Here is a 57671-nt window from a genome sequence, read left to right as displayed (position 1 = left end):
ATTCGCGTTGGCACGGCGTTCGCATAACGGTCCAGCGTTGCTGGACAAGCGTTCGACGATGCGAATCAAATCTGGACAAACACATTTCGATCTCCGATCGCGGTTTTCAGAAATAGTTGTGTCACGGGTTCAATGTGTAGGGGAGCGATGGACACCGCCAACGCTCGCCAAATTCGCTTCGGAATGTTCCCCCAGCAGCATCCGCATCGCATGTTCGAGCGCATCGAGCCGGATTCCTATCGGTTCCGTTTTCTGCCAGAGCACGCTGGCCATATGTAGAGCGTCGGAGCGGTCCCGACGTAAGCGTCAGCGCATCCCGTCTTGAATCGCGGCATTCCGAATGTGAAGGTGTTGCTTTCGTGAGAACGAGGGCAATGCGATGGAAGACGAGAACATTAAGGCCGCAACGGCAATGGGCACACGTCGCCCACGGCAAGGGGAAGCGTTCTGGTGCGAAATGGTTACGGCGTGGAAAGCGAGTGGGATTGGCGCTCGGCGGTTTTGCCGAGAACAGGGCCTTGCGGTAAGTACATTCAGCCTGTGGCGCAAGAAGCTCTCAAGTCCGGTCAAAGAGATCAAGCAGCCGCTCGCGGTTACTGCAGACGCGGCATTCATCGTTGCCAATTCGGATGTTGAACTCGGGCCCCGGGGCCCGTCCGTAGCAACGCCAGCGGCTGACGCATCGCCCTCGCGTGACCGGGTGACGCTCTCGCTCGCCGGCGTTCGCATCGAACTGAGCGGCATTCACGCCGAGCGCATTGTGCGCTTCGTGCTTGGACAACTCGGAGGTGGCCGGTGCTGATTGCCTCGGACGTTCGCGCCTACATCTGTCGCGACCCGATCGACATGCGCAAGGCGATCGATGGCCTGTCTTATCTCGTCGAGCCGTTGCTTGCCCAGAAGCCTGCATCGGGTAACCTGTTCGTCTTCGTTGCGCGCGACCGCTCCAAAGTGAAGATTCTTTATTGGGACCGAACCGGCTTCGCGCTTTGGTATAAGCGGCTTGAACGAGGCCGCTTCCCGTCACCCTCGTTACTCGCCCAGCGCGGCTTCACGCTCGCCGAACTCAACGCATGGCTCGAAGGCATCGAGATTCCGGCGCGAGAGCCGCACCACACCGTGGCAGTGACGCGCGTGGCATGACGTGCTCCCTCCAGCCCGAGCTTGTAAACGTGGCTCGAGTTGGGCATCATGATGCACATGCCACCCATCGCCGTCACTGTCGCGGATCTTCCCGTCGAGCCCGATGCGCTGCAAGCATTCGCGCTTGAACAGAACCGGCTTGCACGGGTGTTGTGGGAACAGTTGGAAATCCTCCAGCATCAGATTGCGCAGTTGAACCGGGCGCGCTTCGGCGTGAGTTCTGAGCGCCTGGCCGGCCAGGCCGAACTGTTTGATGCCGCCGCGGAAATCCCGGTGCCGCCCGTGGCCAACGCAGTAACTGTGGACGGCCACACTCGCAAAGGGCGTCCTGCTTTGCCGAAGGACCTGCCACGCACACGCATCGAATACGATCTCAGCGATGAGCAGAAGATGGCTTTCGATACGCTCGAACGGATCGGCGAAGAACACAGCGAGACACTGCATTACGAGCCGTCCAGGCTCACCGTCATTGAACACATCCGCTTCAAATACGTGGCGAAGAAGGATGGCGAGTCGACCATCGTGACTGCAAGCGCGCAGCCGTCGCCGCTACCGAAGAGCAATGCCAGCGCGAGCCTGCTCGCCAATGTGCTGGTCAACACCTATGTCGATCATCTGCCGTTGAATCGCCAGGAAATGCGCTACGCGCGCCGTGGCGTGTACTTGCCTCGAGCCACCCTGTGCGAATGGAAGCTGGCATCGGCCGAGCTACTATCGGTATTGCTGCCCGGGTTGCGCGCCCACCAGTTGAAGGCGCCGCGAATGCACGTGGACGACACAACACTGCCTTTGCTCGAGCGAGGCCATCCGTCAACGCGTACAGCGCGATTATGGGGCTACCTTGGCGCGGGCCAGCGTGAGGAGAATGGTGTCAGGGTCGACCACCCGCCGGCGGTCGTGTTCGAGTTCGCTGAGTCGCGAGCGGGCGCACATCCGCTGCTGTACCTGAATAAATACCAAGGCTATCTGCAAGCCGACGCGTATAGCGGCCATGCTGCGCTTTATGAGCGAGGCGATATCGTCGAGGTCGGATGTTGGGCTCATTGCCGCCGACGGTTCTTCGAGATTGCCAAGGTTCAGAAGGACCCAGGGCTCGCGGCTCACGCGCTGCAGTGGATCGCCCGACTGTATGCGATCGAATCGCGAGTCAAAGACCAAACGCCAGACATCAAGCTTGCGCTCCGGCAGGCAGAGACATTGCCCGTGCTTGCGCAGTTTCGTCGGTGGTTAGATGCAAACGTCATCGGTTTGCTCCCACAAGCGCCGCTGGCCAAGGCCTTCGGTTATACGCTGCGACACTGGGAGGCGCTCATTCGATATACGGAGAACGGTGTCCTGTTGCCAGACAACAATGCGCTTGAGCGGCAGATCAGGCCGATTGCCCTCGGAAGGTCGAACTGGATGTTTGCGGCATCTCCTCGCGGCGCCCGTGCAGCGGCAACGATGTACTCACTCATCGGTACGGCTCGTCTGAACGGTATCGAACCCTACGCGTGGCTTGAGCGAACGCTCGAACAACTGCCGTCGTATCCCGTCAATCGCGTGCACGAATTGTTGCCGCTCGCCCGCTAAAACACCTCTGCACATGGACATTCTCGATTCCCTTCGGCAGGCGCCTAGCGCCGAGTTGTATCGCCTCTATCTTGCTATCGGCAAGATGCTTGATGACCCGAGACGTATTCTCGAAATACGTCAACGCCTGCATCTGGGGATGGCCGTCAACTACATTGGCGAAAACCCGCTCGGGCCGCCGGCACAAGGCACAATCGTTGAACTTCGGCAGACACAGGCGGTGATTCAGGACAGCGCAACTCGACGCCGTTGGGGCGTGCTCTATGCGGCGATCATCCCGGAAACTTCGAATGCTCAGCCGCACGTCGAACCAACACCGCCGCCGAGAACACAGCGCGAGGAGTTCTTCATCGGCGACACAGTCGGCTTCACCGACAAGCACCTGAGCGAGCGCGTCGGCATCATCGTTCGGCTGAATGCGAAGACCGCCTCGATTGCCGTCAATGACACCGATGGTCACTGGCGTGTTTCCTACGCCTTACTGCGAAAAATCGTCGACATCTAGCCACGGGGAACTACGCCGACGGGTTCCGCTGACGGATACGTTGCAGCTCGGTGCGTCGTTCCCCGAGATTGGCCAAGTGCTTCGTCATCGTAGCCCGCAATCCACGAGCGTTTATGCGAAGGTGGATGTCAGCGCGCTCCGGAAGTTGGCTATGGCCTGGCCAGGAGGTGCGCGATGAACTCGATTCGAGAGGCGCTCCAAGAATATCTCGACCTGCGACGCAGCCTAGGCTTCAAGATGCACGATGCCGGCTTGCTGTTGCCCCGGTTCGTCAGATTCATGGAGACGCAGCATGCTGAGCATATTAGTATTGGCCTAGCCTTGGGGTGGGCACAGGATGCCTCGGTTCAACCCGCGGAATGGGCGAGGCGCCTTTGCTTCGTGCGCGGCTTTGCTCGCCATCGCAGTGCCACCGACATCCGTACGGAAATTCCACCGATCGGCATGTTGCCTCATCGGTCTACGCGAGCTAGACCCCATTTATACACGGAAGCGGAAGTACGGCGCTTGCTCGATGCGGCATTGGAACTGCCAATGGCGTGGCCGTCGACGCCGCTGCGGCCCTGGGTATTCCATTGCCTCATCGGCTTGCTCAGCGTGACCGGGCTGCGTATCAGCGAGGCGCTGAACCTTGAGCTTGGCGACGTGGACCTCGAGAACGCCGTCCTGACGATTCGCGGTGCCAAGCTCGGCCGATCGCGCTTAGTCCCAATTCATCCGACCACCTGCACGGTCCTCGCTGACTACCTTAGCCGTCGCAAACAGTTTCTCGGTCGCCGGATCTCGCCCTATGTGTTCGTCACGAGTCGCGGCACCCGGCTCGACATGGGTCGTGTTCATCGGACTTTCTACGCGCTGTCACGGCAAACAGGACTGCGGGCTGAAGGCGCAAGCAAGGGGCCACGGTTACATGACTTCCGGCATCGCTTCGCTGTTGAAGTACTGATACGTTGGTATCAGTCTGGAGAGGACGCCTGGCGCTTGTTGCCGGTGCTGTCGACCTATCTTGGACACATCTATGTGGCCGGCACCTACTGGTATTTGAGCGGTTCGCCCGAGTTGATGGCAGAAGCGATGGACCGCTTGGAGCGCCGTTGGGGAGAATCATCATGACTAGAGAGCCTAGCTTCGCCACCTTGCTGGAGAAGTTCTTCATTCAGCGCTTGATGCACCAGCGCCAGGTCAGTGTGCACACGATCGCGTCGTACCGCGACACATTCCGGTTACTGCTGGAATTTGTACAGCGACGCCTGCACAAAGCGCCGTCCACTCTGGCACTGGAAGACATTGATGCGCCGCTCATCGCGGACTTCCTCGATGAACAGGAGCAGGTTCGTGGCGTCACGTCTCGAACGCGTAACTTGCGCTTAACGGCAGTGCACTCGTTGTTCCGATATGCGGCCTTCGAGATGCCGTCACACTCAGCTCACATCCAGCGCGTGCTGGCCATCCCGGCCAAGCGCTTTAGCCGTGCGTTGGTCCCATTCCTGAGCCGAGAGGAGGTCAATGCGTTGCTGGCCGCGCCGGACCAACAGACTTGGTCAGGGCGCCGTGATCATGCGCTGATGTTCTTGGCGGTGCAGACGGGGTTACGCCTGTCTGAGCTGACCGGCCTTCGGCACGAGGACCTGCACATTGGCGCCGGCGCGCACGTACGCGTGTTTGGCAAGGGGCGCAATGAGCGTTGCACCCCATTGAGCAAGAGTACCCGCGCCGTATTGGTCGCGTGGGTTCGAGAGCCTCCGCGGGCCGAGGATCAGCCACTATTCCCCAATGCGCGCGGCGGCCGGTTGAGCGCACACGGCGTCCATTACCTGCTTCACAAGTATGTCCTGGCGGCCACGAACGAATGCTCTTCACTAAAGAACAAGCGCGTGAGCCCGCATGTGTTGCGACATACGACAGCGATGGATTTGTTGCAACAAGGTGTAGACCCTTCAGTAATCGCCCTCTGGCTCGGTCATGAATCGATTGAAACCACGCAGGTCTACCTGGACGCCAACCTCACGTTGAAGCAGGCCGTTCTGGACAGGACCACGCCCCCTCAGGGGATGCCGGGACGGTATCGACCAGATGACCGATTGTTGGCATTCTTAAAGGGCCTGTAGGCCATGACTATGTCCCGCGTCGCGCGCTATCGGCTGATGTCATCCTGGCAGCCTCGTCCGCCACGGGACATAGTTCTGAGCAGGACATAGTCCAGCCTATTGACTGCAGTCAATAGGCTGGAGAACACCGCACTTTATGTGCAGGTGGCCACCGACCTGCTGCATGAAGTCACCAGTCCACTGGACCGCCTGCCTCCTGGATAAGCCTATACCCTGCAGCATCTCATGCTGGAGGTTGCGGACATCTTCCGCAGCCACGGGCCGGCGTGGCGAGCCACGACACGCCTGAGCCTGGGGCAGCTGAAGGTCATGTCAGCCATCGAACGGTGCCGCACGGCGGCACTGGGCGGACATGTGTTGCGCTGTTCAGGCTGCGCAAGGACAGAGGTGTCCTTCAACTCGTGCCGGGACCGGCATTGCCCGAAGTGCCAGGCCAGCGCCGCACACCGCTGGCTGAACGCACGCCAGGCCGATCTGCTACCCATCGAGTACGTCCACGTCGTCTTCACGCTTCCCGCACCCATCAGTGCGATCGCCTGGTACAACAAACGGATCATCTACGGCCTGCTGCTCGACATCGCCGCTGACACGCTGCGCACGATCGCCGGGGATCCCAGGCATCTCGGCGCCCAGATTGGCGCCACGCTCGTACTGCATACCTGGGGCTCGGCGCTCACGCATCACCCGCATGTGCACGGCATCGTACCCGGTGGCGGGCTGTCGCCTGACGGTGAGCGCTGGATCACCTGCCGGCCCGGCTTCTTCCTGCCCGTGCGCGTACTCTCGCGCCTGTTCCGGCGCCGCTTCCTCGAGGCACTCCAGTCGGCTCACCACCGTGGCGACCTGCAGTTCTTCGGCGAGTACACCGGGCTCGCTGATCCCGCCACCTTTGCCCGGTGGCTTGCGCCGCTACGTACCTGCGAATGGGTGGTCTACGCCAAGCGCCCGTTCGCCGGACCGGAAGCGGTGCTCGAGTACCTCTCACGCTACACGCACCGCGTCGCCATCTCCAACCAGCGCCTCGTCGCCTTCGATGAGCGCGGCGTGACGTTCCGCTGGAAGGACTATCGTGCAAAGGGACGCACCCGCTACAAGACCATGACCCTCGAAACCGGCGAATTCATGCGCCGCTTCCTGCTCCATGTGCTGCCCGGTGGCTTCCATCGCATCCGTCACTACGGACTGCTCGCCAACCCGATGCGCCGCGCCAGTCTCGCGAAGGTGCGGGACCTGCTGCACGTCGCACCCGAGGTCAGCCCGCCACCGGATGACACCGTCCTCCAAACGCGGCCCGTCTTCATCTGCCGGCACTGCGGAGCACCGATGATCGTCATCGACATCCTCGCGCGCAGCGCCCCCATCCGCGCACCGCCGATGTGCCGGAGTCAGACATGAGCACAACAGTTGCTCGATCTGCCTGTCGAACGTCGGCTCTGCGGCAACGCGGCCCACGAGCGGACGTTTGCGCGTGTCGCTTCGCGCACTCCCTCGCACGTCCGCTTCGCCAACACAATCGCGCCGATGCACCGCTTCATCACTGCGTCAGCGCGTATCAAGCATCCCGCGTGGCCGCGCCGCATCCGGCACCGCTGAGCATCCTGACCAATCAATCGCCATAGCCGCCAAGCTCCAACCGCATCGGGGCACTCCGCGGTTTCCTCCATCGAGGCTTATTCGACGCCTGCCAACACGCGCAGAGACACCGTCACATTCCTGTGGCCGATGGCAGGCATCGAATAACCCTTAACGACAGTGGCCGTACGCCCACGCTTGTTGCCTTGCGTGCGACCGGCGCTGGCCTCGTGACAGCCTCCAGTCACTGTTCTGGCTAGTCGTGCAACCTGCGCGATGCGACCGAACAGACGGACGCACTGCACCGGATTTCTCTAGAGTTGAATGGTCGTCAGTCAATCCTGACTGACGACGCTGCGCTGACTTTCCAGCGTGAGTTCAATCTAAGGGAATCCAAATGAGAACGTCTCCTCAACAGGAAATCTCGATCAATTTCGATGAGCAGGCCAACTCCAGTCTGCCCCCCAATAGGGCGCCCTTGACGCTCAAACACACCATTCAACCCGAAGAGATACGGGACAACCTGTCGGCGGGCCAAGGCGGCATTGGGTTTCTGTTTCACGCTACGGACTGGGATACGCTTTCATTTTCATTTCATAATGTGAAACGCAGAAATGCATCATTTGAAGAAGAGCTTTGGAAAGCAAAGCCTTTTATCGCATCGCCCATCTATTCGGAATCTCAGGTCATAGGGGCCAATATTGCGTGTCCAGTTCCCCTTGAGTTGTGGCTGGGGAGCCCACGGGGTATCAAGCGATTTCGGGAGACGCAATTCTTTCCGGCGCTGGAACTGGCAAGGCGGGCTGGATTGAGCATGGTGGCGATGGGCGCCTCCACGCCATATGCCTGCAACTATGGCGCACTCCCGCGTCCTACAAAGCCGCCTCATATCACCACGGGTCATGCCGCTACCGCGGCGATGCTGAAAGACTGGGCCATCCACTGCTGCAATGAAGTTGACCTCGAATTCAGCAGGACGACGCTCGCTCTATTCGGTGCGGCTGGGCGGCTCGGCGCCACGGTGGCTAAATACCTGCTTCACAAAGATGCGCCGAAGGAGCTTGTTCTGATCGATTTACCGGACAAGGTGAACCTGCTCACGGAGCAAGCCAAGGAACTGCTGGCAACCGATCCGCTGAGACGAACCCGGGTTTCGGTGCACACATTCAGTCCGGACACTCCGCTGCCGCAGTTCGATGGTGCAATCCTCGCCAGCAGTACCAGCGTTCCCTACCTCACGTCTTCTGACCTCAAACGGGCGCAGTTCTGGATCGACGATTCTCATCCCCGGGCAGCGAGCATCGAGGCTGAACTCGCGTCGCGGGCCCACACGCTATATATTGAGTGCTTCGCTCGTGGCCCTGCCGGACTCAACACCGTGTTTCCGTTCAGACTGCCGACCACCCGCGATTGCTATACCTGTTTCGCCGAAGGCTACGCAGCCTGGCAGGAAGGCATCGCTTCCGATTTCATCATCGGCAGCCCTCCTGTGTGGTCCGTTTCATATACCCACGGACTTCTGAAGAAGTACGGGTTTTCGGTGGGACCCTTTCACGGCAAAGACGGTTCGACGATCGCGCTGAATGCCCAGCGTCGTGGCAAACATGAACTGATAGGGTCGTGAACGTCATTGGAGGCCAGATGGTGATGTCGCGCGAGAACATGCGGGATTTGCTGGAACGAAGCCGGTTTGCAATTCGATGGGGAGGCATACTGGGCCTCCTGTGCCACCCCATTTACTACATCGTCTGGACCTATGTCCTGCCGCAGCCGTACGACAACCTCTTCCTCCGGTTGAGTGCGGCGGTCATCTGCATTCCCTTGATCTTTCAGGCGCGTTGGCCCAGGCGATTTAACAACTACCTGCTGATCTATTGGCATTGCTGCCTGATCTACGTATTGCCATTTGTTTGTACTTTCCTCGCGATCAGAAATTCATTCTCCACCATGTGGATGATGACCGAAGTCATGATGCTTTTCATCATGGCGCTGTGCATCGACAACCCGCTTTTGCTGATGGCCTGCATAGGCACAGGTATTTTTTCCGGCACGCTGGCTGCGGTGGTCACCTCACCGGCTCCGATCGTTCTAAGCGCGGCCAACGAGTCGGATCTCGCCGTGCTGCCCGTCGTCGTCCTGTGCAGCATGGCCTTCAGCTATGCGATCAGCAAAGGACGCATCTTTGTCGAAAGGAACCGGGCATTACAGGCGCTCGCGGGTTCGATCGCCCACGAAATGCGTAATCCCCTCAGCCAGCTGAGGCACGTTCTGGATCGCGTGGAAGAGGCGCTGCCTGCGACGACCGAATCCAACCCGTCGCCAGCGCTGTCGCAGGACGGGGCGGCGTTGCTCTATCGTCATCTCGCCCACGGACAACTGTCGATTGAGCGAGGCCTGCGTATTATCGCGATGACACTGGACGAAGTGAGCGCAAAGCCAATCCGCTCCGACTACCTGACCTATCTGAGTGCGGCGGGTACCACACGTAAAGCACTGGACGAATACGGCTTCGGCGATCAGAAGGAGCGCGGCAAAGTCAGACTCGTGGTACTGGAGGATTTCACCGTCAAGGTCGACGAAACCGTCTATCTGTTCACACTGTTCAATTTGATCAAGAATGCGCTCCATCACATTGCCGCGCATTCTCTAGCGACGCTCACACTCACGGTCGACCGGCAAACGGTGATCGTTCATGACACAGGCCCCGGTATTGCACCTGACATTCTCCCGCATCTGTTCGAGCCTTTCCGCACTGCGGGAAATTCGGCGGGTACCGGGTTGGGGCTCGCTTACTGCCAGCGCGCGATGCGCGCCTTCGGCGGCACCATCGGCTGCCGGTCGGAAGTCGGAAAATTTACGCAGTTCACGCTGCAGTTTCCAGTCGTCCCGGAGCGCGAAGTCGCGGACCATGAGCAGAAAATCCTGGACCACGCCACGCCGTTTTTCAGAGGTAAACGTATTCTCGTCGTAGACGACGATGCCGGTCAGCGGGCGAGAACTCGTCGCGCGCTATCGAAGGTGGGCGCGGACGTGAGCGAGACCGCGGACGGCGAGACGGCGCTGGGTATGCTTCGACAGGCAACGCCGTGGGACCTCGTCCTGATGGACATCAACATGCCGCTTCTGGACGGCTACACGACCACTGAGAAAATCCGCACCGACCATCAAGCGCCTAACAGGAATGTTCTGATCGTCGCCTATACGGTGGAGCCCAGCAATGTAGCGCGCGTCCTCGCACGGCGAGCCGGCATGGACGGACTCGTCAGCAAATCCTGCAGCGTGGTGGAATTGGTCAGCGCTCTACAGACGCTCTTCGAAAACGGCAATCAGCATCATTTGAGCCAGAGTTTCGACGGGTTCGCGGGCAAAACGATCCTGGTGGCCGACGATGACACCTACAGCGGGCTGGTTGCAAAAGGTTATCTGGAGCGATGTGGCGCGAGCGTCGTCGAGGCCGAACATGGGCTGGCTGTGCTGGCCAGGCTGCAGGAGGGCAACGCCATCGATGCCATTGTGATGGACCTGAATATGCCAGGAATGGGCGGCGTGGAAACCACCGCATTGATTCGCGCCCGTGCCGACTCGTATGCCAAAGTACCGATCATTGCCTTGACCAGCCAATCAGATATGGAAGCAGTGCAGGCATGTCTGGCTGCAGGCATGAACGAGGTCATGATTAAACCCGTGCAGGTCGGTTCTCTTTATGCCTCCCTTGCAAGACAGTTTGCCCAGCAACGTGTATTGCATGCTCCAGCGAAGGCCGATCAATCGCAAACATCGGCTAACCCAATCGGCAGGCCTGCGACAGTTACGGAAGGCGATCTGCTTGACGAGAAACATCTCGAAGAGCTGGTGGCGCTTGATTTGCTGGATCAGTCATTCCTCAACGGCATTGAGCAGATTCGCCTGCTTGTGGCGCAACTTACTGCCGGTGTGACGGCTCGTGACTTCGAATCGACGCACGGAGCATTACACCTCCTTCTTGGCGTCAGCGGCAATATCGGGGCAAAGGCTCTGCACCAGTTTACGAGGCAGATTTATCCGCGGGTGGTTGAAGGCGAATGGCCTTCGGAGGCCGACTGGCTTGCGCGAATTTGCACGTTGGGTGAGCGCTCAGCCGACGCGCTGCAGGTGTATTTCGGTTCGGCCAAAGCACGTCGCGATCATCGGGACGCCCTGAGCGATGGATAGCCGTCGGACGGCTCCCCGGCGTCAGTGGTATGCATTCGATTTCTGAAACCGGGAAAACCCATCGTGACGGTGGTACCCGCACCCAACGTGGATTCGATCCGGAGGCTCCCACCAAGAGATTGCATGATGCGGTTGCAAAAGATCATGCCCATACCGTGCCCGCCTGACCCCGCGTAAGTCGTGACGGGGTCCAGCAACAGACGCGCTTTTACCTCCGGCGCAATCCCCCGACCGTTGTCGCAAATACGGATCTCAGGTTCCGGGGCACCCACTACTTCGAGACGCAACGAAGGCGAGGTTGCGCCGTCGAGCGCACGCAATGCATTGGACAACAGCGAAGATAGTACGAGCGCCACGCAATTGGGCATTGCGTGCACAACAAAATCCGCTTGCACGTCGACCTGCATCCAGTCGCGCTGCGACGCGGCAAACGGATAGGTATCGAGCAAGGTAGCGATCAATCGCGTCGCTCGGACCTCGCGGATTCCAGTGTCCGATGCGGACTGCTGACCTCCGTTTTTATGGACCGCCGCCCAGAAAGACGAGATCAGCGTCAGGCAATACTGCGCATTGTTAAGCATTGACTTTGCCGCCTGGCCGATCGCCCTTTGACGCTCCGGATCGTATTGCTCAGCAACGTCGGCTTCGACGGTGCTCGCAAAAAGCGAGATCGTTGCCAATGGCGTATTCAGTTCATGGGCGAGGAAAGCAAGCGTCTCATCCATCGCCAACAGGCGCTGTTGACGCGTTTCCCGCTCCGTGTAGCGTGCGATTGCCAGATGCAGGACCTCGCGCACCATTTCCGCCCGAAGCGGCTTTTCGAGGATACGGAATACGTCGCCGGTATTGACCGTCTGCAACAGCATGTCCTTATCAGCATAGGCAGTCACAAGTATCCGAACGATTTGCGGATATTCCCGCGCCACCTGACGCAGCAGATCATCTCCACCACGCTCCGGCATGCGGAAATCGGTAACCAGTACGGCAATCTCCGCTCCGTATTCACTCAGCATAGCCATCGCCTCGTCTACACCTTGAGCGACATGCACACAGTATTCCTTACGGATTACGCGTGCGAAGTGGTTGCGCGACATCTCGTCGTCATCGACGAAGAGAACGGAAAAAGGCGGCTGCATAGTGTCACTCATCGCGTTTCCAGCAAGTGGAATTTGAACATAGCCTACTTCGCGGGTGATAAAAAATCAGATCTGATACGCCGGATAAGGAATACAAACCTGGATCCTCGCCGCAATGGTAGGGCCAGTGGCTAGCTCGGGGCGGCACACGAGCCGTCGCTCATTGGTTACCGCCATGGCGACAGACGACTATCGTAAGCGATTTTTAGAATAGCGCATGGCACGCAAGGCATACGACAGGACCGAACTGGCAGGATAGGCAAATATCGCTGGCAGTCTGGCCGTCGCTGCGATCTTGCTGGTGAACTGGCTGCGTGCGAACGGCTACAACCCGTCACGCGATCATCCTCTCTTTGCAACCACATTCCTGTTCCCGTTGCGTCGCGAATCGGACAGTCTCAGATGTCGTCGTGTTGTGCCGGATGAGCGTCATTTGAAGTACTCGCTGGGCGCAACCCCCAGCACTTTGCGAAACATCGCCGTGAATGCGCTCGGGCTGTCGTAGCCGTGTTCAAGTGCGACGTCGAGCACCGATGCGCCGGTTGCCAGTTGCGGAAGGCTTAGCAGGACCCGCGTGTGACGGCACCACGAACCATGCGTCATACCGGTCTCGCGCTGAAATGCCCGTGCGAACGTACGCGCATTCATGTTGGCCCGGTGCGCCCAGCCTTGCAATGTAGCGTCGAGCGACGGCTGCGCAATCAGTTCAGCGCACAGTTCGACGAGCGCCGGATGACGTGGCATCGGCACATGCAATAGCAGTGGTTCGGCCACGCGGATCTCATCGAGGATCAACTCCAGCACGCGTCGTTCTCGCCCACCCTCCCCGGCGACCGGCCGGATGCCGACTGCGGTCACGATCAGCTCACGCAGCAGCGCACCCACCAGGATCACCCTGCAGCTATCCGGCAATGTGTCGCGAGCGTCGGCCGCCACGTAGACCGTGCGCATCTGCACGTCGCTCGCGATTTCGATTTCATGGCGCACGCCGCCCGGCACCCACACCGCGCGCCCGGTCGGCACGATCCAACTGTCGGCGGCCGAACGCACGATCATCACGCCCGAAATGGCGTAGATCAATTGACCGCTGCTGTGCGCGTCTGGCGGGAACGCGGCGCCGGCGGGCTGATCCGTGGCGAGCACGGTGACGGACGCGGTCCGCGTCGCCGTCGTCGCATCGACAACTGACGCGTACATGCACGTGTGTGCTTACGGCGAACAGATCGACGTGGCCAACCGCTCGCTCGGGATCGCGCAACGCCTGGTGGATCTGACCACCCGGCAACGCAATCACGGGCTGGTGTCCGACCTCGAGGACACGCGCGCGAGCGGCTTTCTCGACGAAACGCGCGCGACACTGGATTTAACGTGCGCGTCTATGTGCCATACGGTCATGATTGGTATGGTTACAGCACCCGGCGAATCAAGGAGAATCCGCGGATTGCCGGATATATCCTGGCGGCGATGATATGTAGCGCCCGGGCGCGCCAGGAGTTACAGCAGGATCGGCGGAGCGAGACCGACAAGATCGTTGGTCCTGCCTTTATGTTTATCAAGAATGACCGTAACGTCGTCGCGCGTCGCAAGGCGGGTCTATGTTTCGAACGGCCGCTTTAGAGAAGTCCGACCGGCACGTCATACACGACGCGCGGAACTGATGGGCGTGCAAAGGGTTACACTAGTTTGGACATTGGCAATGTTAAATGCTGGTCCTACGCATGTGAAAACTGAATGGAAGGAGGCACGATTCATGATTCAGATGTCTCAAACCCCGTCACGCCGACGGGCCGCAGTGGCGGTCATGGCCATTCTGATGGCGATGTCCGCGCTGCCGGCACAGGCGCAACACTACTCGCGTGGAGGCGGTGGCCACGGACGACCGCCGTCCCATGGCGGTGGCTATCACGGCGGCGGCTATCGCGGGGGTTACCACGGTGATGGTGGCGGCGGTGGTGGTGGCCTGATCGTCGGAGCGTTGTTGGGCGCGGTCGCGGGCGCAGCGATTACAAGTGCTTTGCAACCGCCACCAGCGGTGGTGTATTCCTCACCCCCACCGCCACCGCCGCCGGGGGTCGCTTACTATCCGAACAACTATCCTCCTGGTTATTGATTGCCCAGTAATCAGATCCAATCTGGCGGTTCGTTAGCCGTCGTACGATGTGCATGCCTGGCGGCCATCGCCAGCCCGATCATTCAGACCGAGCATCCATACATGAAAAACTCCGTTCGTAAAGTACTTGTGCCTGCGTTATTGACGTTTGTCTTCGCAAGCGCTTCGGCATGGGCACAGACGCCTGCGAGCAGTGCCGCCACAAAGTCGCCAGACGCGCGGGCTGCCACTCATGCGCAAAAGCATCAGGACCTCGTGGAGCAGCGGATCGACGAATTGCATGCCGAACTGAAAATCACGGACCAACAGTCGCAGCAATGGGATGCCTATTCGCAAACCATGCGCGACAACGCGAAAAGCGCCGATCAGGCTTTTCATGATCGGGCAAAACAACTGCCATCGATGAATGCGGATGACTCGATGAAATCATATGCGGCGCTCACCCAGATGCATGCCGAGAATATGCAGAAATTGTCTACCGCGTTCAGCGCTTTGTACGCCACGCTGTCGGACGACCAGAAAAAAACTGCAGATGTGCTGTTCCGGAATGAACATCCGCATGGAAAACAGAGCGGTAGCCACCATAAGCACAAGCCCGCTGCAGCGGGTGCTGCTTCCGCACCGTCGCCTGCTTCCAACTAGCGCGTCCGGTCAGTAGCCTGGAGAGGCGTTCGGTTGCAGACCGGACGCCCGAATGCGTTATTGCGCAGATACCGCATAAGCCAACGGCACCGTGGTCCATGGTGGCCGACAATCACTGATCTGATTGATGACGAATACGGTCATGTCGGCTAAGCGGCTGTTCACATTATTCCTCGCAGTCCGGCCAGGAGACGACCGTCGCGAAGCACGGTTGAAAGGTCAAGGGGCACTGCAGTCGTTCGGCGTTGGGTAACCAGGCAGATGAAAGGCGCTCGTCCATTCCGTCGTGATTCGCATTCAATCCATCAGTGTCGCTTACAGGCGTAGGCGACCGTATTTCGCTCCCCAGTTTCGTCGCTTTGTGAGGAGGTCTGCTATCCCAGCGAGGACGGCGATCTCCCACACATAGCCCCGGGAGTATGTCACCCCAAAATGTTGCTGAAGCAGGTCCCGCAAACGGGCGTTGTTCCAGTGATCGCCCCTATGCCGTGGGCGCGGGGAGGCTACCTTATCTTCCGACGATCGCGTCGGTCCTTCACGATCGCCGAATGGATGTCCGTTGACGATAAGCGATCTGCCATTGAATGGATTCTTCTCCCAAATGCGCGGTCCACGGCCGTCAAGCTATCAGTTGGGCACCTTTTCCTCGGATCGTAGCGTTAAGACCTGTACGCCGTTTTGGGTCACGGCCACGGTGTGTTCAAACTGCGCCGACAGTTGCCCATCGCGCGTGACCACCGTCCAGCCGTCTTCTTCGGTTCGAACAGAACGTCGCCCCTGGTTGATCATGGGTTCGATGGTGAACACCATGCCTTCCCGCAACAACAAACCCGTCTGCGGTTTTCCCCAATGCAGCACCTGAGGATCCTCGTGCATTTCACGCCCGATGCCATGTCCGCAATATTCCCTTACGACCGAATAGCCATTTCTGTGCGCGTGCCGCTCAATGGCATGACCTACATCGCCAAGCTTGGCGCCGGGACGAACGGCCTTGATCCCTTTCCACATCGCTTCGTAGGTCACTTGCACGAGCCGTTTAGCCAGTGGAGACACCTCTCCCACAAGATAGGTCTTACTGGAATCAGCGATGTAGCCATTCTTCGTAAGCGCTCGATCTTGCACACCCGGGGCCAATATGGCCGCGTGGCAACGGTCGCGTCAATACGGTGGTTGGATCAAGCGTTGTTAAGCGGTCAAGCCGTAGGCTTCGAGATGTTAAACGGCAGCAGGTCGGTAACATCGGCTTCTAATGCTCGTTGCGGCAATTCGCTGAGTACCCGTACGAGATATGCATAGGGTTCGACGTTGCACGCTCGGCACGTGAGCATCAAGCTGTAGATCATTGCGCTGGCCTTCGCACCGGCAACGGTGTCACTGAACAGCCACGAGGATCTGCCCGTGCAGAATGGCCGAATGTCGCGCTCGATGACGTTATGCCGGCTCCCCGATTATGCCGCGTCATGAATGCACGGACACAACGGTTGGGCGGATCTCTGTTCCCGGTCACTCCGATTGCCGGCATTATCAGAGAGCCTCCAGGAAGGCGAGCAACGGATCTGGAGGTTTGTAGCGTGTCGGTGCGACGCCGCTCGCCGTGGCGTGCGCGAGCGCGCGTTCCTTGAGTTGCATGTCAGCGTGCAAGTAGATCTGCGTAGTCTCGGAGGACTCGTGACCGAGCCAGAGCGCGATCACGGTTAGGTCGACGCCGTGATGCATCAGGCTCATCGCGGCCGTGTGCCGAAGGGTGTGAGGCGTTATCGATTTTTTCTTCAGCGAGGGGCACGAGAGACGCGCGATTTCGGCGTTGCGCGACACGAGTCGCTGAAGAGCATCGGCACTGAGATGACCACCACGCGAACTGGGGAAGACCGGATCACCTGGTTTGCCTGGTTGATACAGCAGCCATGCTTTCAGGACTGCAACGACATCCGGTCGCAGAGGAGTGCATCTCATCTTTCTGCCTTTGCCTAGGCAACGGACGTGGGCGCCTGTCCCGAGCATCACATCCTGGCGCCGGAGATTGGTCAATTCGCTGTTGCGCAGACCCGTTTGAACCGCTACAAGAAGCAGCGTTCGGGCCGATCCACGTTCGTACGTCAGGCGCCCCTACCAGAGCGGCGGCCTCGCTCTCGGTCAGAAACTCAACAGGGCCGTGCTCGCAGCGTTTAGATGGAATTGCAAGAAGGCGCTGACACTGCAGAAACAACGCAGGCTCGCTGACCGCGACGAACCGGAAGAAGGCATGCACGGCGGCAAGCCGCGTGTTGCGTGTTCGCACCGAATTGCCTCTGCCGCGTTCGAGGTGCTGCAGGAATTCCTCGATCAACGACACGTCGAAGTCCTCGATTCGCAGCTTTGACGGCGCGCGCCCCATATGCTTCGTGGCGAACGCTAGCAGCAGCCGGAACGTGTCAATCGTCAAAAGGAGCGAAGAATGGTCACCGGCAGTTGGAAACCTAACATCGCAGCTTGCGGTGTACTCATGCGCGCCAGGCGGGCCTTGCCTACCGCTACGTTTTGAGGTGCTTAAACTCAAAGACCTTCATAGACTAGGTACAACTTTCCTTTGAGCAATGAATTTACCAGCGATATCTGATTTTTATCAATTATCCAAGCCCCAGGGGAAATTTCCGTTTTTTCTATTCCTTTTAAAAATTCGTCACGATTAATCCAGAACCGAACCACAGCCGACTTACCGTAGCTTTCAACCAACGTTTGGAGAGACTCTTCATTCATGTCGACGTTGCGAAAACACGTGAGATCCGTATCGCGATTCCACGGCAGAGCACGCAGCCCGGAGTGTTTGACAAAGGAAAGTTCTTCGTTGCTGAGCAAACAACAGATTGACATACCCAGCGAGGAATTGCCGCTTCTCAGACAATTCTCGATCCAGACGTCGTTCTCTGCCCTGCTGTACCCCATCAGCGCGCCTTCCTGTCTCTCAAAAACCTCGCTCCAACCTCCGCACTCTCGCGACGCTTTCCGAATAAACATCAATGCAGGGACTCGCCATGCTTCGTCGAGGGGGAAGTAGTAAATTGTCCCAGCCATTCCCCCATCACGCCCGTAAACATCTTCGTGCTTCCCAAGAATCCCTTGTGCAACGAACCGCTCGAAACATGCGAGACGGTATTTTTCAAACCCGCCATCCCCCGGTTCAACGTTGAGCCAGCCTAGTTTTTTTCGACCGTCAAGCAGCAATGGCAGTTCAAAGCCGGTATGTACCAGGTATGGAAGGTCTTCTTCCCCTGATTTCCAATACCTGAGTCCGTAGTATTTCGACTGAATGGGGACCGTGCCCTTCAGAAGTTCATCGGTTGTAGCGAACTCAGCCCCATCAATGAGCACACTCCCAAAGTTGACAAGTCTTTCATGAACTGGAGGTTGGCCCTTAAGCGCATCAAAAGCTTCCTTCAACGGAAACTTAAATGACAGCGCTGGATAGCACAGCTCATCATCAAACACATCCACAATTAAAGCTTCCATCGGCTCGTCCATCCAATCCAAATTAGTCACCAGTACCGCCAGGTAAGTAGGGGCGCAACTCTGCTGCCTGTGCTCCACCCGACAAGTCACCCAGATTGAGTTCCTTTACGGCACAATCCCGACAGAGATAACCCGTTCCCTGGACGAAATACATACCAGTTGTACCGTATGTCCCCCCGCTTTTGCAACTTCCGCCTGTGCAAGGTTGACCTGTGGAACGATAGTTACCGCTAATGTCGAAGCTGTCTCCGGTGAATACGCTCGCCAAGCCACTCGGATCCGTGCGATTAATCGGGTTGTTGCTAACGTAAGCGTACAGATTTTCATCGTCCGTATACCCCGCCGGATCGGTCTGCAGAAAACGACCTAGCCCAGACGAATAGAATCGCGCCTTGTAGTAGTAGAGTCCGGGAGTTGAAAAGAATTGTTGACCCGTGAATCGAAAACGTAAACCTGTCGTGACGTTCGGCTCCCCAAATGGGCCGTATGTAAAGACTGCCGTTCGTGCGCCTGACGCGTTCGCCGTTGCAACCACACTCCCTAATTGGTCGCTATACAGCCAGCTTTTGCTGGTTGTGCCACTGCCTTCGTACCAGACCAAGGGATTGTCAACGGCCGGACCCTGCACGTACCGCCTGAGGACGGTATTACCCGTTGAGTCATACTCAGCAACCAGTTTGGTCCCATCGTTGAGCAAGTTGGTCGTCGTGCTGTTGAACAGGCTAACCGTGTCGACGGTCTGGCGCATGCGGCCCTGGGCATCGTAGGAAAAACTGATGTTCGGGATGCCAAGAAGTCCCGTTGACGCCGACTTCAGACGATTGTCGACGTCGTAGCCATACGACCATCCGGCGTAACCAGACAGGTTGCCGCTGCTGTCATAGGAAGGAGTGTTTCCCTGTGCGCTCGTATAGCGATTGAGGCCATCGGCTGCATAACTTTGTGTGCCAACGGAGGCTCCGCTCCACTGATAGGCGGCGTTGCTGGATATGACGCTGTTGACGTCGAGCAGCTGATTCCGGGCGTAGGTGTACTGCACCTGCTCGCCAGTCGCCGCAAGGGCATTCGTCAACGTCGCCAGCCCACTTTGATTGTCGTACATACGCTGAATCGACGTGCCGTTGCCCAGCGTAATTGTTGTGAGCCGGCTGAGGTCGTCGTAGGCGTAGCTGGCCAGGCTGGTGCTGCCGTTCTCCCTGATTATTCCCGTTCGGTTTAGTGCGTCATAGCTGGTGGTGGTGTAGAACCCGTCAGGCCATGTCATCTGAACACGGTTGCCAGCGCCATCGTACTGGAAGGCCAGATTCTTGCCGCCAGCCGACGTACCGATCAATCGACCGGGGTTGTCCCACGTATAGGTGACCGCGTAACTGCCATTCGCATACTGCGCGGAGGTCCGAAGATCACGAAGATCATAAGAGAACTGGACGTTGTCGCTGCTGCTTGGGTACGTCCTTGCTGTCAGTCGGTTGCGCGCGTCCCACGTCTGCGTAATCGTGCTCCCGCTGCGCCGGCGTATCGACGCGATGTTTCCATTAGCGTCGTATCCATTCTCTTCGTAGTCGTTGGTGTTCGCCGAACCAGGCGTGCCCGGCAGGGGGTAGTAAGTGCGCGTGCGGTGATCAAAGCCGTCGTAAGCATAGGCGGTCAGATTGTTCTTCGCGTCGGCACTGGAGTTCAGATTTCCGTTTGCCGTGTAAGTGAACTGAACGTAGGTCTGCTCCTGAGCAGTCCCGACAGCCTTTTTCACTGCGGCAACGGTGTCATCGTTGTTATAAATGGTCGTGCTAACGCGATTGCCGCCGTCAGACGTCGACAGATATTGTGTTGTCTGGTACGCGCGATCCAGGTCGTCATAAGCGGTATCGGTGATCGATACCGGCGCAGTTTCTGCCGGACAGGTCGTTGCTGACGCCGTCAGCGAAGGTCCCCACGCCCTCACCGGCTTCCCTGTCTCGCTGTAACGTGTGCAACTGGTTAACCATTGCGATGCCAATTGTCGGGCGATCGACGTTGGCCGGCCATCTGCGTCGTATGAGGTCTGGATCTGTTTTCCGAGCGCATCGGTTGTCACGATCGGTCGACGCTCGCTGTCATAGCTAGTCGCGATGGTATCGTTCAGGTCCGTTCTCGGGCTTTTAACGAGTGTTCGATTCCCGATCGGGTCATACGTGAACGTCGTCGTGAGATTCAACCGACCCGTGCCGCTGTCCACCGTCGTCAACTGAGGAACGAAATGGTTAGTCGGGTCGTACGCGTAGATGTTCAGGAGATAGCTGTTATTTGTGATCGACGTTGCAAACGATGAGCGCAAATAGAACACAGGAAAGCCAGCCGGCGCATAGTTGACGTAGCCATAATCAGTTTCTCCCTGCACACCATTGGAATCTGGTGGTGTGAAGACCTTCCACAGCAGCCCTTGCGGCGTGTATGTGTAGGACGTTGTGTTTCCGCGCGGGTCAACGGCTGTCGCGACCTGGTTGAAAGCGCTCTCGTATGTGAAGCTCTGGACGAGCGGCGACACACCGGACCCCGAGGGTGCAAACTGGCTGATCGTCTTGATGTTCTGGGTGCAGCGTTTCTCGGCGCTTGCGCAGCTCGCATCGTCGTAGGTGTACGACGTCCCGTTGCCTTGTGGCAACGTTTTTGTTGCAAGCCGGCCTTGCCCGTCGTAGCTGAAGATCGTCGTGTTAAACAGCGGCGTTGTGTCCTCAAGAACATTGCCCATGGCATCGAAATACGTAACCCGTGCCACGCTGCCCGGACCCACCTCCATTGATCGCGAGCCCGCGAAGAAATAGTAGTAGGTCTTTCCTCTCGCATTGGACTGGATCGCCACCCGATTCATATAATCGTAGGTGTTTGTGACCGCGGCAATTGAAGGAAAACTCGGAAGGAACATCTGGGTCAGTTGACCCGGCAGGCCGTACGCATAGGTCGTACTGGCGTTAAGCGTGTTTGTAAAGCTCGACAGATTGGAGCTCGTGTCGTAGCCATACTTGACGACTCTCGTGCCGTCAGTGACCTGGGTAATCAATCCGTTCGTGTAAGTGAATGTCAGCGCCCTTCCCAGACTATTGGAAACGCCCGTGAGCGTGGACCCTGAATAGGCATATTTCACCTGAACGCCGCTCGTATCGGTGTACGTGTCCGGCTGGCCTGCGGAATTGAACTTGAGCGTTGCGTAATGAACGGAGTCGAGGGAATACGTACCGTCGGCGTTCAGCGATAGTTTCTCAGATCGACCTGGAGGAGGATTGTAGGTTCCATCTGGCAGTTTAACGAAGGCCTCGCCATTCAGTCCCTGCGTCACGATGACAGAATTATTGATGAGTTGGTCGCCAAACCAACGCTGCCCAAGCGTTGCCGTCACCATTTTCTCGATGGGCGTCGAGCTATCGAGCAGAAGGTCGAGCGACGCCTTCATTTCGACCAGAGTGCCCACCGCGTCTAGCGCTGAGTCTTCTCCCATTCCCTGATAACCATCAGAGTTCACCGACGCGGTCGTATTGAAGTTATGCGTCCAGCCTTTCCCTAACGGACCACTCAGGTTCTTTCGACCTGAACTATACAGCCGCTGAAAATTCAGGCTTTGTGGGAACGTGCCGGTGCCCACAGCGACGTCATTGTGGTCATAGTTGAAGTTTCCAGAAGCCCTGTCGATGGGGTCGTTGTAGGTAAAAGCAGACGCGTTGGTCAGCGAGCCATTGCTTTGCTGGGAGATTAGCGCCAACGCTTCATAGATGCTGAGGGTTTGAGATATGCTGGCAAAGCCGCCGCCGAGTCCGCCGTTTATCATCGAGCCCACAGTCGATGATCCGACGACAAAATACCCAGCGCCCGTCCATTGGTTTTCAGTGAGGTCGCAGTGCTGGGGCAGAATCAGCCGGTTTCCCGCTCCGAGATAGGCGGCGAAAGTTGCAGCATAAGCGCCGCAATTAACCAGATTTGGCTGAACGGCGGTCGCGTAGTTTGAGGAGTTTGCGTTATAGATGGGCTGACCGGCTGCGGCTGCAATGTCGACAAGATTGACGGTCGAGGTCGCCGGCACACTGCTTGTCTGTTGCACGGCTGTTGACTCGAGCGAACTAAAATGCATCGCCACGTTAAACAGCGCCGCCTGTTCCTTGGTCGGATTAGCATCGAGCGTCGCGATTGAGATCGCGCTGCCTTGAAGGTCGACGTACGAACTGGATGCATACCCAGCGATACCGATGTGGTGCTGATGCAGGATTGTCGTATTCGAAAGAAGCTGCTCCGTCAGATACACGGCCTGGGCGCCCTGCCCCAGCCATTGGGCCGCTAGCACCTCGAGGGCAGATCCTGTGACGGGTTCCGTTCCACTGGCCGCACCACTCGCGCGCAGATCGCCAAGTGTTTTCTGGTACGAATCGGCGAGGCCGCGCGACGTTGGGCCCCAACCATTAGCGACAACATAGGTGTTGCCGGGTCCTGCTTTGAGCGTCTGGTTGTAGGTCAGATTGGCAAAGGGCAGTGCGTACGCATTGTGTGTGACGGTGAACGTGATCGGCGTCGACGTTCCCGGAGTCGCCGCTGTGCCAGGCACTCCGACCATGGAACCGTCCAGCTGGAGGACGGGTTGGTTTGAGCCGTTGTAGGTGATGGTCAGCCGATGACCGTAAATGGCGTCCGACGTAAAGGTCTGGTCGATGCCTTGATACTGAACCCGAAGTGTCGGTTTCAGCGAGTTCGGAATATCTACCAGATCCTGGAGCGGAAAGGCCGTGTCCTGGAGAGGCGGCGATGTGTAGTGCGGAATCGCGCCGTACACCTGATCGAGAGATTTTCCACCGACAACGTCATCCAGCGTAGCCGCGGGAAGATTTGCCCGCAGGTACCCTGCCAGGGTGCTCGCATAAGTGGTGAGGTTGTTCCGGATATTGTTCCGGTTGATGTTCTGTACATAGTTGCTCGTAATCGTCGCCCCGCTTTCCGCCGAGCTCAGATATGTGGCTGCGTTGTATCCGGTGATGCTGGCGTTGCCCAGGTCGATGCCCGTTTTGAACGTGTGGGTTTTGAAGCTGGGATCAAAATAATAGGTTGTCCCATTCAGGACCGTTTTTACCCAGACGTGGCCAATCGAAACATCGACGAGAGCCCCTACGTTACCAGGACAGTTCCCACCAACAGTCGAATGAACCGTGTAGATGGGGATCTGCCCTTTGCCAAGCAGAGCGATGACGCCACAGGCGTTTGACGTGTCAACGCCGTACCATGCATTAAGCTGGGCGGCGGTTACCTTGATCACGCCCGTAGTAAACGACGCGGTGTAGCCGGACGCGCGAAGCAGGTCAACCATCAGCATCGCCTGATCGTATGCGGTGCCTTGATTGTCCAGAATTGCGCCGACGGAACCTTTCTGGGCTCCGAAAATCGGATAAAACTCGACGTTGTTGCGAACCCACTGAAAGATCACATCGGGATTGAAGTCGAGTGCCCGCGCGAGCACCGCAATCGATGGTGGCCCCTCAGGGCTTGTATCTCCCGCAATCCGGTTTGCCCAAAGTTGCTTTGTCGCATTGGCTTTGCCAATTCCCGTATTGATATTCAGAGGTAGCTGCGCCGACGCATGTAGTTTTTCCCAGGACTCGCCTGAAACTGGCGGAAAATTGGCAAAGACGGTACCTGGCGCCGGATATTTACCATCGGCTGCCGCCTGTGGAAAATTACTATTAACGGCGGGCTGGCCACTCACGAATGTAACCGCCTTCGCGGCTACGGAATTCGATGGCAGAACTCCGATATACGGACTTCCTTTAGATTTTGACGGACCCGGTACCCCAACGTACGATGCTGCTCGGCTACCTGCAAGCGACGCCATTGCGTCTGCATTCAAAGGAGCGGGACTGGCAACCCCTAATGATGCCGAGAACCCGAAAATCCCCAGTGAGAAAATCTTTATATACTTATTTACACGCGAACGCGCAGGGCTGGACATCTCGTCCTCCATAAGAAGCGCATTAGTGCTGCGTACCCGATCTGCTTTGCATCGCTACGATGCAGCACCGCTGCTCAGGGGGAAGTGGTCGAGACGGACGCCCGATTGCCGGTTGCGTCGTATGAATAAGTAATTGTCGTGGTGGTCGTACCGTTGTCGAAGACTGCCTGAACCACTCTCCCCAGAGAGTCGTACGCATAACGAACGGCAACAGCATCGGCGGTAACGCTCGCAAACAACAGCGCAAATACCGCTGCGCTCCTCACAACGCGCAAAACAAGTCTCACTCGATCTTTACCGAGCCCGACATTCTGGTCACTCATGCTGCCCCCGGGTGGTCTTAACATCAATTTTTGCAGGAACGCAGAATTAAATAAGCCTGACCTTGGCTTTCAACTTCCATGCGACCATGCCATTTTTATATGATGAATAGGGCTTGTGCAAGAAATAATGATTTAGGGTTTACGATATCGCGGTTTTAATCCGTAAAAACGCGCGTTTTAATGGAAAATCATGCAAATGTTGGTTGTCACGCAATTTGCCAAAATATGCGCTGTGAATAAATAATCGAACGGATTGACGTCTGGCATTGCTGCCTCTAGGTGATCCGGCGCCCCGCTGATCACTGCCCGCGAACGTGGCGTTGTAATAAAAAGCTAGCAGCGTCCATGACGGCCGCCTGAATCCGACAATCACTTCAGGATCTGTGGCGGCGCAATATCCGATGTAAATTACTGCGTGGGATCGGTCGGGCGAGATACCCAGCATCTAACTTCACGTCGTCCGCCGGGAGATCACAACTTGAGCACTCCACAAATAGCATATATCTATGCTTTGTGCTATGACCGCTTGCGCGCCCCCTGCGACGTTCAGGATGGGCCTGGGGAGGTTGTGTTTTATATCGGGAGGACGGCCGAGATTGTGGATTTCGACAGGACGGTTCCCTGACATCAAGAGCCCTGTTGATCAAGGTGCCCGAGCTAGATGGCACTTTCGGCAACTATGTGGTCACTACCCCATGCACGCTGGTCTGATTGAATGCTTTTGCGATCCGGCACCCACCTTAATATTCAATTCGCATTAAATCAATTTCCGATTTTTCAATTCCTCATAATTATCTGATTGCTTTGGCAGTATCGTTATACGTAAAATCGCGCGAGAAAACAGAAATAATCAGATAGAGAGGCGGTATGAGCACGCAGGACGTAATCGGGGCAATAACGGGCGGACTGTCGCAGCAGGGCCGTCTTCTAAAACTGGATACTCCGGCTGGCAACAACGTATTGTTGCCCCACCGTGTCACCGGGCGCTCACGGATCGGACGCGATTATTTCTTCCTGCTCGACTGCGTATCTACCTCGGGCGACGTTCAGCTCAAAACTCTGATTTCCCAAGCCGTTACCCTCTGGATCCAACAGACCGATGGGTCTTATCTGCCACATCACGGCTATGTGCACACGGCTCGCCGGCTGGGAGCAGACGGAAATCTTACAAGCTACCAGTTGGGCTTTTCCTCGTGGATGCACTTCCTGAAGTTCCGCCGCGACCAGCGACACTGGCAGGACAAGGCAGCGGACGAAATCATCTCGGACGTGTTCAACCAGCACCCGCAGGCGAAGGGGATGTACCGTTTCGTGGTGTCGAAGCCGCTGCCGACGCGCTCATATTGCCGGCAGGACGAGACCGACTGGAACTTCGTGCACCGGCTCCTGGAGTCTGAAGGCCTGTTTGGAATCTGGCAGCAGGCAGCCGACGGCAAATCGCACACACTGGTCATCACTGACCGCCTCGAAACGCTCGACACGCTCTCGCCGGCGACGGTCGGGTTTTATCGTGCAGGTGTGAGCAGTGAGGCCGACGCACTCACACAGTGGTCAGGCACACGGACACTGCAATCCGTGATGCTGTCGACGCGTACTTTCGACTATAAGAGTCCTTCGACGCCCACCAATCCGAAAGGGACGTCGGTTCCCACGATGGAGAATCAGGGAGCGCTGCCCTCGCAAACAGAAGTCTATGAATACACCGGCGGCTATACGTATCCGGAACAGGAACGTGGCGATCACCTGTCGAAGATTCGCATGGAGGAATGGGAGTCGCAGGCCAAGCGCTTTCACGGCGTGGGTAGCCTGCGCGCGATGGACGCGGGCCGTCGCTTCACGCTGACCGGCCATCCGGAGCACGATCAGGACGCCGCGGACCAGCGCGAATTCGCGACCATCGAGGTTGAGTGGGCCATCGAGAACAATCTTCCGCTCTCCGGGCACGACGCGAATTACCCGCATAGCCTGAACAATCAGATCGCACAGGCCCGCGTCGACGATCCTGGCCAGGTGTTCTCCGTGAAGCAAGCTGACGGTTCCGCGGGGTTCTATCGGGTCACCATCGAAGCGCAGCGTACGACGGTGCCCTATCGCAGCCCGTTCGATCATCGCAAGCCCGAAGCGAAGCTGGAATCGGCGATCGTTGCGGGCCCGAAGGGCGAGGAATGCTACACCGATGAACTGAACCGGGTGAAGGTGCTCTTCATCTGGGACCGGCAAAACGATGGCGACGAGCGTGCATCGTGCTGGGTGCGCGTCGCGCAGTCCGATACCGGCGATGGTTATGGTGGCGTCCACATGCCACGCGCAGGCGAAGAACTCCTGATTGGGCATATCGGCAATGACATCGACCGCCCGATTGCACTTCATCGCGTGTACAACGGCGAGGCAAAACCGCAGTGGCATTCGAACGGCCTGCTTTCTGGCTATCGGTCCAAGGAGTACGGCGGTGGCGGTGGCTATAACCAGTTCGTGATGGATGACTCCACGGGCCAGAGCCGCATGCAAATCATGAGCAGCCACGGCATGAGCGGTCTCCATCTCGGCTACCAGATCGTCCAGGACGGCAATCCGCGGGGCGCGTACACCGGCAGCGGGTTCACCCTGCGCACCGACAATGCAGGTGCCGTCCATGCGGGCGAGGGACTGTATTTCAGCACACATCAAATCAGTGCCGACGGTCAGCCGCTCGATACCACCGCGCCGCGCGAGATTCTGGCGCGTGCGGATCTACTCGTCGAGTCGTTATCCTCAGCAAGTTCGACCGCCAAGGCCGAGGATATGAAGCCTGGCCGCGAAGCGCTTTCACAGTTCGCGAAGGCGACCCAGCACAGCAAGGCGGGCGTGACCAAAGGCGGCAATACGGCAGGCGGTGGGACAGGAAACGCCAATGCCTTTGCCAAACCCGTCATGCTCGGATCGAGCCCAGAGAGTATGGGTTTTACCACGCATGCGTCGGCGCAGATGGTCGCGGACGACCATCTGAATTTCGTCAGCGGCAAGGACACGTACTGGGCCGTGGGCAAATCGCTGGTTGCGAGCGTCGCAGAAAAAATCAGCGTGTTCGTCCAGCGTGCCGGTATGAAACTGATCGCCGGTAACGGTGCGATCGACATCCAGGCGCTCACCGATCAGCTGCGATTACTCTCCGAACTCGGCCTGACGCTCAAGAGCAATAACGGCAGCATCGAGATCGACGCGAAGACCGAGTTGATGCTCAAGTGCGGGGGCTCATACATCCGTATTACCCCCCAAGGAATTGAGGACGGCACGCACGGTGCACGCACGATCAAGTCGGCGTCGTTCAGCCGGCAGGGTCCGAGTTCGGTGGCCGAGCATATGAATAGCCTCGAGAAGCCTGCGTTCAACGATAAGTATCTCTTGCGCGACCGGATCACCGGCGACCCGCTCAAGAACCACCCTTACGAGATCGTGCGTGGGGATGGCACACGCCTGAGCGGAGTCACGGACGAGCTGGGCCATACGGTCGAGCAGAAAAGCAACGATATCGAAACCGTGGTGATCCGGGCGCTGCGGCCTGGCACGAGCAACGCATAAGCGAGAATCCATGAGCGAAAATCAGCCCGACAATTCGGGTACGCAGGGCCAGACGTCCGGCGACGACGATGCCGAACAGGAAGTCGTCCGCCTCGCGTCGCAGACCGATGAGAATGGCCACTCTTCCGCCCAGGCGCCCTTGACGTCGGCCGACGACACCCGCGCCAAGGAGACCTTGCACGATCTGCGCCCCATCATTCCCGTGATTTTCATACCGGGCGTGATGGGCTCGCCACTGGCCGCCAAGGACAGTGGCGACGCGGCATGGTCCGCACCAAATACAGACACGATAGGTGCATCACTCGGCGCGTTGTGTTCGCTCATCGCGGGATGGTTTCGCAGCGCGTCGTCGCGCGAAACACTTTTCGATCCCGAGAGCGTCATGGTGACGCCGCTCGGCCCGATCGTCGACCTTGGGGAGAAAGACCCGATTACCGAGAAGGAGGCGCGACGCCGCGGCTGGGGTTCGGTCTATCGGACCGGCTATCAACCTGTCCTGCTTTGGCTCGAGCAACAGTTGAACAACCCGATGCTGCTCGGCAAGCCCGAAGGCGCGTGGATCAACCCCGACCCCGAGGGCGAGAAATGGGCACTCCATCCGGTGCTCGGCACCGACCCAAAGACCTACGGCGCCATTGCTGCCGCAGGAAAAGGCCAGGTGATCGCGCCGGACTCCGCGGAATTCAAGAAATTCGCGAAGTTTCGCTATCGCGTCTATGCGATTGGATACAACTGGCTGCAGTCGAACGATCTTTCGGGGCGTGATGTGGTGAATGGTCTGGATGTCCCCGATCCGCAGACAAAGAAGACGACACGGCTGATGGGCGTCACCGAGATCTGCAAAGAAAACGATACGGGCAAGGCCATTATTCTGACGCACTCGATGGGTGGGCTGGTGGCCCGCTTCGCGGTGTTAAACCATGGGCTCGAAGGTCTTGCGCACGGCGTATTTCATGGCTGTCAACCGGCCACCGGTGCTCCTCTGGCGGCCAAGCGTTTCAAGACAGGCGGCAGTCCCGAAGGCGGTATGAATGGTTTCATCAATGGCAGTCTGCTGGGGCGCGATGCGGACGAGTTCATGGCGGTGATGGCGAATGCGCCGGGGCCGATGGAGCTGACGCCGATGCCGGATTATCACAATGGCGCGCCGTGGTGGATTTTTGCGCGGCCCGACGGACAGGTGGTCATGCAGTTCCCGGAGCACGGCGATCCGTATAACGATTTGTATGTGAATCCCAAGTGGTACGGTTTGCAGCCGCCCGACAAACAGCTCGATCCGGCTGGGATCGTCAAGACGCGGCTCAATGCAGGCGGGCTTCAGACAAGCCTATCGGATTACTATCGATCGACTATGGAGACCGTTGTAAAAAACCAGAGCCATTTGAAGAATCATTACCATGGCAAGACATATGTAGCCTACGGCGAGGGTGGCCTCGACTTCAGGTCACCACAGTCGAGCACGACGACAGAGGCCAACGACACGAGCAAGCCTGGCATCGAAAAAGGAGACCCGACGAAGAATCTGTTGACGTGGGGTAACGCAATCTGGACTGGAGATGTGCCATCGGACGTGCAGGCGCCTGAACTTCAGGCCGCAAAGTTGCTGCACGACTCGGGCAAGGGCGAGATCCGCGTGCTTCTGGAGCAACGCAATCTGAGTGTCACGTTCAGCGTCCAGAAGACAAACACGTTGCCGGACGTGAATGCCAAGACTGACTGGTCACAGGTGGCAACCAAGACGGGAATCATCCGTGGCGACGGTACGGTGCCGGTGTGGTCGGCCGATGCGCAGGCGCGCGGGTTGAAGCCTGAGGTGCCTGGCGATCCGGCCAAAGGAGTTCAGATGGCGTTCGTGCAGGGCGGATACCAGCACATGACCAGCTACGCGCACCCATGGACTCACTGGGCGATACTTTACAGTGTGGTCCAGATCGTCAACGACATCTAGGTGCCGGGAACATGTTAATGGTTCGCCTCTTTCGCTCCCTCATTCTGCTGGCAGGTCTTTGCGCCTGCTCTCTTGCGCTTTCCGTGGAACCCATGATGAACAATCCACTGCTGTCCAAAATGCGCCCGTGGTGCATCGGCCGCCTCGTATTCGACCGGCCCGCGTCGAGCGAGATTTCGAATCAACATTACGCGTACAGGGGAGACAAACTCGAAACAACTCACAATGTCTCACTTGATGCCTATCGCACCAAAGTCGAGGCTCGGGAGAACGAGTTGCGTACAAAGCAACGCTATAACCCCGTCAACCTGGATGAGAAAACCGGGAAGGCCTGGCTGGAGAAGGCATTTTCGCCGGTCAACGATTCGCGGTTTTTTATCTACCAGGAAGGCGTGGCGAAAGTCGAGATGCCTTTCAGAACGGATGGCTACCTCTTTGCGGACCACACACTCTTTCATACCGCCGGCCTCATGGGAGCGTCTGCTCTTGATAACTCCGAGAATATCTACAGCGACACCTACCGGCGCATCAAGGCGCGAGACAACTGGGCCGTGCCGACGGAGTCGGGGTTTTGCTTCGACGGCGGGATCGTCACCGGATCGTCGAGCTACACGGAAGAAGTCAGCCAGTCGTTTGCGCTGATGCCGGGCCGACCTGCCCTGCTCCTGATCAAGATGCGAGATGCGGTCGAGCAGGATCAAGGTCAGCCGCTCACCAAGAATCTGTCCGAGCTTCGCGCACAACTCGATCGGATGCCTGGCAGCTATCGCATCCTGCGCAAGGGCAAGCGCGTGGTGGCCGGCATGGACGCCGAAGAGGTCCTGTTTGCGCTTCAGGACGGTCCGATTACGGTCTACCGTTTCTATCTGCTGGCACCGGGCAATCCTGCCACGCTTGCACAACCGCATACCTCGATTGAACTGCTACTGGGCACGTCTTCACGGAGCGACCTGCCACCTGATCAGGCAACGGCGCCGGTCGATGAGGCCGGAGCGCTGCAAGTATGGGATGCCCTGCTGAATAGCCTCCGGCCGCGGCCGGGTGCAGTGTAGGAGCGTAAGATGCGGCGTTACGACATTGTGAAAGGCGACAAAACGACGGTGGATGGCATCGTGCAGGGCGGCGACGGTAACGACCTGCTCGGCGGGCGCGAGCAAGCCTACGAAACCGATCCCGTCCTCTGTCCGGTCTGCAAGACCGTTGGGTTGATCAAGTGCGAGGGCGCGCGCATTTCCACAACAGGACCAGACGGCCGGCAGGCGGCACTGAGCGATGATCTGTGTGTCTGTCTGTGCACACCGCATCCGCGTCTTGTGCCGTCGCAAACGACGTCTTACGTTGACGTGTAGGCGCAGCAGCAGTGACGCAGCGAACCGATAACGACTACCCAGGAGGGTGACGTGATAATGAAGCGCATATTCAATCTGATGCTGCTGCTGGCGATCGTGGCAACCATGGCGGGTTGCGCGTCGCTAAAATGCATTCCGACATGCTGACTGGCTAGGAAAGTGATTCGGGTTAAGGTAGCTGCTGCTACTGGTGGCCAGCGTGTCGGGTTATGCGATGTTTACCTGTACGGCGCCGCCGGTGTGTTGATTGGGTGCGCGGTCCCCGGATCGAGTTATCGGCATCGCCGAGGTCTTGCTGCTCCTGAATCCGTTACATCGATTGGGCTGGCGAGCGTAGCAATCGACGCCGGCTTGCTCACTGCCGCTGCGCCCGTGATGCTCCGCGCCCACGCTGCGCCACTCGGCGGCCCAAAGGTCTTTGCATCAATGCTGAAAGTCTTCGCAACGCTCGGGTGGAGTGAATTCGTATTTCATGTGTCTTGGCTTATTTAGAGGCCATTCGTACCAGGATACAGCCTTGTCATGACCTCACTTTTGCCACCGTAAATGAAGCCTGCGCTTCTTTTATCCGGAGCCTCTTTCCTTCTTGCCTCCGTTTGCAGTGCCGTCTACCTTTCCGGAGTGGAACAGCCATTCGAATTGCCGTCTCGATCGGCAAGCTCTCGGCCTTAGAGCGTGTTAGGCACTTTGAAGTACTGGCACTGCGTGAACGAGCATGAGCATTGCGAAGACCACGAAATGAAGCCCGGCAAGGGTTTCGGGTAACCGTTCATAATCACGTGCGAGACGGCGGAAACGGTTGAGCCAGCCAAAGCTGCGCTCGACCACCCAACGCCGGGGCAGCAGTACGAAGCCCTTTTTCGCTTCCTCCAGTTTGATCACCTGCAGTTCAATGCCTTCATCGAGTGCGGCCTGCGCTGGCTCTTTGCCCGTGTATCCCTGATCGGCAAATGCTACCTTGACCGTGTGTCCCGTTACCTGCTGGACCTGACGCGCAAGCTCTGCCACCTGCGCGCGCTCCTGTTCATTGGCCGGTGTCACATGTACCGCCAGCAACTGTCCCAGGGTGTCCACCGCAATGTGGACCTTGCTGCCGCGCTTGTGCTTATAACCGTCATAGCCTGCACGCGGGCCACTCTCGCAGGTCGACTGTATCGTGCGGCCATCCAGAATAACGGCGCTGGGCTGTCCCTGCCGTCCCTGTGCCACGCGTATTACCGAGCGCAGGTCGCTGACCATGTGCTCAAAACAGCCTGCCTGTAACCAGCGTTGGGTTTGCTGATACACCAGTTCCCAAGGTGGGAAATCATTGGGTAGCATCCTCCAGGGCGCGCCGGCCCGCGCCATCCAGCGCAACGCATCAAACATCTCGCGCAGCTCGTATCTGCGCTGCGGCGCAGTAACGTCCATCAGCGTCAGATAGGGTGCCGCGAAGCTCCATTCTTCGTCGGACACATCGCTCGGATACCCTTTTCGGTCTGCTCTTTTCATCCCGCCAGGATACCAGGTCTCACACAAAGTGCCTAACACGCTCTTGTCGTTCAAGGGATGAAAGTCCGGCCGCGGCATTATGCGGGGCGCCTAGCTCGAACAGTAAGCCCGAATAGAATCGATGCTGGTCCGGGGTCGGTGGCATCTGCATTGCCACGACCGGACAGCGCTCGACCCCGCTTCGCTCGTCAAACTCGTTGGGATGCGCACGCCGAAATTTGGCCGTGATTTTCGTCTTGCCAATATTTGAATCACCGTGCAAGAGCAGGCACGGCATCCGGTCGCGGCGTGGTGTCTCATAAAGGCGCTCAAGTTGCTGCAGGGCTTGCGTCGCGCGGGGATAATCGATCCAACGGTCGCGGAGAAGTCCGAGAATTCGTTCGTCGTTTCCTAACTCCGCCTGCTTTCTGGCGGCCGGTAGCAAATGGGCAAGCGTCCCGTCCTTCATGTGTCACCTCACCATTGCTCGACATCGAAGGCCTGAACTGGCGCGGCGTAATCGACCGTTTCAGCCTGCTGCTCCGTTGTCTCACCCCTGAACGGGACAATCATGTCAAGCAACTCTTCCAGAGGGACGTTCTTTTTGTGTGACCGTCGCCGGGCGCGGGCCGTTGTCTGCCTGGCTTTGGCGATCACGCGCCGTTGCTCTTCTATCGTCCTAAAAATCATCGCTTCCGAGACAGTGCGCTGCCCTTCCGACCGAATGGCTTGCAACGCTGCCCGATGTTCGAAAAGAGAAATGGCCGGCCGGCGCATGTCTGCATAACGGACTTCGAGGTACTCGCCGCTTCCTGCCGTCACAAAGACACGCGAGAGATCCTCAGGATGGTACCTAACGGTGACGGCACGCCGGGTCTGGCGCCAGGCAACGAATATTGGATGCCAGTAACGAATATGGAAAAGCGTCAGTCCATCAGCCTGGATTTTCCTCTGCGCAACAGGCAAAAAGCGAATCAGGAACCTGAGTTCAGCGTCAGTGGACGCGGGCAGCTGCCGCGGATCGGGGTTGCGCGCGAGCATCCGCCATGTGTCGGCTGGCGTTGCTCCAAGCAGCCCACGGTGCGGAACGTGGTGGTAGCGTCTGGCGATCTCGATCGCGAGCCATTGCTCGAATTCTCGAAGCGTCAACGAGGCCGTCTTTTCGGACTGCCTCGCCTTGCGGCCTTTTGGGGATGATCCGGTTGCCCCCGGCAGGCCTCGGACGCGCTCCATCAGGGTGCGGTTCAGCCGCTCGATGTGACCACCGAAATGAGGACGCCCGACTGGACGATACATGAGGTGGATGCCAAATTCCCGACACCCACTGCGAAGCGCCCTGCTCTTGAATTCCGCCGCATTGTCGAGATGGAGAACTCTCGGAATTCCACGCATCGGCCACTCTGCGTCCGCCTCGATCTTTGCGAGCCAAGGGGCTTTGGATAGTGCCGCCCTGGTCAGGAGTAGACCAACGGTAGCCGCTCCCGGACGGTCCATTCCGACGTAAAAACTCAACACGCACCTGGTCGCGACGTCCAGAGCGATAGTTAGCCACGGGCGGCCGATCACCTTTCTGTCGTATTCGCTAACCAGAACCACATCCGCTTGTGTATGGTCGACCTGAACGATTTCCAGAGGGTACTTTGCGACAAGCGAACCTGGCGCTGTCAGCGCGTCGGGAAGGGCCGCGCGCTTCAGAGCGTCCGCCTCACGATGCTGAGTCCACCTCCGGCTAATGGTGGTCCGGCTTGGTGGTTGCAGTCCGGCGAGTTCACATCTGCGTCGAACCTCCAGCATGAGATCGGTTGCAGGGTGCGCCAATTGTCGTTGAGTGGGCAGCCAGACATGCACCACTTCGTCGATCACAGTATCGACAGCCCTTCCTAACCGACGGTCCCCCTTAGAAGGACCTCGGCGTTTCGGGGCAACAGCGCTGGCGACCGGGTTTGCAAGAAACTTCCGCCGCAGGCGATATACCGTAGTCCAATGGACACCCAGCAAATTCGCAGCTACCACCGCGAGCTTTTTCGAAAGTGGTCCTCGCCCTAACGGTCGGAGTATGTCTGCTACTTTCGCAGCACGGCTATCCGTTTCCTGCAAAGCCGTCATTGCCGCTCCTTATCGAGCCTCGTCAGACGCGTTAGCGGAATTAAAGGACAGGACGAACGCGTTAGCAAAATAAACGGACATCCGAGCGTGCGTGCGTTGCTGAAACGCAACGCCTAAAATGGCGCGCGAAACCGCTGCTCTGCCTTATTTCGTGGGCTCAAACGCCAATCTTACATTAGCGTAATCTATGGGCGCTATTAGCGGTTTTGAAGGGATTCAACAGCTGCCGCGGACATCGGGGCTGGGATCACGACTTGCCTCACCCAGCGGTACTCGCTGCATGCTGTCATGTCTTAATCATCATCACCGGCATTGCATTCAGTTCCGCCAAAGTGCACTCTCTTGCCAGAAAACGACTGAATGGCATGTGCCGTTCGACTGTCTCGATATAGTCGTCGCCTACGACCATCGGGACGTACGTCGGGTTGGGCGCAATCTTGTCCGGCCAGCCGCCAGTTACAGCGCCCAGCAACTCCGGTCGGTTCCACGCGTCCGACAACGTAGACCATAGGGTAACGTCCATCACCTCGCCAGACGGTAGCGTCCACCAGGAGTGCAAGTTGATTCCGGACCGCCCCTCAAAGTCCGATGCGCTAAATCCCATCTGATGCCAATTCTGAAGATCAGCCCAACTGGGATTGAAGAAGGCTCTGCTTGCGTTAATTACTTGCCCGAAGGTAAGCAGGATGGGCGCACCAAGAATCTCTTCCGCGAGCGGGCGAAGGGCGTGGCTCCATTTCACGCACTGCCCTGCGGCACCGGCGAACGAAGTTATGCCCTTATTCGAAATCGCCGCTTGCAGACGCTCGCCTAAATCGCCCGTGAAGAACTCAGTTTCAGTTGTGGGGAGTCTTGTAAATGAAGCACCCAGCTTCTCCGTGAAATCATACGCGGCATGAAGTTTTTCAATGTAGGTAGCGGTCATATAAGTTCATAGGAGGAGGAGAACGAGTTATCGGCTATCCACGAGAAAACTTGAATGGCGACGACTCACTGAATAGGATCCGCTCTTCGCAACGAGAGCGCGGTTATCCATTACTCAGATGTCATCGCCGCACACTAATCCCTCGCCTACGCTCAACCGCTTCTCGCGCGCTTCACCCTTTTGTAGCCAGCGCCTTAAAGTCTGTGCCCGCGCTAGCCAGCAGAGCCATGATCGTGGGTCGTCCCATTTCGATCTGCAACCAAGGGGGTGCGTATCCCAGCGCGAGGCTAACCGCGCGATCAGGCGCACACGCGTCAAAGACACGCGCTGAGACGACCTGCGCGACGCGAGTCTGTTCGTTGCGAGTAAGGGTGCGGTTTCGGGTGCCCGAGATTTCCTTGGAGATTGCGTGGGTGACACGCGCGATGCGTCGGATCGGCGGTTCCAAGCGCGCAACGCCTCTGCCATCCCCGGCTCCAGCCCCAGCGAGAATCCCTTTCGGAAAGCCTTGGCTTGCGACGACGGCGGATTGGGCGGGCGCCAGCATTCCAGGTGCGTGTCTGTCACGACAATCTCCTCGAACGCAAAACCACGCATCTTGTCATCGTGTAGCCAGTCCCCGTCATACCCGACCAATTCTGCTGTCGCGAACACGCGCACGAACATGCTCACTGGCTGAGAGGGAAAGGCAACAACCGGATGCAGATGGACTGTAAGCGCGAATTTATCAGCACATAGCGCCCGAATTGAGAGCAAGGCAAGCTGTGTCCACTGATTAATAGTGGACACAGCCCATGACTCAGACCGATTCAGATGCGGCGCTTCTCGCCGTTACGCTCGTAGGTCGCGACGGCAAGCGGCGCTACGACTCGCAATCCAAACGCAGGCTTATTGAGGCCTGCCTGCAGCCGGGCGTGTCGGTGGCCGGGTTGGCGCTCAGGGCCGGCGTGAACGCTAACTTGCTGCGCCGATGGATCAAGCTGCATCAACAACGCCACGGGGTGGCAGCGACGTCGGAAGTTGTCGAGAATGCGCCGCCGCTTGCCGTGCCGTCGGCGTTCGTGCCGGTCGTCGAGATCAGCCGTCGTGAGGTGGTTGAGCACAAGGACGCCGTAAAGGCTTCCGAGCCCACGCGTTCATCGCCCCCGCCCGTGCGCTCGCAGTTGACGGTGGAAATGCCCAACGGCGTGACGCTTCGGCTGGACTGTACCGGAGAGGATGCGCCGCTGGTATCGGCGATGATCGAGACACTGGGGCGCTGCGATGTTCAGGCTCGACGCTAAACTCAAGGTGTACGTTCATCGCGAGGCGGTCGACTTCAGGAAGTCGATCAACGGCCTGGCCGCTCTGGTCGAGCAGTCCATGGGGCTGGACCCGTTTGCGTCGGCGCTCTACGCGTTCAGCAACCGGCGACGGGATCGCATCAAGATACTCGGCTGGGGTGGCAACGGCTTCTGGCTGCTGATGAAGCGCCTGGAAGAGGACCGCTTCGTCTGGCCGCGCCGGCAGCAGGTGGTGATGGAACTCTCGACCGAGCAGCTTCATTGGTTACTTGAGGGCATCGACATCGATGCGGTGCGTCGTCATCCTGCGCGGCAGTATCGGCACGCTGGCTGATGTCGTGATGCAACATTCGGGACCGGCGTTACAAATTCGGTAAACCCATTCGCCTTGCGGTTTCGCTATCGTGAGCGTCATCTCAGCACACGATCCCACTGCCGGTCTGCCGTCCGAAGTTCTCGCCTATATCCGCGAACTCGAGACCCGCAACCAGCAACTCACTCAACGCGTCGAGCAGCTCGAGGAGTTGTTTCGCCTCGCTCAACTCAAGCGCTTCGCCCCGAGCAGCGAGAAACTCAAAGACCGAGTATTCGACGAAGCCGAGCAAGTGGCGCTGGCGGACCCCGTTGAAGACGATCCGGACGATGTCTTTGCACTGCCCGACACGGGCCTGCCAGCCGTAGACGGTCCAAGCCACCAGAAACGGGGGCGCAAGCCGCTGCCGGCTGATCTGCCGCGTACGCGGTTCGAGTACGACCTGTCTGAAGATCAGAAGGTCTGTCCGTGCTGCCAGGGTGCGATGCACCGGATGGGTGAGCAGACCTGCGAACAGCTGCATGTCGAGGTTAAGGCGTCAGTGCTGCAACACGTGCGCTTCAAATACGCATGCCGCCATTGCGAACGCCACTCGGAGCACACGCCCATCGTGATCGCGCCCATGCCGGCGCAGCCGCTGCCGGGCAGCAACGCAAGTCCGGCGATGATCGCCACGGTGATGACCGCCAAGTACGCGGATGGCACGCCGCTCTACCGCATGGAGGATGCGTTGGGCCGCTCGAACATCGCGGTCAGTCGTGGCACGCTAGCGCACTGGATCATCAGGCCTGCTGAACTGCACCTGTCCCGGCTGTACGAGGCATTGCGCAGTACGCTAGTTGCGCAGTCGCTGATCCATGGCGACGAGACGACGGTGCAGGTACTCAAGGAGGACGGCAGGACTGCGCAGAGCAAGTCGTACATGTGGGTCTACCGTAGCGCCGAAGCATCGACCAAGCCGGTGGTGCTGTTTGAATACCAGCCAGGACGTGGGCAACAGTATCCGCAGGCCTTCCTGAAAGGCTATGCCGGCACGCTCATCACCGATGGCTACAGTGCGTGGCGCACGCTCGAAGGTGTCACGCATCTCGGATGCCTGGCCCACGCGCGCCGGGCGTTTGACGAGGCGTACAAAGCGCTCAAGAAACCCGACGGTTGCGCACGCCGTGCACTCGAATACTTCAAGGCGCTGTATCAGGTCGAGACCCTCGCACGCGGTAAGTTACCCGAGGGTCAAACCCGTGCCGACTATACATACTGGCTGCGCCAGACGCACAGCTTGCCACTGTTAAAGGCGTTCAAAATCTGGCTCGATGAGCAGGCGCCGCAGGTGCTCCCCGAAAGCCTGACCGGCAAGGCCATCAGCTACACGCGCAATCAATGGGAGTACTTGCGGCGCTACGTCGAGGATGGCCATGCTCCCATCGACAACAATGCGCTCGAGCGCCTATGGATTCGAATCCATAGGCGCTCTTATCCACATGACGGAATTATGCAGGGTACGCACGAGTCAGCGGTCGCGTAGGACATGCCGCGCTGGCTTTGTTGCAGCGCACGGGGACAGGCTCTTGCTGAACATAATAAATGGTGCTTTGCTGAGGGACTCCATTGCCTCAGAGGAGAGCTACCATGGAAGCGGATCAGCTCGGAGTTCGATCGTGGCGACAGCTCGACGATAGTGTGCTTGCAGCGAGCCGTCCGGCGTATGTCGGCTACCTGCAAAGTCACGGCTACGCCCTTCACACCATCGGACATTATCTTGCCAGCGTCGCACATTTTTCGCGCTGGCTCAGCAGCAAGCGCATCAGGCTCGATCAGATCGATGAGAATCTGGTACGTCAATTCATCTCCGTGCACCTGCCGAGCTGCGACTGTCCCGGGCGAAGGAAGTGCGCATTAAATTTCACGCGAGCAGCGCTCAAACATTTGCTTAAGGTGCTTCGCGCGGATGGTCGTATCCGACCACCACCGCTTCGGTTGCCTGGCACCATCGTCGACGAGTTAAACCGCCTTGACGCTTATCTTGACGAGATCCGCGGTCTTGCCGCGAGCACCCGCCGCAACCACCGCGACTGCGTGCACGACTTCCTGGTCTATCAATTCGGTAGTCGCCGCATTGACATGTGTCGAATCAAACCGGCTGACGTGCTGCATTTCGTCGTCGAGCGGAGTACCGGCCACGCTCCATCGAGCGCCGGTGCCATCGCGAGCAGCGTACGCGTTTATCTACGCTTCCGTCAGTTTAGCGGCGACGATATCGAGGCATTGATGGCTGCTGTACCAAAGGTGGCGGTATGGTCAATGGCTCGCGTGCCCAAATTGCTGACGCAGGTCCAACTCGCACAATTCCTGAATGCTTTCGACACACAAACGGCGTCAGGCCGGCGAGATTACGCCATGGCGCGTTTACTGGTAGATCTGGGGTTGCGCGTAGGAGAGGTGGCTGCGCTGCAACTCGCAGACGTGGATTGGCATGAGGGAACGTTGCGCATCAGGGCAGCCAAATGCAAGCGTGTCGATCTTTTACCGCTGCCCGCACTAACAGGGCGCGCGCTCATCGATTACGAGCGCTTCGGTCGACCCCAAACCGCTAGCCGCGCGCTGTTCGTACGACATCGGGCGCCATTCGATCGGCCAGTTACCCCAGCTGTTGTATGCAGTGCGATCAGACTGGCCTATGCCCGATGTGGTTGGCCAAGTACGTCGATGGGCACTCATTTACTGCGGCACACGGTGGCCACTCGCATGCTGGGCAATGGGGCTTCTCTCAAGGACATCGCGGATGTGCTTCGGCATCGCAGCATCAATACCACCATGATTTACACGAAGGTGGATTTCCGCAGACTTGCGGCCGTGGTCTCACCCTGGCCGGGGAGCAGATCATGAAACACTTGTGTTCGATGACTACCCGGGTAGAGGACTATCTCTATGCTAGGCGGCAAGTTGGTTTCAAACTGAAGAGCCAGGGCACGCAACTACTTGCGTTTGCCCGGTTCGCCGAACGTGACTGTCACAAAGGCCCGGTAACGTTGGAACTTGCTTTACGTTGGGCCCAGGACAGCCACTCTGCCAGACTAATTGCTGCAGCGAAGCGGATGGAAGTGCTTCGCCCGTTCATCAGGTATCTGCAGCAGTACGATCCCGCCACTGAAGTCCCGCCACCTAGGCTACTGGGGTCCACCCGTCGTCGACCGGTACCTCATATTTACAGGGATGAGGAAGTGAAGGCGCTCCTGGAAGCGGCAGCGCGGCTGCGCCCATCAGATGGGTTACGGCCTGCAACCTACTGCACACTTTTTGGGCTGATTGCCGCTACAGGCATGCGAATTTCGGAGGTGCTGCGGCTTGGGCGCGCGGACGTAATGTTCGAGCGCGGCGTGCTGATTGTTCGTCAAAGCAAATACCGCAAATCCCGTCTTGTTCCTTTGCACACGACGACTGTCGCCGCACTTCAGCGCTACGCTCAACTACGCGACCAGTTTCTCCCACTCGCAACAGACGAGAACTTCTTCCTGTCTTCGTGGGGACGAGCCCTGAACATCTGGAATGCAGAGGAGACCTTCTGTATCTTGCGGCGCCAGCTTGGCTGGATCGCCCGAGGTAACTATCCGGCACCACGTATCCACGATTTACGGCACACGTTTATCACGAATTGCCTGGTTCGCTGGTATCGGCACCAGATCAATGTCGATAACGCGATCGTATCGTTATCCACCTACGTGGGGCACGTTCGTGCCACTGACACCTATTGGTATGTCAGCGCCGTCCCTGAATTGATGGCGTTGGTCTCTCAACGCTTCGAACGTTACGCCCGGGAGATTCCAAATGACTAGCTCCGATCCAGCAGTACGCTTCTCGACCTTGATTCAGCAGTTCTTTATGGACCGTCTGATCGAGCAGCGCAACGTAAGTCCTCGCACTGTAGCCAGCTACCGCGATACCTTTCGGTTGCTTTTCAGCTTCGCGGAGAATGACTTGAACAAGCCGCCGCATAAGCTCCGGTTAGTCGACTTCAATGCAGAGCTGATTCTCGCTTTCCTCAAATATCTGGAGACTACACGTCACAACGCTATCCGCAGCCGGAACGCGCGGCTCGCAGCGATCCGGTCTTTTGCTCACTATGCAGCGTTACAGGAGCCTTCGGCGCTGCCCGGACTTCAGCGCGTGTTGGCCATTCCCATGAAACGCTTCGACAGACCCATGGTTGGTTTCCTCACTCGAGAAGAAATGCAATGCATCCTTGCAGCTCCTGCTGCAAACAGTTGGTGCAGTCAGCGCGATCAGGTTATGCTGGCTACGCTCTACAACACCGGTGCACGGGTCTCTGAACTTACAGCCATGCGTGTCAGGGATGTCGTATTGGACCGCAGTGCCTACGCAAACCTCCACGGCAAGGGACGAAAGGAGCGAACCGTGCCACTGTGGGCTGATACCGCGAAACATATTCGCCGCTGGCTACACCAGATTAGTCCAGGTCCGGATCAATGGCTCTTTCCTAACCGTGCCGGCGGCCAGATGACCCGGTCCGGCGTAACAGATCGCCTTAAGCTGGCTGCGACTGGCGCTTCAATCCGCTGTCCGCAACTCAAGACGCGAAGCGTCACTCCGCACGTCGTTAGGCACGCCACGGCCATGCATATGCTTCAGGCTGGTGTAGATGTCACGTTGATTGCCTTGTGGCTTGGCCATGAAAGTGCCGCCACCACCCATATGTACATCGAAGCCGATCTCGCCATGAAACAGCGGGCACTGAACGCCATTCAAGCACCGCAGTTCAAACAGCGCCGGTTTCGGCCGCCGAAAGACATCTCGGCCTTCCTTGACAGGCTATGATTATGCTCGCTTCGTAAGATGCATCTGGTCGCGCGTTTTCATCAATGCACAGTCTTCCTGATGCCTGCCCAAGGTCTGTGCCGGTCGCGACAACTCCGGATCATAAATGCGGCTGGCGTCGCGGCAAGGCAGAGGTCTGCATAATTCCGTCACGTGGATAAGAACGCGACATCCGGCCATTTACAACCGGAAGAAAGGCGTGGTTGTTCAGTGACGCCGTCGCCGGGGCGAAGGCGAGCGCCATCATCTATAGCTTGATGCTCACGTGCCGCGCGTGCAACGTTGAACCGTACACCTATCTGTTTCGCGTGCTAACCGAACTACCGCAGCGTGCAGCGGATGCGGATATCAGCGATCTGTTGCCGTTCAACGTTGCCGAGCCGCGCGACGTATTAGTTCCTGCATGATCTAGCCCTACGCGCTGGCTCATTGCGGTGTGCGTTAATTCGCGCTTACGATGGACTTGGTAAAGTGCCGTGCTCACGCAAACGCCGGTTACGTCTCAATGGATTTCGGGCATGGTCGGGCTCCCTGGCGATGGGGTCTTTGATCCGCCTTCAGGAGGGCCGGGCGGGCTGCACCGTAAATCTAATGCAGGCTGAGGCGCCTGTGTTGGAAAAGCGCTCAGCGTTCGACCGTCCGGGAGCCACAGGCCGCAAAGGTGGTCACCATATCTTTGCACTTTGTCGGGCCGTCGACCTAACGTCGTGCGGGACGACGCTTCAGCCAGCGTTTGGATGAAGCGAGAGCCGCTGCGGCTACTCAAAGGGTTGTCGGCTTCACGCCGCTCTTCATGGACGCTCCAAGCTACATGACAGCAACCATATTGACGGTCAGCGATTTGCGCGACGCGGGAACACTTGCAGACGCCAGCGATTGCAGACGGCAGTTCGTTCGACTGCCTATTCAGTCGGCCCTGAACAATTCGTTTCGCGTTCCGCCGGCGTCACGCCATTACGTCGGCGGCAATGCCGCAGCTGAACAGAGCGGCGAGAATGACGGCGCAAAAAATCCGCAACTTCCTCAGGATCACCCGCAGGTTGTGGCCGGTGCCGCACAGTGCCGCGTGCATCGCATCGCAGAGCGAGCCTTTGAGGCAATTCCGGTCGAGTTTTCCGTCTGTTTTCATGTGGCCGATGGCCGACTCGATTGCACTGCGTCGCCTGATCATCGCGCGTAGTCCGCGTGTGATGCCCCCGTCGCAAGCCCGGGTGATAGATCTTCACACCGTCGATGGCCACACCCTTGTAGCCGCGACCCACGATCGCCAACCGCATTGCGGACTCAAAGCCTCAGTGCGCAGGGCTTTGAAGACTGTTCAGGGCCGACTAATGAGGCGGGCCTGGTGACGAAGCCGTCAAGTCGCTCTTTGGAATGTTACGTAACGTCCGCCTCCGCACAAGCCCACGTAATCTACCTTTCATAACCAACTACCCATTTAAGGCCCTGTTTATTATGAAATTTATTATGCTTTTTTCATGAATCTGCTCTGCAACAGGAAATGATGATTGATGGCATGAATCATGCTTGAAACGACGGTCGGCACTGCACCTTTTCAACTTTCAATTGGAAGGCGCGGTAATTTAAATGTAATAAATTTGTATCCGGATACGAAACATTTATATTGCCGTTAAGACAAGCCATTGATTGTTAATTTTTGTGTAAAGTTAGATGGCTTTGCCAAGCTGATAGGTTAGCAGGAGTAGTGGCTATTCAAAATGTCTCTGAAATTCAGCATTGTTATAAATAGATTAACTTGCAGTCAGCTTAAACAAATAACAAGATCAATTGCGGTCCTGTTCTGGTTATTTTAATACATCATTAAATAAATTGGAGGTTGTCTTGGAGCGAGATAAATTGATTTGCGCTGTAAGATTGGCGATCTCCGTGGCAGTATCTTGTGCATTGCTGGCCATAATTTTATTTATGCGCTGCCGAATAGTTTTTGGTTTATTTAGGGATTTTGGTAAAATCAATGTGGTCTTTATATTGGCGCTCCCGTTTCTGGTTGCTGGATCTTTGATCTATACCACGATTCTTTATTTCTATTATTTTAGAGTAAATCGAAATGATAGAAAATTCGGAGGCTACATATCGCATCGGGCCGGAATGGGTTTGCTTCTTGGGCTTGTGGCATTTATATGTGTGACGCAATTGATATCAATGTCGATCTGTCGATAACGCTGTTCTATTCATCAACGATATAGGTGCGAATTATGAGCTCGGTTACCGTCGCAGGTTTCACTGTTTCCAACCTTGATAACGTCGCGAGCGTTTCAGCTGCGGCCCAGCAGTACACCAATGATGAGACCACCGGTAATTGGGCGAACTATCAGGCTGCTCTTGCTAACGCCGCCGCGGCCGCAACGTCCTTGATACCCGGGGAAGGCTCTGTTTTCGCTGGTAACGCGATAATGGCCAATATCGTTAATCTTTCGACGAATTTCGAGACAATGAGCGCAAACAACGTAGAAAGCGCTTATGCGGCGATCGCGGGCGAACTAGTAACCATGGTTGGTCAGGGAATTGAGGTTGCAGGATTGGCCGGTACTAATATAAATCCTATTGTAGGAGGCGGAATATTTACGCTCGGCGAGCTTGTAAACGCCGTAGGTTTCATCGCGACAGCAGTAGGGGCTGGCGTTGATCTTTCAGCAATAGAAAATTTCCTTTCGCAGGATCTCCAGGCGGCCGGGTTTGTTCCGGATTCTAACGGAAATTTTACGCCGGGGGCTCAGAGCAGCTCGACTTTTATCTGTGATGCTAGCAACGCGTCAACCATGTTCGATATCGCCCAAGGGAATAATACCGATCAAATTCTGCCCCAGGATATGAGTTTTTCAGTCGTTAACGATAGCCCGGTTGCAACTGTGATAGCGAACCCCCTCGGACAGGATATCATTATTGCTCCAGGCGTGAATGGGGCACGATTTAATCTGGATATAAATGGAGGTAGCAGTTCGGTATCCGGAGTAAATTCGGCCATCCTCTCTGGCGGGCAGTACAATTTTTCTGGACCCGGCATTGTTGCTGATATTTCGAATGGTCAAATAAACGTTGGCTCGGGAACCACCCTGAATTTATCCGGGAGTGGGGACGTCGTTAATCAAGATGCCGGCTCGGATGTTTCAGTTGGTGCTCAGGGGGTTACCACGATCGAGAACTCACTGACAGGGCAGGATATCACCATTTCAAACGGAAATATTAGTATTGCCGGCGACGATGCTGCGATCAGCGGGGGCGCAACGGCCAGCGTTTCGATCGATAGCGACGGTTCATCGAGTGTTGCATTATTGAATGCTGCGGGCGCTGAAACCGTTAGCGAACAGTTCAATAGCGCGGGCGACGGAACTGGCATTGACAATTATGCCGGCACATCTACGGGCAACTATGAAACCGGTGCTGTGACCTTGAGCACGACGACCGGCTGGGAGACGTCTGACACTGAGTTCAACTCAGCAGGTCAGGAAACCGCGTACGTGACTTATGGAGGCGCAGCAGACTCGGCGGGCATCGATCCGTACACAGGGTTCATCACCTTCGCATCGAACGGGGCGGAAACCAGCAGCGAGCAATTCAATAGCTCGGGCGTGGAAACTGGCGTCATTAACTACGCGGGCACTACGACCAATGACTATGAAACCGGCGCAATGACGCTGAGCGCGACGACTGGCTGGGAAACGTCTGACACCCAGTTCAACTCGGCGGGTCAGGAAACCGCGTATGCGACTTATGGAGGCGCAGCAGACTCCGCGGGCGTCGATCCGTATACAGGGTTCATGACTTTCGCATCGAACGGGGCAGAAACCAGCAGCGAACAGTTCAATAGCGCGGGCGTGGAGACAGGCATCGATGAGTACGCAGGCACCACGACGAATGACTATGAGACCAACGCAATCACTTTGAGCGCGACGACCGGCTGGGAGACGTCTGACACTGAGTTCAACTCGTCGGGTCAGGAGACTACGTTTGAGACTTATGGAGGCGCAGCAGACCCGGCGGGCATCGATCCGGAGGCAGGGTTCACCACCTTCGCATCGAATGGGGCGGAAACCAGCAGCGAACAGTTCAATAGCGCGGGCGTGGAGACAGGCATCGATGAGTACGCTGGCACCACGACGAATGACTATGAGACCAACGCAATCACTTTGAGCGCGACGACCGGCTGGGAGACGTCTGACACTGAGTTCAACTCGTCGGGTCAGGAAACTGCGTTTGAGACTTATGGAGGCACAGCAGACTCGGCGGGCATCGATCCGGAGGCAGGGTTCATCGCCTTCAACGCTTCGACCGGCTGGGAGGAGTCTGACACCGAGTTCAACTCGACGGGTCAGGAAACCGCTTACGAAACGTACGCAGGTGACGCAAACCCGGCGGGCATAGATATGGAGACAGCGCTCAGCACCTATAACCCTTCGACCGGGTGGGAGACGTCTGGCACCCAGTTCAACTCGGCGGGGCAGGAAACGGAGTATGAGACTTACGGCGGCGCAGCAGATCCGGCGGGCATAGATCCGACGGCAGGGCTCCTTACCTACGCGTCGAACGGCGCCGAAACGAGCAGCGAGCAGTTCAACAGCGCGGGCGCGGAAACGGGCGTCGATTACTACGCTGGCACAACGACAAATGACTACGAGACCAATGCGATCAGCTATAGCTCGACCACGGGCTGGGAGATGTCGGACACCATCTACAACCCGTCTGGGCAGGTAGTCGAGGTGGAAAACTACGCGGGCTCCGCGAACACTTCGGACGTCGACCCCGAGACTGGTATTACCACATACAACCCATCGACCGGTGCGGAAACCGGTAGCGAGCCGGGAGATGGATCGGGTTACCAGATCGCCAGCAATCCGTTCTCTGACGGTGGCTACGACGGCTTCAGCGGGTCTTACGGTTTCGCCGGCAAGCAATCAGTGGTCAACGCTGCACTGGGAAGTGATATTGGTTCGATTGCGCAGTACGACCTGAGCATAGGTGATCAGACGGGTGCAGCCGCGGCGGAAGCCGCACTTCATCAGGCACAGGAAATGGCAAACGCCACGCCAACCGCAGGCACCGGCACGGCAGTCGATTCCGGTAGCAAATGGACCGGCGACGCCATCGCCTGGAGTTTGGGCGCAAACATGGGCAGCCAGTACGACACCGAGGTGCAGCAGGCGTTTATGACGTGGGCGGCGGCCTCGGGACTGACCTTCACAGAAGTGTCGCCGACGTCACCGGCGGACATCCAGATTGGTTTCAGCGACCTCAATACGCCCACTTCCGGCGTAGTGGGTTACACGAGTTATCAGGCAAGCGCTGGCCAGCTATCGGCGGCGACCATCCAACTCGAGGACCCCGGCCAGGACGCACTAGTCTCCGGGGCCGACGGACAACCGACCTACTCCGGCACCAACGCAACACTGGAACAGGTGTTACTGCACGAGATCGGGCATGCGCTGGGGCTGGCAGATGATTCCGACCAGGACTCGATCATGTACTACGAGCTCACTTCCAGTAACCAGACGCTGGACAGCACGGACAATGCCGGCATCCAGTCACTGTATGGCTCAACCGGCAGTGTGGTGCAATCGGGCGCAGGTACAGCGGGAGTTGCGGCCTCCCCTCTCGCAGCCGGTCAGCGAACGGTCGACCACCAGCTCACTCAACTCATCGCGGGGATGGCGTCTTTCAACCCGCGGTCGGCTGGCAACACGAGCCTGATGCACGACGACCACGGCCACCAGCACATGGTATTGGCCGCCAGCGCACACTGACCTACCGTCATAGAGGAAAAAGGAGCCGCATGGTTACCGGATTACACCTGATTTCGGGGCTGCCCCGCTCGGGATCAACCTTACTGTGCGCGCTCCTGCGCCAGAATCCCCGCTTCACTGCAGCAATGACCAGTCCCGTCGCCTCCCTGTGCGGGGCGCTTCACAAGAAGATGTGCGGCGGCGAGTTCAGTGTGTTTTTCGATGACAGGCGACGCGCCACCATGCTGCGTGGAGTGTTCGATGCCTACTACGCGGACATCGAACCAGGACGGGTCGTGTTCGATACCAATCGAAGCTGGACTGGCCGCGCGGCGCTTCTGGGCGAGCTGTATCCGCAATCGCGCATCGTCTGCTGTGTGCGTGAGGTGGGGTGGGTCATCGATAGTATCGAGCGGATGCTTGCGAAGAATCCACTCCAGCTTTCCCGTGTGTTCAACTTTCAGCCGGGCACATCGGTGTATTCGCGCGCGGAAACGTTGATGAATTCGGAGAACGGACTGATTGGCCTGTCCTGGACCACATTGCGCGAGGCGTGGTTTGGTTCCGAGGCCGATCGCCTGATCATTGTCCCCTACGAGCACCTGGTGCATCAGCCTGAGCGGACCCTACGGCGACTGTACGAAGAACTCGGCGAACCGTGGTACGCGCATGACCTTGACAACGCCGTCTATGACGAACCTGACTACGACACACTACTCGGCATGCCAGGGCTGCATAAGGTCAGACCGAAAGTCGAGTACCAGGAGCGCAAGCCTTGCATTGGGCCGGACCTTTTCGCGAAATACGCCGGTACGAACTTCTGGACAAAACCGGAGATGAACACGCGCGGCGTCAGGATCGTCTGAGGGACGCCACCGGTAGCCCCGCATCTCCGGGCGTTTGATCCTTTGCGCTCCACTACGGCCTGACGGGAAATATACTTTGTATGTCTGATCCAGAACAACAAGCTGTCCCGAACAGCGATCCGGGACTCGCCGCGCTCGTACTGATTGCCCGCTTTCACGGCATTGCAGCGGATGCAGGCCAATTGCGTCACGCTGCAGGAATCAAATCTGCCGCATTTACCGATAGCGAACTGGCTCTTTCCGCACGCTCGCTAGGCATCAAGACCCGCAAGGTACGGGTGCCAGTTGATCGCCTGCCCCATACACCGTTTCCCGCTCTGGCGCTCGACGAGGGCGGTCGGCACTTTGTCGTGGCCGGTTGCAATTCAGAGCATGCCCTGATACTTGAGTCGGGTGCGAACGCCACAACAACGAGTTCTCCTGCCGATGTGATGGCAAGGTGCAGCGGCAATATGTTGCTGTTCGCCTCCCGTGCCTCTCTCGCTGGCGAACTCGCCCGTTTCGACTTTTCGTGGTTTATCCCAGCCGTCATCAAGTATCGACGGCTACTGCTTGAAGTGCTGCTTGTTTCCGCCGTGCTGCAGCTGTTCGGCCTGGTATCGCCACTGATGTTCCAGGTCGTCATGGACAAGGTGCTGGTCAACCGCGCGTTCAATACGTTGAATGTCGTATGCATCGCACTTTTCGTCAGTTCGATATTCGAAATATTGCTGACCGGGTTGCGCAACTACGTGTTCTCACATACGGCAAACCGCATTGACGTTGAACTGGGCGCGCGGCTCTTCCGGCATCTGCTCGCGCTACCGCTAGCCTATTTCGGTGCACGACGGGTTGGGGATACCGTTGCACGCGTGCGTGAACTGGAGAACATCCGTAGCTTTCTGACCGGACAGGCGCTGACCGCAGTTATTGACCTGTTCTTCTCCTTCATTTTTCTCGCCGTCATGTGCGTGTACAGCGTCTGGTTGACGCTTGTTGTCGTGATCTCGCTGCCAGTGTATGCGGCCATCTCGATGACGCTCAATCCGGTCTTGCGCCGCCGCCTGAACGAGAAGTTCGCCCGCAGTGCCGACAATCAGTCCTTTCTTGTCGAAACGATTTCCGGTGCTGAAACCGTCAAGTCAATGGCTGTCGAGCCGCAATTCACGCGCCGCTGGGACAGTCAGCTCGCCGCCTATGTCGCGGCAGGCTTCCGGGTGAGCGCGCTGGGCAACATCGGCCAGCAGCTCATCCAGCTGGTCGGCAAGCTCGTTACCCTCGTTACCCTCTTTTTCGGCGCGAAGCTGGTCATCGACGGCAAGCTTTCGGTGGGCGAACTCATCGCTTTCAACATGATGTCCCAGCGGGTCGCCGCACCCGTCCTGCGACTCGCCCAGCTCTGGCAGGATTTCCAGCAGATTGGCATCTCGATGGGACGGCTCGGCGATATTCTCAACAGCCGCACTGAATTGCCGCAAAGTCGCCAGGCGTTGCCAGCAGTCAAGGGCGATATCAGCTTCCAGAATATCCGTTTCCGCTACCGGCCTGACGGCCCAACCATCCTGGATGACATCTCGCTCGACATTCGGGCGGGCGAAATTATCGGCATTGTCGGCCGCTCCGGGTCAGGCAAGAGCACTCTAACCAAGCTGCTTCAGCGTCTGTATATCGCAGAGCATGGCCGGGTGCGCATAGATGGCATCGATCTCGCACTTGCCGACCCGGCGTGGCTAAGGAGGCAGATCGGTGTCGTTCTCCAGGAGAACCTGCTTTTCAACCGGTCTATACGTGAGAACATCGCGGTCACTGACCCGGGTATCTCGCTCGAAGCGGTCATCCACGCGGCACGACTCGCGGGAGCTCACGAGTTCATTTCAGAAATGCCGGAAGGTTATGACTCGGTCGTAGGCGAGCACGGATCAAATCTCTCCGGTGGCCAGCGGCAGCGCATCGCGATTGCGCGCGCACTCGTGACCAACCCGCGTATTCTCATTTTCGATGAAGCGACGAGCGCGCTCGACTTCGAAACCGAACGGATCATCCAGAACAACATGCGGGCGATGTGTCAGGGGCGCACCGTGATCATCATCGCGCACCGGCTCACGTCGGTCCGGCACGCTCATCATATCGTCGCGATGGACAAGGGGAAGATCGTCGAACGCGGCGCTCATGAACAATTGCTTGAGTTAGGCGGCTATTACTCGCATCTGGTCTCGCTTCAGAACGGCTGATCCAACAGGCTGATACAGCAGAATCCATGATGAATTTCATAAGAATGCAGGCGCTGGGTGACCTGCTGCGACGTTATGGCGCCGTGTTCAAGGCAGCATGGTCAATCCGCCATCAACTCGATACTCAACCACGCCTTTCACATGAACGAGCATTCCTACCTGCCAATCTCGAACTTGTGGAAACACCTGTCCATCCGGCCCCTCGGTGGTCGATGCGGATAGTCGTTGCGCTGGCGGTCCTGATTGTCCTCATTGCGGTGTTAGGCCAGCTCGACATCGTGGCGGTAGCAAAAGGCAAGCTGTTGCCTGATGAGCGCGTAAAAGTAATCCAGCCGGCGATTACAGGCGTGGTTCGACGGATTCTCGTGCATGACGGCCAACGCGTGCGTGCTGGTCAGTTACTGATGGAGCTCGATCCGACCCAAGCTGCAGCGGATTCCGACAAGGCCCGTTCGTCGCGGATCGAGGCGGCGCTCACCGCCGAACGTTCGCGCACACTGCTTGCCGCGCAGAGCGCAGGGCGGCCACCTGTAATGGCGACTGTCGACGGGGCATCGGCACAGGAGCAACAGGAAGCGCAGCACTTTGCAGACGGACTCTATCGCGAGTATCAGGACAAGCTGAACAGCGCACAGGCGGAATTGCTCAAGCGCGAGGCTGAACTGGATGAGACACGCCAGGAGATCGCCAGGCTCGCAGCGACAGCACCGCTCGCCCGCGAGCAGGCCGATCAGTATAGGTCTCTGGCCGCAGACAAGTACGTGGCGAAGACCGATTATCTGGACAAGGAACAGGCCGCGCTGGAGAAAGAGCATGAACTCGCTGCCCAGCAGAGTCACGCCCATGAACTGCTTGAGGGTATCGCCGAGCAGCGCTCCGACATCGCATCAACCACTTCCCAGTTCCGCAGCACTCAGCTGGACGCGCTCGACAAGGCGACCCAGCAGCTTGGGCAGAGCCGCAACGACGAGACCAAGGCAGATACCCGGCAGAAGCTGATGAGTCTGGCATCTCCCGTAGACGGGACGGTGCAGCAACTCGCCATTCATACGGTCGGAGGTGTCGCCACTGCCGCACAGTCACTAATGGAAATCGTGCCGAACGATGCGGTCGAAGTGGAAGCAAACATCGAGAATAAGGACATCGGATTTGTGAAAACAGGACAGGTCGCGACAGTCAAGATTGAAGCGTTTCCGTATACGCGCTACGGCTATCTAAGTGGCAAGGTCATCTCCGTTTCCAACGATGCAGTGCAGGACAAGAAGCTCGGCTTGACGTTTGTCGCTCACATCCGCCTGCCGACGAACAGGATTCTTGCCAACGGACAATGGATCAACCTGACGCCGGGCATGGAGGTGACGGCCGAAATCAAGACCGGTAAGAGAAGCGTTGCGCACTACTTCCTCGATCCCGTTATGCAAACGGGCCAGGAGAGCATGCGTGAACGTTAGGCAAAGTGGAAACACGGACGAAACGGGGCGAATGGATGCAGCGAGGATCGGGCGGGCGCCACGGTACGCAGTCTGGCTTGGCGCGGTGTCCATCCTGTGCGGCGCGGCTGGTCCAGCCTGGGCCATTGACCCTCTATTCACGGGCGGTTCGGTGCCGGCCACAGCGTCAGCGGCGATGCTTGGTGACGGCGGTTCAGGTGTCTGTCTGTTTGGTCCGCTACCCAACCCGCTGCCACTGCAGGATGCAGTTGAGCGCGGTCTGTGCAACAACCCCAAAACGCGCGAGGCATGGGCTCAGGTCAAGATACAGGCGGCGGGCGTCGGCATTGGCCGCGCGGCATACCTTCCCACGGTTTCGGCGACCTGGCAGGGCGTGCGCGACGACACGGTCACGAATGTGACCGGTTTCCCGCAATACAGCTCCGACTACCGAAGCAGCTTGCTCAAGACCGACAGCGTGTCGCTGAGCTGGGTGCTTTATGATTTCGGCGGACGAAAGGCGGCACTGCAGAATGCTACTGCTCTGCTGGCAGCGGCGCGCGCCAGCCAGGAGGCTGCGCTGGAAACGACTTTTGCGGACGTGGCAAAGGATTACTATGCGGCACAGGCCGCTCAAGGTGCTTTTGTCGCGGCCCAGGAAATCGAGCAGACCGCCAACAACAGTTTCAAGGCAGCAACGATCCGCGTAGAGAAGGGCATCGCACCTGTCAGCGACGAATTGCAGGCACAGACTTCCTGGGCTGAATCCATCGTCAACCGGACCAAGGCCCAGGGAGACTGGCAGACTGCGCTTGGCACCCTCGCCTCGGCCATGGACCTAGATCCCAGTGTGCCGATTACGCTGCCCGATGTTGGCGACGGTGTGGTACCCAACAGTGAGTTCAGTGACTCGGCCGCCGATCTGATCCAGGAAGCGAAGCGATCACACCCAAGCGTCGTGGCAGCCGAGGAGCAGGTTGAGGCCGCTGACGCCAAGGTAGCTCAAACACGTGCCGAGGGTTTGCCGAGCCTGAGCCTTGTGGCCAAATATAGCCAGAACAATGAGCCAACAACGCTTGAGGTTGGCGTGCCGCAGTTTCCGGCTACCGGTCACGAATGGTATCTGGGCGTCCAGTTGACAATTCCGATCTTCGAGGGATTCGGGCGGACATATCAGATTCGACAGGCCGCAGCACAGACCGAACTGCAGCGTGACACGCTTGATGAGGTACAGCAGCAGGTCGGGCTCGACGTGTGGACCAGTTATCAGGCGCTACAGACGTCGACCCACAACCTGGACAACAGCGCAACGCTGCTCGATGTCGCACACCGCTCATATATGGCGGCGCAACGCCGATACCAGGTCGGCGTCGGCAATATCCTGGAATTGCTCAACGCACAATCGTCGTTGGCGGGAGCCAAACGGCAACGTATCCAGGCGCTGACAGACTGGCGCTCCGCGCGGCTGCAACTGGCCTCCAAACTCGGCAAGCTGGGTATGTGGGACATTGTCGACCAACCGCCCGCAGATCCGAAATGATGCCTATACCATGACAGACACGACAAACCTGAAAAGTCAAATCGTGTGGGCTGTCCACTCTCCAACGCAATCTCGAAGCCTGTGCGAAGGTGAGCCATGAATATGATCGCCGCCCGCGCGGTCTTTATATCTGTGATGCCTGCGCTCGCGCTATTCGCGTCACAGGCGGAAGCGCAAACCACCGGAGAGCAGGCGACCTCGCTGCCGAAACTTTCCGAAATGCTGCAACCGTTGCAGCCAGCACATCCTGGAGGGTGCACGGTTGTTGCAGATGCCCAGATGCCGCTCATGGAGAGTCACGGGCGGTTCGTAACCCCCGTAATCATCGATCTGCAACCGCTCATGATGCTGGTCGACAGCGGAGCCAGCAGTTCCGCGCTATCGCCACGCACGACGGCCTCCCTTCATCTGGACGAAGATACTGATAGGCGGGCCCACCTGAATGGCGTTGGCGGACAGATGGATGTGCAGCATCCGGTCATTCTGCGTTCGCTAAAATTCGGGTCGTTGAATCTCGAGAACTACGATGTACTGACAGCAAACATCGTCCGGCCGGAGCAGGAGAATGACGCCGCCGCTCCCGTCGGTCTCATCGGTGCCGATCTGCTCTCGCGCTTCGACGTAGAGCTTGATTTCCCGAACCACCGGCTGACCCTGTACCGCGTGTCTTCCTGTAGCGGCAACTTCATACCGTGGAGTGGTCGTTACGATATGTTCATGGCCCGGCATGCCTCGCACAACGCGTTCGTCATTCCGGTAGTACTCAACGGGACGCCGGTCCGTGCAGTTGTGGACACGGGCTCGAACATATCAAGTATCAGTCGCGATGGCGCAACGGCAGCGGAGGTCGACGCCGCCACGCTTGCCAGTGAGCCGGCTGGAACGTTCGTCGGATCGAAAGGCAATGCCGTTGCCGCGCACAAACACCTGTTCCAGACAATGGCCGTTGGCACATCAACGTTCAGGAACGCACGGATCTTCGTGCAAGATGGATCGTTTCCGGACACCGATATGTTGCTTGGCATGGACTTTTTACGCTGGCGCAAGGTCTGGCTGTCTTACAGCAGCAATCAGGTGTTCATTCAATACATTCCGCGTGCGCCGCTGAATCGTATCCCTGCGCCGTTACCGGGTGTACAAGATGGTGCGCAGCAGGGGCAGCCCAGGTAGCGGTGCTCGTCCTTTGCGTGGAATTTCTGGTGATTGGTTGCCAAGCTGGATGGGGCGCTGAAAGCGATGACCGCCAAAAATTCCACACAAAAGACGAATACCCCTTGCGGCCAGCCCTCGCGAAGGCGGCACACCGTTCTACGCCAATCATTCCGCCGCGCGATCTATTCACCCCCGGGTCAGAAGCTTCAGGATCCGGTCGTCGTGCTTGACATGAAGCGCGTCGACAATGCGGACCGCGTCAGCAGCGGGGTGGGCCGGGTTGAAAAGGAAGTTGTAGGCGAAGGGAACGACCGCGCTCGGTACCTTCAACACGGCGCTCGTTTCTGTCTGCAGCCACTCGGTGCCCGCGCCGCGTGACCAGTCGGTATTGCGCCGCCAGTCGTCCGGGACATCGGCCTCCACGATCTCAGCGACGGGAACATCGTCGTCGACATCGACGCGCAACAACTGATAGCCATCAGGCAGATGGTCGACGCCGGCGATCTCCATGTGAACAAGAATCTCAAGGAGCGCCAGCGCCGGATGTTCGGCCAGGTAGACGATGGGCTGTCCCGCGAAATGCCATCGCCCCGGCGCGCGGAGCCCACCGATACCTCTCAGATCCGCATAGTTGCTGATTCGCCAGAGGACCATCAGGCGAAGTAACCTTCGTCTATCTGGACAAGGGCTTCCTCGACGAGACGTGCGCCATGCTCGGTGCCCGCCATATCGAGTGCCGACTTTCCACCAAAGCGCGCCTGAGCGTTTCTGAGCCAGGCCATGGCCTTGTCCGGGTCACCGAAGGTCGAGGTGGCCTGGGCGAGAATCTTCGCGAGCCGGATCGCCTTGTCGGACTCGTCGACTGATAGTCGCTCGTGATGCTGGCGCCGATGTGTCAGCGTGCGTCGCGGGATGATGAAGGAGAGCTCGTCGACCTTCAGGCCACGCTCGAACAGCCGGTCGATCACGGCAACGTTCACACGGGCGCTCGCTATCTGCGCGAGATCGGCACCGGACTGAACCCGGGCGTCGAGCAGTTGCTCCAGCATGTTGAACTCGGCCCGTCGCGGATCGGCCGCGCCAGTCGGTTTAAACGAAACGATGGTCATGGAATCCCCCCCTTGCGGCAATATGCCCATGCATTATAGGCGTTTTGCCCGCTCATTGGTGTGGCAACGCGAGCGGCTCAGCCACCAAGCTGTCCCTGCCGCCGTGCGGCACTGCGGGTCCCAGCTCCAGCGCCGGTTTCCCGAAGTCAATCTCATGCCCGCGCTGGGCAGCCCTGGCCGGTCGGCCGCTCCTGGTCGTCCGGCCAGGAATTTCACAGGACGAAACCGGTTGGCGCACGGCTGAGCGTGCGCGCGCGCACCTGGCGTTTTAGCGCCCTCTTCCGGCCTGTCCGCACGAAGGGGGTAGCTAGCAGAATAATGACCCCTTTCATTTGAGGCCACGTCTACGGCGCGCATCCGTAGCTGTTGAGCACATCGGGAACGCGGCATTCATCGCGGCGTGGCAGCGCTGACACACCGCGACGCAGTCATACCTGTCGGCAGTGTGCCAGACACGGGGGGGCGCGGAGGTTCGGCGCGAACACAGTTGGCGCCAAAATGCCGCGGCACAGTCGCTCGTCGCGATCCGATAGATTCTCGGGCTCCGAAGGGATCAGCGATCGCGGCTGCCCGGGAGAGCGGGGCGTCTAAAGTTTCTGGCGCGTGCCGGCGCCATATGTAGGTGTGGTGCGGGACCGCCGCACGGAGCAGCGGCGTAGCTGGCAGTAAGACAGACCACGGGTCGCGGCTCCGCCAAAGCACTTGATGTGTAACCGCATCGCGGACGCAAGAATCCGTCCGGGGGCCCTCAAAGCACTGACTTGACGAAAGATAGCCCGGTATCAACGAAAGCATCCACGCCGCACAGGCGCGGCTGGTTGCCAAACAGCCGGATGATGGCGCACTGCTCGCCGGCACCCGAAGGCCGAGCCGGGAACAAGTTGATGCAAATCGGAGTTGTATAAGAATGTTTCCTCGGCCAACGAAGCCGCGCTCCTGGCTGAACCGCGGGCAGGACCGACCGTTGGCCAGCATGCCAAGAACAAAGTTCTGCAATCGAAGGGAACAAGTTTATGCAAACCAACGGGCATGCTGGCGCGATCAACCATTAGGATTACTTAATTTTACATAAAAAGAATTGGCAACATCTGAAC

37 protein-coding genes and 6 pseudogenes are annotated in these 57671 nt (G+C 58.1%); 29 read left to right on the top strand and 14 right to left on the bottom strand.

Features of this window, described 5'->3' with window-relative positions; all coding sequences use genetic code 11:
• The first annotated feature begins 147 nt into the window (after positions 1–147).
• The 10 genes from PQR40_RS35850 to PQR40_RS35805 all read left to right on the top strand — a co-directional run bounded on the left by PQR40_RS35850 (position 148) and on the right by PQR40_RS35805 (position 11091).
• Positions 148–279 carry a hypothetical protein gene (locus PQR40_RS35850; protein WP_408510999.1) on the top strand — a complete coding sequence of 44 codons (132 nt, stop codon included), beginning with the start codon at positions 148–150 and terminating at the stop codon, positions 277–279.
• A gap of 100 nt (positions 280–379) precedes the next feature.
• Positions 380–802: an IS66 family insertion sequence element accessory protein TnpA gene (gene tnpA / locus PQR40_RS35845; protein WP_408510998.1), complete on the top strand. Its 423-nt coding sequence runs from the start codon at positions 380–382 to the stop codon at positions 800–802.
• Positions 796–1143: an IS66 family insertion sequence element accessory protein TnpB gene (gene tnpB / locus PQR40_RS35840; RefSeq protein WP_408510997.1), complete on the top strand. Its 348-nt coding sequence runs from the start codon at positions 796–798 to the stop codon at positions 1141–1143. Before tnpA (PQR40_RS35845) ends, tnpB (PQR40_RS35840) begins: the two co-directional genes overlap by 7 nt.
• 48 nt (positions 1144–1191) lie before the next feature.
• Positions 1192–2715 (top strand): IS66 family transposase, encoded by a 1524-nt coding sequence (tnpC, locus tag PQR40_RS35835; RefSeq protein WP_408510996.1) that lies wholly within the window; start codon positions 1192–1194, stop codon positions 2713–2715.
• Between the two features lie 13 nt (positions 2716–2728).
• Positions 2729–3220: a hypothetical protein gene (locus PQR40_RS35830; RefSeq protein ID WP_408510995.1), complete on the top strand. Its 492-nt coding sequence runs from the start codon at positions 2729–2731 to the stop codon at positions 3218–3220.
• A gap of 174 nt (positions 3221–3394) precedes the next feature.
• The gene (locus PQR40_RS35825) at positions 3395–4333 is read left to right on the top strand and encodes a tyrosine-type recombinase/integrase (protein ID WP_408510994.1); all 939 of its coding nucleotides are present in this window, start codon (positions 3395–3397) and stop codon (positions 4331–4333) included.
• Entirely contained in the window at positions 4330–5328 is a 999-nt protein-coding gene (locus tag PQR40_RS35820; RefSeq protein ID WP_408510993.1) for a site-specific integrase, read from the top strand. The genes PQR40_RS35825 and PQR40_RS35820 overlap by 4 nt, the downstream gene beginning before the upstream one ends.
• Before the next feature lie 225 nt (positions 5329–5553).
• Positions 5554–6723: an IS91 family transposase gene (locus PQR40_RS35815; protein WP_408510992.1), complete on the top strand. Its 1170-nt coding sequence runs from the start codon at positions 5554–5556 to the stop codon at positions 6721–6723.
• A 574-nt stretch (positions 6724–7297) separates the two neighbouring features.
• Entirely contained in the window at positions 7298–8524 is a 1227-nt protein-coding gene (locus PQR40_RS35810; protein WP_408510991.1) for a hypothetical protein, read from the top strand.
• Positions 8525–8541: 17 nt separating this feature from the next.
• Positions 8542–11091, top strand: coding sequence for an ATP-binding response regulator (locus PQR40_RS35805; RefSeq protein ID WP_408511008.1), 2550 nt, complete (start codon positions 8542–8544; stop codon positions 11089–11091).
• On the opposite strand, the gene PQR40_RS35800 is transcribed toward PQR40_RS35805, so the two are convergent.
• Both PQR40_RS35800 and PQR40_RS35795 read right to left on the bottom strand, forming a co-directional pair.
• Complete coding sequence (locus PQR40_RS35800; RefSeq protein ID WP_408510990.1) at positions 11064–12239, bottom strand: hybrid sensor histidine kinase/response regulator; 1176 nt, start codon at positions 12237–12239, stop codon at positions 11064–11066. The genes PQR40_RS35805 and PQR40_RS35800 overlap by 28 nt on opposite strands.
• 417 nt (positions 12240–12656) lie before the next feature.
• Positions 12657–13424 carry an AraC family transcriptional regulator gene (locus tag PQR40_RS35795; protein ID WP_408510989.1) on the bottom strand — a complete coding sequence of 256 codons (768 nt, stop codon included), beginning with the start codon at positions 13422–13424 and terminating at the stop codon, positions 12657–12659.
• 553 nt (positions 13425–13977) lie between these two features.
• On the opposite strand from PQR40_RS35795, the gene PQR40_RS35790 reads away from it, so the two are divergent.
• Both PQR40_RS35790 and PQR40_RS35785 read left to right on the top strand, forming a co-directional pair.
• The gene (locus tag PQR40_RS35790) at positions 13978–14337 is read left to right on the top strand and encodes a hypothetical protein (protein WP_408510988.1); all 360 of its coding nucleotides are present in this window, start codon (positions 13978–13980) and stop codon (positions 14335–14337) included.
• Between the two features lie 102 nt (positions 14338–14439).
• Positions 14440–14979, top strand: a complete 540-nt coding sequence (locus tag PQR40_RS35785) for a Spy/CpxP family protein refolding chaperone (protein ID WP_408510987.1) — start codon at positions 14440–14442, stop codon at positions 14977–14979.
• Between the two features lie 627 nt (positions 14980–15606).
• Here PQR40_RS35785 and map read toward each other — a convergent pair.
• From map to PQR40_RS35760, 5 genes and pseudogenes are all read right to left on the bottom strand, one after another.
• Positions 15607–16095, bottom strand: a pseudogene (map, locus tag PQR40_RS35780) (type I methionyl aminopeptidase); the annotation flags it as partial.
• Positions 16096–16172: 77 nt separating this feature from the next.
• Positions 16173–16415, bottom strand: a pseudogene (locus PQR40_RS35775) (transposase domain-containing protein); the annotation flags it as partial.
• A gap of 88 nt (positions 16416–16503) precedes the next feature.
• On the bottom strand, positions 16504–17007 hold the full coding sequence (locus tag PQR40_RS35770; protein ID WP_408510986.1) for a tyrosine-type recombinase/integrase: 504 nt from the start codon (positions 17005–17007) through the stop codon (positions 16504–16506).
• A 504-nt stretch (positions 17008–17511) separates the two neighbouring features.
• The gene (locus PQR40_RS35765; protein ID WP_408510985.1) at positions 17512–18495 is read right to left on the bottom strand and encodes a hypothetical protein; all 984 of its coding nucleotides are present in this window, start codon (positions 18493–18495) and stop codon (positions 17512–17514) included.
• Entirely contained in the window at positions 18488–24181 is a 5694-nt protein-coding gene (locus PQR40_RS35760; protein ID WP_408510984.1) for an RHS repeat-associated core domain-containing protein, read from the bottom strand. Before PQR40_RS35760 ends, PQR40_RS35765 begins: the two co-directional genes overlap by 8 nt.
• A 1433-nt stretch (positions 24182–25614) precedes the next feature.
• Between PQR40_RS35760 and tssI the strand changes: the two genes are divergently transcribed.
• From tssI to PQR40_RS35740, 4 genes are read left to right on the top strand one after another with little or no spacing between them, the layout of a single operon-like run.
• The gene (gene tssI / locus PQR40_RS35755) at positions 25615–28305 is read left to right on the top strand and encodes a type VI secretion system Vgr family protein (RefSeq protein WP_408510983.1); all 2691 of its coding nucleotides are present in this window, start codon (positions 25615–25617) and stop codon (positions 28303–28305) included.
• 10 nt (positions 28306–28315) lie between these two features.
• Complete coding sequence (locus PQR40_RS35750) at positions 28316–30253, top strand: lipase family protein (RefSeq protein ID WP_408510982.1); 1938 nt, start codon at positions 28316–28318, stop codon at positions 30251–30253.
• A gap of 17 nt (positions 30254–30270) precedes the next feature.
• The gene (locus PQR40_RS35745) at positions 30271–31305 is read left to right on the top strand and encodes a T6SS immunity protein Tli4 family protein (protein WP_500862396.1); all 1035 of its coding nucleotides are present in this window, start codon (positions 30271–30273) and stop codon (positions 31303–31305) included.
• Between the two features lie 9 nt (positions 31306–31314).
• On the top strand, positions 31315–31602 hold the full coding sequence (locus PQR40_RS35740) for a PAAR domain-containing protein (RefSeq protein WP_408510981.1): 288 nt from the start codon (positions 31315–31317) through the stop codon (positions 31600–31602).
• Between the two features lie 678 nt (positions 31603–32280).
• On the opposite strand, the gene PQR40_RS35735 is transcribed toward PQR40_RS35740, so the two are convergent.
• The 4 genes and pseudogenes from PQR40_RS35735 to PQR40_RS35720 all read right to left on the bottom strand — a co-directional run bounded on the left by PQR40_RS35735 (position 32281) and on the right by PQR40_RS35720 (position 36103).
• Positions 32281–33093, bottom strand: coding sequence for an IS5 family transposase (locus PQR40_RS35735; protein WP_408511006.1), 813 nt, complete (start codon positions 33091–33093; stop codon positions 32281–32283).
• Between the two features lie 37 nt (positions 33094–33130).
• Positions 33131–33541: pseudogene (locus PQR40_RS35730) on the bottom strand (TniB family NTP-binding protein); the annotation flags it as partial.
• 8 nt (positions 33542–33549) lie between these two features.
• Positions 33550–34935, bottom strand: a complete 1386-nt coding sequence (locus PQR40_RS35725; protein WP_408510980.1) for a TnsB C-terminal domain-containing protein — start codon at positions 34933–34935, stop codon at positions 33550–33552.
• Positions 34936–35464: 529 nt separating this feature from the next.
• The gene (locus PQR40_RS35720) at positions 35465–36103 is read right to left on the bottom strand and encodes a hypothetical protein (RefSeq protein WP_408510979.1); all 639 of its coding nucleotides are present in this window, start codon (positions 36101–36103) and stop codon (positions 35465–35467) included.
• Positions 36104–36897: 794 nt separating this feature from the next.
• Here PQR40_RS35720 and tnpA (PQR40_RS35715) point away from each other — a divergent pair.
• The 7 genes and pseudogenes from tnpA (PQR40_RS35715) to PQR40_RS35685 form a co-directional block, all read left to right on the top strand.
• Positions 36898–37386 carry an IS66-like element accessory protein TnpA gene (tnpA, locus tag PQR40_RS35715; protein ID WP_408394687.1) on the top strand — a complete coding sequence of 163 codons (489 nt, stop codon included), beginning with the start codon at positions 36898–36900 and terminating at the stop codon, positions 37384–37386.
• Positions 37367–37720 (top strand): IS66 family insertion sequence element accessory protein TnpB, encoded by a 354-nt coding sequence (tnpB, locus tag PQR40_RS35710; protein ID WP_408394688.1) that lies wholly within the window; start codon positions 37367–37369, stop codon positions 37718–37720. The genes tnpA (PQR40_RS35715) and tnpB (PQR40_RS35710) overlap by 20 nt, the downstream gene beginning before the upstream one ends.
• Before the next feature lie 79 nt (positions 37721–37799).
• A pseudogene (tnpC, locus tag PQR40_RS35705) lies at positions 37800–39146 on the top strand (IS66 family transposase); the annotation flags it as partial.
• Positions 39147–39328: 182 nt separating this feature from the next.
• A complete protein-coding gene (locus tag PQR40_RS35700) occupies positions 39329–40585 on the top strand; it encodes a site-specific integrase (protein WP_408510978.1) in 1257 nt (418 codons plus the stop codon).
• Complete coding sequence (locus PQR40_RS35695; protein ID WP_408510977.1) at positions 40582–41532, top strand: tyrosine-type recombinase/integrase; 951 nt, start codon at positions 40582–40584, stop codon at positions 41530–41532. Before PQR40_RS35700 ends, PQR40_RS35695 begins: the two co-directional genes overlap by 4 nt.
• Positions 41525–42532, top strand: a complete 1008-nt coding sequence (locus PQR40_RS35690; protein ID WP_408510976.1) for a tyrosine-type recombinase/integrase — start codon at positions 41525–41527, stop codon at positions 42530–42532. Before PQR40_RS35695 ends, PQR40_RS35690 begins: the two co-directional genes overlap by 8 nt.
• Before the next feature lie 161 nt (positions 42533–42693).
• Positions 42694–42939, top strand: a pseudogene (locus tag PQR40_RS35685) (transposase domain-containing protein); the annotation flags it as partial.
• A 539-nt stretch (positions 42940–43478) separates the two neighbouring features.
• On the opposite strand, the pseudogene PQR40_RS35680 reads toward PQR40_RS35685, so the two are convergent.
• Positions 43479–43803: pseudogene (locus tag PQR40_RS35680) on the bottom strand (IS5/IS1182 family transposase); the annotation flags it as partial.
• Between the two features lie 945 nt (positions 43804–44748).
• Here PQR40_RS35680 and PQR40_RS35675 point away from each other — a divergent pair.
• The 6 genes from PQR40_RS35675 to PQR40_RS35650 all read left to right on the top strand — a co-directional run bounded on the left by PQR40_RS35675 (position 44749) and on the right by PQR40_RS35650 (position 55486).
• The gene (locus PQR40_RS35675) at positions 44749–48291 is read left to right on the top strand and encodes a matrixin family metalloprotease (protein WP_408510975.1); all 3543 of its coding nucleotides are present in this window, start codon (positions 44749–44751) and stop codon (positions 48289–48291) included.
• A 29-nt stretch (positions 48292–48320) separates the two neighbouring features.
• On the top strand, positions 48321–49136 hold the full coding sequence (locus PQR40_RS35670; protein WP_408510974.1) for a sulfotransferase family protein: 816 nt from the start codon (positions 48321–48323) through the stop codon (positions 49134–49136).
• An 80-nt stretch (positions 49137–49216) separates the two neighbouring features.
• Positions 49217–51346, top strand: a complete 2130-nt coding sequence (locus PQR40_RS35665) for a type I secretion system permease/ATPase (protein ID WP_408510973.1) — start codon at positions 49217–49219, stop codon at positions 51344–51346.
• 29 nt (positions 51347–51375) lie between these two features.
• Positions 51376–52797: an HlyD family type I secretion periplasmic adaptor subunit gene (locus PQR40_RS35660; RefSeq protein WP_408511005.1), complete on the top strand. Its 1422-nt coding sequence runs from the start codon at positions 51376–51378 to the stop codon at positions 52795–52797.
• A 31-nt stretch (positions 52798–52828) separates the two neighbouring features.
• On the top strand, positions 52829–54316 hold the full coding sequence (locus PQR40_RS35655) for a TolC family protein (RefSeq protein WP_408510972.1): 1488 nt from the start codon (positions 52829–52831) through the stop codon (positions 54314–54316).
• A 96-nt stretch (positions 54317–54412) separates the two neighbouring features.
• Entirely contained in the window at positions 54413–55486 is a 1074-nt protein-coding gene (locus PQR40_RS35650; RefSeq protein ID WP_408510971.1) for a retropepsin-like aspartic protease, read from the top strand.
• Positions 55487–55654: 168 nt separating this feature from the next.
• Here the strand turns inward: PQR40_RS35650 and PQR40_RS35645 are convergent, their stop codons facing one another.
• Positions 55655–56125, bottom strand: coding sequence for an RES family NAD+ phosphorylase (locus PQR40_RS35645; protein ID WP_408511004.1), 471 nt, complete (start codon positions 56123–56125; stop codon positions 55655–55657).
• Entirely contained in the window at positions 56122–56577 is a 456-nt protein-coding gene (locus PQR40_RS35640) for an Xre family toxin-antitoxin system antitoxin (protein WP_408510970.1), read from the bottom strand. Before PQR40_RS35640 ends, PQR40_RS35645 begins: the two co-directional genes overlap by 4 nt.
• Positions 56578–57671 lie beyond the last annotated feature (1094 nt).

This window comes from Paraburkholderia sediminicola, from assembly GCF_046026855.1.
Lineage (GTDB): Bacteria > Pseudomonadota > Gammaproteobacteria > Burkholderiales > Burkholderiaceae > Paraburkholderia > Paraburkholderia sediminicola_A.
This window is presented reverse-complemented; position numbering and strand designations above follow the sequence as displayed.

Bases quoted from the DNA above. Each gene is read 5' to 3' on its own strand.
- PQR40_RS35850 (WP_408510999.1), top strand. From the start codon at position 148: ATGGACACCGCCAACGCTCGCCAAATTCGCTTCGGAATGTTCCCCCAG.
- tnpA (WP_408510998.1), top strand. From the start codon at position 380: ATGGAAGACGAGAACATTAAGGCCGCAACGGCAATGGGCACACGTCGC.
- tnpC (WP_408510996.1), top strand. From the start codon at position 1,192: ATGATGCACATGCCACCCATCGCCGTCACTGTCGCGGATCTTCCCGTC.
- PQR40_RS35830 (WP_408510995.1), top strand. From the start codon at position 2,729: ATGGACATTCTCGATTCCCTTCGGCAGGCGCCTAGCGCCGAGTTGTAT.
- PQR40_RS35825 (WP_408510994.1), top strand. From the start codon at position 3,395: ATGAACTCGATTCGAGAGGCGCTCCAAGAATATCTCGACCTGCGACGC.
- PQR40_RS35820 (WP_408510993.1), top strand. From the start codon at position 4,330: ATGACTAGAGAGCCTAGCTTCGCCACCTTGCTGGAGAAGTTCTTCATT.
- PQR40_RS35815 (WP_408510992.1), top strand. From the start codon at position 5,554: ATGCTGGAGGTTGCGGACATCTTCCGCAGCCACGGGCCGGCGTGGCGA.
- PQR40_RS35810 (WP_408510991.1), top strand. From the start codon at position 7,298: ATGAGAACGTCTCCTCAACAGGAAATCTCGATCAATTTCGATGAGCAG.
- PQR40_RS35805 (WP_408511008.1), top strand. From the start codon at position 8,542: ATGGTGATGTCGCGCGAGAACATGCGGGATTTGCTGGAACGAAGCCGG.
- PQR40_RS35800 (WP_408510990.1), bottom strand. From the start codon at position 12,239: ATGAGTGACACTATGCAGCCGCCTTTTTCCGTTCTCTTCGTCGATGAC.
- PQR40_RS35795 (WP_408510989.1), bottom strand. From the start codon at position 13,424: ATGTACGCGTCAGTTGTCGATGCGACGACGGCGACGCGGACCGCGTCC.
- PQR40_RS35790 (WP_408510988.1), top strand. From the start codon at position 13,978: ATGATTCAGATGTCTCAAACCCCGTCACGCCGACGGGCCGCAGTGGCG.
- PQR40_RS35785 (WP_408510987.1), top strand. From the start codon at position 14,440: ATGAAAAACTCCGTTCGTAAAGTACTTGTGCCTGCGTTATTGACGTTT.
- tssI (WP_408510983.1), top strand. From the start codon at position 25,615: ATGAGCACGCAGGACGTAATCGGGGCAATAACGGGCGGACTGTCGCAG.
- PQR40_RS35750 (WP_408510982.1), top strand. From the start codon at position 28,316: ATGAGCGAAAATCAGCCCGACAATTCGGGTACGCAGGGCCAGACGTCC.
- PQR40_RS35745 (WP_500862396.1), top strand. From the start codon at position 30,271: ATGGTTCGCCTCTTTCGCTCCCTCATTCTGCTGGCAGGTCTTTGCGCC.
- PQR40_RS35740 (WP_408510981.1), top strand. From the start codon at position 31,315: ATGCGGCGTTACGACATTGTGAAAGGCGACAAAACGACGGTGGATGGC.
- PQR40_RS35735 (WP_408511006.1), bottom strand. From the start codon at position 33,093: ATGAAAAGAGCAGACCGAAAAGGGTATCCGAGCGATGTGTCCGACGAA.
- PQR40_RS35720 (WP_408510979.1), bottom strand. From the start codon at position 36,103: ATGACCGCTACCTACATTGAAAAACTTCATGCCGCGTATGATTTCACG.
- tnpA (WP_408394687.1), top strand. From the start codon at position 36,898: ATGACTCAGACCGATTCAGATGCGGCGCTTCTCGCCGTTACGCTCGTA.
- tnpB (WP_408394688.1), top strand. From the start codon at position 37,367: ATGTTCAGGCTCGACGCTAAACTCAAGGTGTACGTTCATCGCGAGGCG.
- PQR40_RS35700 (WP_408510978.1), top strand. From the start codon at position 39,329: ATGGAAGCGGATCAGCTCGGAGTTCGATCGTGGCGACAGCTCGACGAT.
- PQR40_RS35695 (WP_408510977.1), top strand. From the start codon at position 40,582: ATGAAACACTTGTGTTCGATGACTACCCGGGTAGAGGACTATCTCTAT.
- PQR40_RS35690 (WP_408510976.1), top strand. From the start codon at position 41,525: ATGACTAGCTCCGATCCAGCAGTACGCTTCTCGACCTTGATTCAGCAG.
- PQR40_RS35675 (WP_408510975.1), top strand. From the start codon at position 44,749: ATGAGCTCGGTTACCGTCGCAGGTTTCACTGTTTCCAACCTTGATAAC.
- PQR40_RS35670 (WP_408510974.1), top strand. From the start codon at position 48,321: ATGGTTACCGGATTACACCTGATTTCGGGGCTGCCCCGCTCGGGATCA.
- PQR40_RS35665 (WP_408510973.1), top strand. From the start codon at position 49,217: ATGTCTGATCCAGAACAACAAGCTGTCCCGAACAGCGATCCGGGACTC.
- PQR40_RS35660 (WP_408511005.1), top strand. From the start codon at position 51,376: ATGAATTTCATAAGAATGCAGGCGCTGGGTGACCTGCTGCGACGTTAT.
- PQR40_RS35655 (WP_408510972.1), top strand. From the start codon at position 52,829: ATGGATGCAGCGAGGATCGGGCGGGCGCCACGGTACGCAGTCTGGCTT.
- PQR40_RS35650 (WP_408510971.1), top strand. From the start codon at position 54,413: ATGAATATGATCGCCGCCCGCGCGGTCTTTATATCTGTGATGCCTGCG.
- PQR40_RS35640 (WP_408510970.1), bottom strand. From the start codon at position 56,577: ATGACCATCGTTTCGTTTAAACCGACTGGCGCGGCCGATCCGCGACGG.